Annotated in this window: 45 protein-coding genes (1 of these 45 running past the window's edge); 39 read left to right on the top strand and 6 right to left on the bottom strand. The window is 40.5% G+C overall.

Features of this window, described 5'->3' with window-relative positions:
- A protein-coding gene (locus tag G602_RS0107725; RefSeq protein ID WP_026658490.1) for a replication initiation protein crosses the window boundary here: on the top strand, positions 1-742 show its 3' portion. The gene continues 491 nt to the left of window position 1, outside the view; 742 of the gene's 1,233 nt are visible here — the last part of the coding sequence; its start codon lies beyond the left edge, outside the window; the stop codon is at positions 740-742.
- 41 nt (positions 743-783) lie between these two features.
- On the opposite strand, the gene G602_RS25730 is transcribed toward G602_RS0107725, so the two are convergent.
- The gene (locus G602_RS25730; protein ID WP_044931493.1) at positions 784-1,029 is read right to left on the bottom strand and encodes an HPr family phosphocarrier protein; all 246 of its coding nucleotides are present in this window, start codon (positions 1,027-1,029) and stop codon (positions 784-786) included.
- Positions 1,030-1,334: 305 nt separating this feature from the next.
- Here G602_RS25730 and G602_RS0107715 point away from each other — a divergent pair, with 305 nt between their 5' ends.
- The 3 genes from G602_RS0107715 (at position 1,335) to G602_RS0107705 (ending at position 3,707) form a co-directional block, all read left to right on the top strand.
- Complete coding sequence (locus G602_RS0107715) at positions 1,335-1,988, top strand: GDSL-type esterase/lipase family protein (RefSeq protein ID WP_026658488.1); 654 nt, start codon at positions 1,335-1,337, stop codon at positions 1,986-1,988.
- A gap of 182 nt (positions 1,989-2,170) precedes the next feature.
- Positions 2,171-2,728: a GNAT family N-acetyltransferase gene (locus G602_RS0107710; RefSeq protein WP_026658487.1), complete on the top strand. Its 558-nt coding sequence runs from the start codon at positions 2,171-2,173 to the stop codon at positions 2,726-2,728.
- A 4-nt stretch (positions 2,729-2,732) separates the two neighbouring features.
- Entirely contained in the window at positions 2,733-3,707 is a 975-nt protein-coding gene (locus tag G602_RS0107705) for a tRNA dihydrouridine synthase (protein ID WP_026658486.1), read from the top strand.
- 36 nt (positions 3,708-3,743) lie between these two features.
- On the opposite strand, the gene G602_RS30235 is transcribed toward G602_RS0107705, so the two are convergent.
- Positions 3,744-3,896, bottom strand: a complete 153-nt coding sequence (locus G602_RS30235; protein ID WP_155829728.1) for a hypothetical protein — start codon at positions 3,894-3,896, stop codon at positions 3,744-3,746.
- 169 nt (positions 3,897-4,065) lie between these two features.
- On the opposite strand from G602_RS30235, the gene G602_RS0107695 reads away from it, so the two are divergent.
- The 4 genes from G602_RS0107695 to G602_RS0107680 all read left to right on the top strand — a co-directional run bounded on the left by G602_RS0107695 (position 4,066) and on the right by G602_RS0107680 (position 7,138).
- Positions 4,066-4,344: an HU family DNA-binding protein gene (locus G602_RS0107695; RefSeq protein WP_026527438.1), complete on the top strand. Its 279-nt coding sequence runs from the start codon at positions 4,066-4,068 to the stop codon at positions 4,342-4,344.
- A gap of 78 nt (positions 4,345-4,422) precedes the next feature.
- Positions 4,423-4,929, top strand: coding sequence for a hypothetical protein (locus G602_RS0107690; protein WP_026658485.1), 507 nt, complete (start codon positions 4,423-4,425; stop codon positions 4,927-4,929).
- 3 nt (positions 4,930-4,932) lie between these two features.
- On the top strand, positions 4,933-6,372 hold the full coding sequence (locus tag G602_RS0107685) for an MATE family efflux transporter (RefSeq protein WP_049945116.1): 1,440 nt from the start codon (positions 4,933-4,935) through the stop codon (positions 6,370-6,372).
- A gap of 109 nt (positions 6,373-6,481) precedes the next feature.
- Complete coding sequence (locus G602_RS0107680; protein WP_026658483.1) at positions 6,482-7,138, top strand: bifunctional (p)ppGpp synthetase/guanosine-3',5'-bis(diphosphate) 3'-pyrophosphohydrolase; 657 nt, start codon at positions 6,482-6,484, stop codon at positions 7,136-7,138.
- A gap of 79 nt (positions 7,139-7,217) precedes the next feature.
- Here the strand turns inward: G602_RS0107680 and G602_RS0107675 are convergent, their stop codons facing one another.
- Entirely contained in the window at positions 7,218-9,650 is a 2,433-nt protein-coding gene (locus tag G602_RS0107675; RefSeq protein WP_026658481.1) for a GH36-type glycosyl hydrolase domain-containing protein, read from the bottom strand.
- Between the two features lie 319 nt (positions 9,651-9,969).
- Here G602_RS0107675 and G602_RS0107670 point away from each other — a divergent pair, with 319 nt between their 5' ends.
- From G602_RS0107670 to G602_RS0107655, 4 genes are all read left to right on the top strand, one after another.
- Positions 9,970-10,998 (top strand): LacI family DNA-binding transcriptional regulator, encoded by a 1,029-nt coding sequence (locus tag G602_RS0107670; RefSeq protein ID WP_044931478.1) that lies wholly within the window; start codon positions 9,970-9,972, stop codon positions 10,996-10,998.
- An 83-nt stretch (positions 10,999-11,081) separates the two neighbouring features.
- Positions 11,082-12,566: an ABC transporter substrate-binding protein gene (locus G602_RS0107665; RefSeq protein WP_026658479.1), complete on the top strand. Its 1,485-nt coding sequence runs from the start codon at positions 11,082-11,084 to the stop codon at positions 12,564-12,566.
- Positions 12,567-12,683: 117 nt separating this feature from the next.
- Positions 12,684-13,616, top strand: coding sequence for a carbohydrate ABC transporter permease (locus G602_RS0107660; RefSeq protein ID WP_026658478.1), 933 nt, complete (start codon positions 12,684-12,686; stop codon positions 13,614-13,616).
- An 82-nt stretch (positions 13,617-13,698) separates the two neighbouring features.
- On the top strand, positions 13,699-14,553 hold the full coding sequence (locus G602_RS0107655) for a carbohydrate ABC transporter permease (RefSeq protein WP_026658477.1): 855 nt from the start codon (positions 13,699-13,701) through the stop codon (positions 14,551-14,553).
- A 98-nt stretch (positions 14,554-14,651) separates the two neighbouring features.
- Here G602_RS0107655 and G602_RS31860 read toward each other — a convergent pair whose 3' ends face one another.
- Positions 14,652-17,420 carry a carboxylesterase family protein gene (locus G602_RS31860; protein WP_330369071.1) on the bottom strand — a complete coding sequence of 923 codons (2,769 nt, stop codon included), beginning with the start codon at positions 17,418-17,420 and terminating at the stop codon, positions 14,652-14,654.
- 258 nt (positions 17,421-17,678) lie between these two features.
- On the opposite strand from G602_RS31860, the gene G602_RS0107645 reads away from it, so the two are divergent.
- Together G602_RS0107645 and G602_RS0107640 are read left to right on the top strand one after the other, a co-directional pair.
- Entirely contained in the window at positions 17,679-19,151 is a 1,473-nt protein-coding gene (locus G602_RS0107645) for a glycoside hydrolase family 43 protein (RefSeq protein ID WP_081675893.1), read from the top strand.
- Positions 19,148-20,719 (top strand): glycoside hydrolase family 43 protein, encoded by a 1,572-nt coding sequence (locus tag G602_RS0107640; RefSeq protein ID WP_044931476.1) that lies wholly within the window; start codon positions 19,148-19,150, stop codon positions 20,717-20,719. Before G602_RS0107645 ends, G602_RS0107640 begins: the two co-directional genes overlap by 4 nt.
- Before the next feature lie 43 nt (positions 20,720-20,762).
- On the opposite strand, the gene G602_RS25725 is transcribed toward G602_RS0107640, so the two are convergent.
- On the bottom strand, positions 20,763-21,743 hold the full coding sequence (locus G602_RS25725) for a helix-turn-helix domain-containing protein (RefSeq protein ID WP_044931473.1): 981 nt from the start codon (positions 21,741-21,743) through the stop codon (positions 20,763-20,765).
- Positions 21,744-22,239: 496 nt separating this feature from the next.
- Between G602_RS25725 and G602_RS0107630 the strand changes: the two genes are divergently transcribed.
- From G602_RS0107630 to G602_RS25715, 16 genes are all read left to right on the top strand, one after another.
- On the top strand, positions 22,240-23,781 hold the full coding sequence (locus G602_RS0107630) for an endo-1,4-beta-xylanase (protein ID WP_026658472.1): 1,542 nt from the start codon (positions 22,240-22,242) through the stop codon (positions 23,779-23,781).
- A gap of 17 nt (positions 23,782-23,798) precedes the next feature.
- Positions 23,799-26,744 carry an extracellular solute-binding protein gene (locus G602_RS0107625; protein ID WP_026658471.1) on the top strand — a complete coding sequence of 982 codons (2,946 nt, stop codon included), beginning with the start codon at positions 23,799-23,801 and terminating at the stop codon, positions 26,742-26,744.
- Positions 26,745-26,788: 44 nt separating this feature from the next.
- Positions 26,789-27,727, top strand: coding sequence for a carbohydrate ABC transporter permease (locus tag G602_RS0107620; protein WP_026658470.1), 939 nt, complete (start codon positions 26,789-26,791; stop codon positions 27,725-27,727).
- 1 nt (position 27,728) lies between these two features.
- On the top strand, positions 27,729-28,646 hold the full coding sequence (locus G602_RS0107615; protein WP_081675892.1) for a carbohydrate ABC transporter permease: 918 nt from the start codon (positions 27,729-27,731) through the stop codon (positions 28,644-28,646).
- 40 nt (positions 28,647-28,686) lie between these two features.
- Positions 28,687-30,210: a hypothetical protein gene (locus G602_RS0107610; protein ID WP_026658467.1), complete on the top strand. Its 1,524-nt coding sequence runs from the start codon at positions 28,687-28,689 to the stop codon at positions 30,208-30,210.
- Positions 30,210-30,860 carry a YIP1 family protein gene (locus G602_RS0107605; protein WP_026658466.1) on the top strand — a complete coding sequence of 217 codons (651 nt, stop codon included), beginning with the start codon at positions 30,210-30,212 and terminating at the stop codon, positions 30,858-30,860. Before G602_RS0107610 ends, G602_RS0107605 begins: the two co-directional genes overlap by 1 nt.
- A gap of 21 nt (positions 30,861-30,881) precedes the next feature.
- A complete protein-coding gene (locus G602_RS0107600) occupies positions 30,882-33,458 on the top strand; it encodes a DUF5696 domain-containing protein (protein ID WP_155829727.1) in 2,577 nt (858 codons plus the stop codon).
- A gap of 14 nt (positions 33,459-33,472) precedes the next feature.
- Entirely contained in the window at positions 33,473-34,387 is a 915-nt protein-coding gene (locus G602_RS0107595; protein WP_026658464.1) for a carbohydrate ABC transporter permease, read from the top strand.
- Positions 34,380-35,426: a carbohydrate ABC transporter permease gene (locus G602_RS0107590; protein ID WP_242835525.1), complete on the top strand. Its 1,047-nt coding sequence runs from the start codon at positions 34,380-34,382 to the stop codon at positions 35,424-35,426. The genes G602_RS0107595 and G602_RS0107590 overlap by 8 nt, the downstream gene beginning before the upstream one ends.
- A 157-nt stretch (positions 35,427-35,583) precedes the next feature.
- Positions 35,584-37,140, top strand: a complete 1,557-nt coding sequence (locus G602_RS0107585; protein ID WP_026658462.1) for an ABC transporter substrate-binding protein — start codon at positions 35,584-35,586, stop codon at positions 37,138-37,140.
- 133 nt (positions 37,141-37,273) lie between these two features.
- Entirely contained in the window at positions 37,274-38,230 is a 957-nt protein-coding gene (locus tag G602_RS0107580; protein WP_026658461.1) for a hypothetical protein, read from the top strand.
- A 242-nt stretch (positions 38,231-38,472) separates the two neighbouring features.
- The gene (locus G602_RS0107575; RefSeq protein WP_026658459.1) at positions 38,473-40,182 is read left to right on the top strand and encodes an SGNH/GDSL hydrolase family protein; all 1,710 of its coding nucleotides are present in this window, start codon (positions 38,473-38,475) and stop codon (positions 40,180-40,182) included.
- A gap of 89 nt (positions 40,183-40,271) precedes the next feature.
- A complete protein-coding gene (locus G602_RS0107570; RefSeq protein ID WP_026658458.1) occupies positions 40,272-42,284 on the top strand; it encodes an alpha-glucuronidase family glycosyl hydrolase in 2,013 nt (670 codons plus the stop codon).
- Positions 42,285-42,360: 76 nt separating this feature from the next.
- Positions 42,361-44,511 carry a glycoside hydrolase family 3 C-terminal domain-containing protein gene (locus G602_RS0107565; protein WP_026658457.1) on the top strand — a complete coding sequence of 717 codons (2,151 nt, stop codon included), beginning with the start codon at positions 42,361-42,363 and terminating at the stop codon, positions 44,509-44,511.
- A gap of 138 nt (positions 44,512-44,649) precedes the next feature.
- Positions 44,650-46,005, top strand: a complete 1,356-nt coding sequence (locus tag G602_RS25720; protein ID WP_049945115.1) for a glycoside hydrolase family 5 protein — start codon at positions 44,650-44,652, stop codon at positions 46,003-46,005.
- 12 nt (positions 46,006-46,017) lie between these two features.
- Positions 46,018-46,944 (top strand): glycoside hydrolase family 43 protein, encoded by a 927-nt coding sequence (locus G602_RS25715; protein ID WP_049945114.1) that lies wholly within the window; start codon positions 46,018-46,020, stop codon positions 46,942-46,944.
- A 320-nt stretch (positions 46,945-47,264) separates the two neighbouring features.
- Here the strand turns inward: G602_RS25715 and G602_RS0107550 are convergent, their stop codons facing one another.
- Positions 47,265-47,450: a hypothetical protein gene (locus G602_RS0107550; protein WP_026658456.1), complete on the bottom strand. Its 186-nt coding sequence runs from the start codon at positions 47,448-47,450 to the stop codon at positions 47,265-47,267.
- Between the two features lie 186 nt (positions 47,451-47,636).
- On the opposite strand from G602_RS0107550, the gene G602_RS0107545 reads away from it, so the two are divergent.
- From G602_RS0107545 to G602_RS0107505, 9 genes are all read left to right on the top strand, one after another.
- Positions 47,637-48,050: a hypothetical protein gene (locus tag G602_RS0107545; protein WP_196808615.1), complete on the top strand. Its 414-nt coding sequence runs from the start codon at positions 47,637-47,639 to the stop codon at positions 48,048-48,050.
- Positions 48,051-48,228: 178 nt separating this feature from the next.
- The gene (locus G602_RS0107540; protein WP_026658454.1) at positions 48,229-48,453 is read left to right on the top strand and encodes a hypothetical protein; all 225 of its coding nucleotides are present in this window, start codon (positions 48,229-48,231) and stop codon (positions 48,451-48,453) included.
- 7 nt (positions 48,454-48,460) lie between these two features.
- Positions 48,461-50,668 (top strand): NHLP family bacteriocin export ABC transporter peptidase/permease/ATPase subunit, encoded by a 2,208-nt coding sequence (locus G602_RS0107535; RefSeq protein ID WP_242835523.1) that lies wholly within the window; start codon positions 48,461-48,463, stop codon positions 50,666-50,668.
- A 243-nt stretch (positions 50,669-50,911) separates the two neighbouring features.
- Positions 50,912-53,104, top strand: coding sequence for an ATP-binding cassette domain-containing protein (locus tag G602_RS0107530; RefSeq protein WP_026658451.1), 2,193 nt, complete (start codon positions 50,912-50,914; stop codon positions 53,102-53,104).
- On the top strand, positions 53,094-53,612 hold the full coding sequence (locus tag G602_RS0107525) for an RNA polymerase sigma factor (RefSeq protein ID WP_026658450.1): 519 nt from the start codon (positions 53,094-53,096) through the stop codon (positions 53,610-53,612). The genes G602_RS0107530 and G602_RS0107525 overlap by 11 nt, the downstream gene beginning before the upstream one ends.
- A gap of 139 nt (positions 53,613-53,751) precedes the next feature.
- Entirely contained in the window at positions 53,752-54,453 is a 702-nt protein-coding gene (locus G602_RS0107520; protein ID WP_242835521.1) for a L,D-transpeptidase, read from the top strand.
- A gap of 123 nt (positions 54,454-54,576) precedes the next feature.
- Positions 54,577-56,415, top strand: a complete 1,839-nt coding sequence (locus G602_RS0107515; protein WP_026658448.1) for an alpha-amylase family protein — start codon at positions 54,577-54,579, stop codon at positions 56,413-56,415.
- Between the two features lie 111 nt (positions 56,416-56,526).
- Complete coding sequence (locus tag G602_RS0107510) at positions 56,527-57,201, top strand: amino acid ABC transporter permease (protein ID WP_026658447.1); 675 nt, start codon at positions 56,527-56,529, stop codon at positions 57,199-57,201.
- 12 nt (positions 57,202-57,213) lie between these two features.
- On the top strand, positions 57,214-57,671 hold a 458-nt coding region (locus G602_RS0107505; RefSeq protein WP_026658446.1), incomplete at its 3' end, for an amino acid ABC transporter ATP-binding protein.

Genomic DNA, 57,671 nt, shown 5'->3' with positions numbered 1-57,671 from the left:
TTCCTTCAGATTATATGAGATATTGAAAGCTGAAATGGATAAGCAGAGAGCCATTACAAAGAAAGAGGGGCCTTACTATATACAGTATCATTTAACGGATTTGAAGCTTCGTTTAGGTATTATAGATTCGCAGGCTGATCCTCTTATAATAAGCGCGTTAAAGAAGGGAAATCCGGATTATGACGCAATAGAGAGACAGGCAGATAAGTCAGATGGTGCAGGAAAGCTCAAGACATTTGGTAATTTTAAGAAATTTGCTCTGGATAAAGCGCAAAAAGAATTAAATGAAACAACAAGTATATGGTTTGATTATGAACCTGTAAAAGCAGGGCGTGGTGGAAAGGTAGTAAGTATAAGATTTAAGATAGATGTTAATCCTAAGGTTAAGAATAAAAATAACACCTATAATGAATTAAATCTTAAGGACCGTAAGATCAGTGCTGCTGAGGAATTAGAATATATGGATCAGGTTCAGGATATTATTATAGATGAAAGAGTTAAACCTTCTGAGATTAGATCTATATTAAAGGCTGCTGATTACAATGTGGATAAGATCAGACAGGCATATGATTTATATAGTAGACAGAGTAATCAGGTTGAAAACTTTGTTGGTTGGATGATTTCTGCAATAAGAAATAATTACACAATGACAGGTTACTCAGCAAAACCTATTGTAGGTGAATATGTTCAGGGATCCTTTTCATATGATGATATGGAATCAGAATTACTTGATAACTTTTAAAATAAAAAAAGAGCTCGAAAGAGCTCTTTTTTGTAGCTTTATCAACCGGCTACCAAATGATATTCCTGATAACCATCAATTAAATCGGAGATTTTACTGGAGTCCCCAATAACAGAAACATATAAAGGTTTGAAAAGATTAAGTGAAAGAAGACCAATGATTGATTTCCCATCGATGTAGCTGTGTCCGCTTCTCACATCAACCTGACAAGATGATTTTGAATTCATCTGCACAAATTTAAGAATCTGTTTCTCATTTTCAAGGCTAATAGTAACATCTTTTGTCATATTCTTTTTCGCGTATCCTGTACGCATCCCCCTATAAATTATTTTGTATAAAAAAATACAGACACTAAGATATCACAAAGTCAAAAAAAACGCAATAGCTATATGTGGATATGATAAGACAAGAAGTACAACATATCGATTTTTAGGAAACAATATTGCATCAATATGTGTGTAAATTGCGAAAAATTCAGAAAAAAATGCTGAATTCCATAAAAATTCTATAAAAACACAGATTATTCATAATCTGTGTGGTATATTGATTGTGTAAAAAATCAGAAGAATATAGAAAGGACTGGGTGACGCAAATGAAAAAAGTTCTTTTTTACGGAGATTCCAATGTCTATGGATACGATCCCAGAGGTATGATGGGGGGACGCCTGCCGGAAACAGAAAGATGGACAGATATTCTTGCTAAAAAAATGTATGGTGAATGGCGTGTTTTTTCTGATGGAATGAATGGGAGAGTTATTCCGGATAATGCATATTCACTTTTGTCACTGGATAAATCAGTGCTTGAGTATAGTCCGCTTGATTTATTTGCAGTAATGCTTGGAACTAATGATCTTATTAATATGTCTGTTCCGGATGCTGAAACGGTTGCATCAAAAATGAGAGATTTTATTGAGCGTCAGCTTGATAGGACAGAATTTATAGATAATAAGACCGGTTTTCTTTTAATTTCACCGCCTGGAATTCTTCCTCATATGGATGAACATCTTGAAGAGGCTGAGGCTCAGAGGAAAAGGTTCACATCAGAACTCGATATTATAGCACAGGAGGTAGGAATATTCTTTGCAGATGCCAGCGAATGGGATCTGGATATGTCTTTTGATGGAATACATATGTCAGCTGAGGGACATGCTTTATTTGCAGAAAAAATGGCAGATATTCTCTCTAAGATAGATCTTACAGCAGAAAGGCATGAAGTAGATGATTATGTATGTGCATATCTTGCATAAGGCTAAATAATAATAATTGTAATGTTTAAATATCAAGAAAATCCACGAAGTTATCGACTTTGTGGATTTTTTATTGCATAATAGAACTATGAAATAAAGCTAAATAATGACCTACAGAGTCAATAACTTACTTAAAAATAGCTGTTGATATGGTCGTAATTTAGTAGTTTTTGGGGATCAAAATGAAGATAGTAGATAGTAAAGTTACAACAAAAAGAGGAGAAGATTTCATTCTCAGAACACCCTCGCGAGATGATGCAGAAAAGGTTCTCGCATTCAGGCGGGATGTTGCCGGAGAGACTATTTATTTAACGAGATATCCTTATGAGATAGAGAATTCTATAGAAAAAGAACGCGAAATCCTTGGAAATTATTATAGAGCTGATAATTTAGGGATGATAGGGATTTTTGATAATAATAGGATAATAGGAATAACATCAGTGAGTCCTGTGGGAATATGCTTCAAAATGCGTCACAGGGCATCTGCAGAGCTTGTTGTAAGAAAAGAGTACTGGAACCTGGGATTAGGTGCACATCTTTTGGATCAGGCGATAGAGCTTGCCGAAATATGCGGATATGAACGCCTGGAGTTAAGTGTTTATGCAGATAATGCCAGGGCATTGAGATTATATAAAAAGAAGGGGTTCATTGAGTGTGGGCAGGTCCCACAGGCATTTAAAATGATGGATGGCACCTATCATGATGAAATACTGATGTCCAAGAACTTGTGGAGATATTAGGAAAATGAGAAATTCTTTTGCGCCTATGGAAGGCATAACAATATATTGCTATAGAAATACACATTATAAATATTTTGGTGAGGGGCTGGATTATTACTACACACCATTTTTATCAATTTATAAGCACCATTCTATAAAAAAACGCGATATGCGTGAGATACTTCCTGAAAATAATGCTGAGCATGGAATTAGTATTATTCCCCAGATAATGGCAAATGATGCTGATGAAATCATTTGGGCATTACATTATCTTCAGGAACGTGGATATGATGAGATAAACCTGAATATGGGGTGCCCGGTTGGTACTGTGGTTAGTAAAAAAAAGGGATCAGGAATGTTACAGGATCCGGACAGGCTGTATGAGATTTTCAGTAAAGTATTTGATGATAATATAACAGATGAAATTAAATTTACAGTTAAGACACGCCTTGGATTGGCGGATTCTCACGAGTTTGAAAACATATTACCTGTTTTAAACAAATTTCCTTTTGGGGCTGTGATTATTCATCCAAGAATACGGACTCAAATGTATAAAGGAACTCCTGACATGGATATGTTTAGATGGGCATATGAGAATAGTAAAAATCCTGTCGGATATAATGGGAACATATTCACACCTGATGATTATAAAAACATTGTGGAAAAATTCCCCAATTTATACGAAGTTATGATGGGACGGGGGCTTGTTGCAAATCCGGGATTGGCAAGAGAGATTAAAAATGGTAAGAAAATGTCTTTTGAAGAATTAAAAGGGTTTATGACAGATCTTCAGGATAATTACAAGATAGAGATTCCTGCCGATGAATCCATAATGCATAAGATGAAAGAAATATGGTTTTACGTGGGGAATCTTATTACGAAAGAGGATGGATCAAGCGCGGAACAATTGATTCACAAGATTAGAACCGCAAAAAATATAGCTGAATACAGAAATGCAGTCAGAGCAGTTTATCGAGAATGTATTATGAAAACAACATGACATCAAGACAACACGATGTGTTGATGTAAAGAATACCTATTCTCCGGGATGATCTTTCATGAGCATTTCATGAATAGCCTGTGCCAATACAGCGTCCGGAGCGGCTTTTAACTTTTTTGCCTTAATACCTTCTTCAGGATGTGCTGGAATATCCTGTAATTCTTCTTCATTTGTTTTTTCTGCGCCCATAATCCCCTCCAATATATGAGTTTGCTGATATATCTATATAATATCACTATTGAAGGAAATGGGATATATTTTCATTAAAGTGCGAAAAAACGTATAAAATCGTTGATTTAGCTGATAGGTAGTGGTAGAATTGCTTTAGTTTCAAAAAAACCTAAAAGGGGGAATAAAAATGAATAAGACAGAACTTGTAGAAGCTATTGCAAAGGAGACTGGCCTTTCTAAGAAGGATTCTGAGAAGGCAGTTAAGGCTTTCATTGATGTAGTTTCAAAAACACTTAAGAAGAAGGATAAGGTTCAGCTTGTTGGCTTTGGTACATTTGAGACCACAAAGAGAGCTGCAAGAACAGGTAAGAACCCTCAGACTGGTGATACCATCAAGATTCCTGCTTCTGTTGCTCCGAAGTTCAAGGCTGGTAAGGCTCTGAAGGATCTTGTAAACAAGAAATAATTTGGATTATGAACTTAGGCCCCGGAGTACTTTGGTATTCCGGGGTTTTTTTATTTTTTAACAAAAGAGGATTTATTTATGAAAAGATTTATTAAGTCATTTGTAGTCACGCTTGTAATTGTACTGGCAATTGGTGCCATCTACCTTTATAGTAAGGATTCACTTTTTAAGAGTGAAAATGCAGATGGTACTGAACAGACAGGTTCGAAAAATGCGGATGGAACAAAGGATGGTGGGATAACAGGTGCTATTGAAGATGCTAAAAAGGAAGTCATTAAAAATGTGGCTAAGACAGTAGTAGATAAGGCAGTAGAGCAGTATGCAGGTGAATCCAGCTCACAGGTAAAAGAAATGCTGGACTCAGTATCTGAGGAAGATAAAGATAAGGTAGCAGATATTCTGGTAGATAATATGTCAATTGATGATATTTCAGATGTTCAGGAATACATAACTAATCAGGATGTTGACGGTCTTAAGGAATATGCCAAGGATAAGCTTACAGAAGAGGATTATTCAGAACTTACAGATATCCTTGAAAAGTATTCTTCTGAAGCTGCAGAAAAGTTGGATGGAGTAACAAACTAATATATGGGAAAAAATGATATGACGGTTGCCGAAGCTGTTAATACCAAGCTTTCGTTAAAAGAATGCCTGATTGGTGAACCGTTTTTTTATAGGAAGGTCGCGCTGGTAGTATTACCAATGATCATCCAGAATACACTTTCTAATATTGTCAGCCTGCTTGACAATGTAATGGTCGGGCAGGTTGGTACACTTGCGATGTCAGCTGTTGCCATAGTCAACCAGCTGATGTTTGTTTTTATGCTGTGTATTTGGGGTGCTTTGGCTGGTGCAGGAATATATGGTACACAGTATTTTGGGAAGGGAGATTATGACGGTGTAAGATATACTATGAGGTTTAAGCTTATAGTAGCGTTAATTATAGCTTTTACATCTATAGGGATATTCTTTTTTGCAGGTGAAAACCTTATAAACTTATATATATCAGCAGATACTTCAGCTGAGGAAGCGGCAATGACACTTAGTCTTGCAAAGAATTACCTGTATATTATGCTTATAGGAATAATCCCGTTTTCCTTAACACAGGTGTATGCCGGAACAATTCGAGAATCAGGAAAAACGACTCTTCCTATGGCAGCAAGTATGACTGCCATGATAGTTAATTTTGTTTTTAATATACTTTTGATCTTCGGATATTTGGGATTTCCTAAGCTTGGAGTTACAGGAGCGGCAATAGCGACTGTTATTTCAAGATTTGTGGAGGCCGGAATAATTGTGATTAGGGCGAAGTTAAGTCGCGATAAGTACGAATTTCTTATAGGAGTTTATAAGAATTTCCATGTTCCGACACATTTAATCTGGCCAATTATGTCAAAAACACTTCCGCTTTTAGCTAATGAATGTCTTTGGAGCATGGGGCAGGCGGTACTTTTGCAGAGCTATTCAATTCGAGGAATAGAGGTTATTGCTGCCATTAATATTGCAAATACAATTGCTCAGATTTTTAATGAGGCCTTCATTTCGCTGGGTAATTCTACATCAATAGTGGTGGGACAGGAGCTTGGAGCTGAGCATTATGTGAATTCCAGGATATATGCCTGGAGAATGGCGACTCTTAGCATAACCAGCTGTCTTGTTATGGGATCGCTTTTATTCCTTGTGGCTCCGATTATTCCACAGGTTTATAATACTGAACCTGCAATCCGTAACCTTGCGACAGAGTTCATAAGGGTTGTAGCAGTTGTTATGCCCCTGAATGCTTTTGCAAATGTGGCTTATTTTACCCTTAGATCAGGCGGAAAGACCTTTATTACATTTCTTTTTGACAGTTGTTTTACCTGGGCTGTAAGTGTTCCTGTATCAAGAATTCTGGCAGGATATACAGTAATGCCTGTGGAGAACGTGTATTTTTGTGTATGTGCCCTTGAATTTTTAAAATGTGTAATTGGTTTTATTCTTGTGAAAAAGGGTGTCTGGGTAAGAAATATAGTTCAGGAAAGCCGGTGAAAATAATAAACGCGTTATAAAGATTTTATATTTCTATATCTCACAAAGGTTGTATCATGTGATATTCTTTCTATGCAGGGAACTTTTCTTGAGTGATAGGGAGAGCAATATGGACACAGATAAGCCGGCATGGATACTGAAGGAAAAAATTTTTTCAGAGGATCACATGTTTACACGCCTGATGGGATATGCTTTAAACGAAAATCTCTCAGAAACTTATCAGGCCTTATACTACGCAAGAGATAAGCATGAAGGTCAGGAAAGAAAGAAAAACGCTGTTACAATGGAAGATATTCCATATATAACGCATCCTTTAATGATGGCCTGTCACGCACATGCAATGGGAATAAAGGATGATCAGGTATTAGCTACAATTCTTTTACATGATGTATGTGAGGATTGCGGTGTAAAACCGGAAAAATTACCATTTTCGGAACCGGTAAAGCGGGCAGTTGCATTGTTGACTAAACCGGACAACTTCTCTAATACAGAAGAAGAGAAGAAACGCTATTTTGACGGGATAGCAACGGATAGTATTGCATCTATAGTAAAAGCGCTAGACAGATGCAATAATGTCTGCCTCATGTCATTATCATTTTCTACAAAAAAGATCATTGAATATGTAGAGGAGACTCAGGACTATGTATATCCTCTTTTGGAAAAGATGAAATATGATAATCCGGAGTATAACGATGCGGTTTTTTTAATTAAATATCAGCTCAGAAGTACAATAGAAACAATAAAATCATTTATATTAAAATCATAGCGCATGTAATTGATAAAACCCACAGTCCATGCGGACTGTGGGTTTTTTAGGAGTTATAGACAAGAAGGAAGGAATCTTCTTATCCCATAATAGCTTCTACATTGTACTCAGAAACGGAAGGATCATAAGGAATTACTGTTCCGGCGATTTCCTGACCGTTTACAATAAGCTTTTTGATGCCCTTTTCAGCACCGTTTGTCTTTACAGAGATGTTGTATGTAGCTCCTCTGAATTTTCTTGTAAGCTCGAAATCACCAAAATCAGCAGGAACGCAAGGATCTACTGATAATCCCTTGTGTGTAGGATATATTCCGAGGATATACTGTGAGATATTTACAAAGGTCCATGCAGCAGTTCCTGTAAGCCAGCTATTCTTACCCTGACCATGGAACTTAGCATCCCTTCCTGCTACCATCTGTGAGTATACATAAGGCTCTGTGCAATGGATATCACTTATCTCCTCTACATAAGCCGGGCATGTCTTCTTATAGATCTCAAATGCTCTGTCGCCATGTCCGAGGACTGTCTCTGCAATAGAAACCCAAGGGTTATTATGGCAGAAGATACCGGCATTCTCTTTGTATCCCGGAGGATATGAACTAACTTCACCAAGCTCTAAATGGTATTCTGTATAGGCAGGCTGAAGAATCATTACACCATATTTGGTATCAAGACGCTCTTTAACGCTCTTGAGGGCCTTCTCGGCAAGACCTTCCTTAACACCGATTCCTGCAAGTACACAGAAGCCCTGAGGCTCGATATATATCTGACCTTCTTTACATTCATGAGAACCAACTTTGTTGGAATAAGCGTCATAAGCACGAACAAACCATTCGCCGTCCCAACCTGCTGTACATACAGCATCATACATCTTTTTAACTTCTTCACGAGCTCTGTCTGCTTCAGCCTTATCGCCCTTAAGCTCACATAACTGAGCATATTCTTCACCATATTTTACAAACATACCGGCGATGAATACTGATTCAGCAACAGGTCCTTCACTGGGACCAAAGGTCTGGAAGGATTCGCCCGGGTGAGCAGAGAAGCAGTTAAGGTTCAGACAGTCATTCCAGTCTGCACGTCCGATCAGAGGAAGATCGTGAGGACCCTTATGGTTAACTGTGTAATCGAAACTTCTCTTCAGGTGGTTCATAAGAGGAGTAGCAACGCTCATGTCATTATCAAAAGGAACGGTTTCGTCAAGGATTGACATATCACCTGTTTCTCTAATATATGCGCTGGTACCTGCAATCAGCCACAGCGGATCATCATTAAATCCGGATCCGATGTCGGAATTACCCTTCTTTGTAAGAGGCTGATACTGGTGATATGCACTACCATCCTGGAACTGTGTAGAAGCGATATCAATGATACGCTCTCTTGCTCTGTCGGGAATGAGGTGTACGAAGCCAAGAAGATCCTGACAAGAATCTCTAAAGCCCATTCCACGGCCGATTCCGGACTCATAGTAGGAAGCAGAACGTGACATGTTGAATGTAACCATGCACTGATACTGGTTCCAGATATTTACCATACGGTCAACTTTTTCATTTCCGGACTTAATATGATAGATGGAAAGGAGGTTATCCCAGTAGGTGTTAAGCTCAGCAAGTGCCTTTTCAACATCAGCATCTGACTGATACTTAGCAAGGAGTTCATTTGCACGCTTCTTATTAATAATACCGTGTGATTCCCATTTCTCTTCCTCAGGGTTCTCAACATAGCCAAGAACAAAGTTGAAGGTCTTTGTCTCACCGGGAGCAAGTGTTATGTTAATCTGATGTGCTGCAATTGGTGACCAGCCACTTGCTACAGAGTTTGTGAGCTGACCTGCAAATACGGCATCCGGATGATCGGGACCATTGTATAAGCCAAGGAATGCGTCACGGCTTGTATCGATTGCATCTACTTTAGTATTTACAGAATATATAGCGTAGTGGTTTCTTCTCTCACGATACTCTGTCTTGTGGAAAATTGTGGAGTCTACAATCTCAACTTCACCGGTACTGAGATTACGCTGGAAGTTCTTCATATCATCATCTGCATTCCAAAGACACCACTCTACATATGAGAAAAGCTGAATGCTCTTTTCAGAAGAGCTGTTATTTGTGAGCTCTACATGAGATATCTCGCAAGTATCATTCATGGGTACAAAAGAAAGAACAGAAGCTTTAACGCCGTTCTTTTCAGAAGTGAACTTACTATATCCTATACCATGGCGGCATTCATAGGAATCAAGCTCTGCCTTCACAGGCTGCCAGCCGGGATTCCAAACTGTTTCGCCATCTTTAATATAGAAATATTTACCATTATTATCGTAAGGTACGTTATTGTAACGATATCTGGTAAGGCGAAGAAGTTTAGCATCCTTATAAAAAGAATAACCACCACATGTATTAGAAATAAGTGTAAAGAAATCCTTATTGCCAAGGTAATTGATCCAGGGCAGGGGAGTCTTAGGTGTGGTGATTACGTATTCGCGGTTTTTGTCATCGAAAAATCCGTATTTCATCGATATTCCTCCTAAAAAAATCTTAAACGATTAAGCATTATTTGCTAAAACGATTATATAGTGATGTTTCCGATATTTCAAGACATTTTCTTTATTGTCGCAGAAGCTTAACATAACGATTTTTTTCGCTACGTTTAAGAAAATATGCGGAGTTGGACTGGTTTTTATGAAAAGTAATACATTTTTTAAGTTAAAATTTGTAAATTAATCACAAAAAGATACAAAATGCACAACAAAATTAAAATAATATATTGATTTGATGGAAATTGTGTTGTATATTCAAGTTACGAAAACGTTTTAGAAAAGTTAAGGGGGACAGATGTCAGCACGTAAAAGAGTTTCATTGAAAGATATTGCAGCCGCGTGTAAGGTATCTGTCGCTACAGTTTCAAAGGCATTAAATGACCAGGCAGACATTGGTCAGGAGACAAAGGATCTTGTTCGAGAAACAGCAGAGGCTATGGGATATTTTCCCAATTTTGCTGCTAAAGCGTTAAAAACAAATCGTACTTATAATATAGGCCTTTTATTCATGGATGATTCACAGAGCGGACTTACACATAATTATTTCGCCAGAGTCATCGAGAGCTTCAAGAAAAAGATTGAAGAAAAAGGTTACGACCTTACCTTTATCAGTAATAACAGAAGTTCTCAAGGGTATATGTCATATCTTGCACATGCAAGGTACAGAAACTTCGACGGAGTGGCAATTGCCTGCGTTGACTTCTACAAACCCGAGGTTGAGGAGCTTGTAAGAGGAAACATACCGGTTGTTACCATTGACCATGTTTTCAATGACAGATCCGCTATTATATCGGATAACGTCATGGGGATGAAGGATCTGCTTACATATATTTATGAAATGGGACATAGGAAAATCGCCTATATACATGGTACAGATTCAGCAGTTACTCAGAGCCGTTTGAAAAGTTTTTATAAGACGGCGATGGATTTGAACCTTGAGATCCCTGACGAATATGTATTGGAGGTTGAATATCGAGACACCGTTGGTGCTCAGAAAGCAACTGAGAAACTTTTGGAATTAAGTGACAGACCAACTTGCATATTATATCCCGATGATTTTGCTACATTCGGTGGCATAAACGCAATAAAACAGAAGGGATTAAAAATACCAGATGATATTTCAATAGCCGGATACGATGGAATCGATATAGCTATGAAATACAGTCCACAGTTCACAACAATAGTTCAGGATACTGATCTTTTGGGTAGGAAGGCAGCTGAAAAGCTTATAGATTCCATAGAGAATCCCAGGACCACCCTTAGTGAACAGGTTATAGTTCCGGGCCATCTCAACAAAGGTGAAACTGTAAAAAAAATCATTTAATAACGATTTAAGACAGCAAAAGCTGTTTTAAAAATACAACTAATCATTTTTCATTATTTAATGAAACAGGGAGGTACAATTTCATGAAAAGAAAGTTACTTGGTGTATTACTTTCAACAACTATGGTAGCTGGAATGATCGCTGGATGTGGCGGAAACAATGCAGCACCTGCAACAGATGCTCCTGCTGAAGAAGCATCAACTGAAACAGCTACAGAGGAAGCTGCTACAGAAGAAGCTTCAACTGAAGAAGCTGCTACAGAAGAGGCTGCTACAGAAGAGGCTGCTACAGAAGAGGCTGCTACAGAGGAGACAACAGAGGTTGCAGCTGATGAGGGCAAGGTTCTCAACATCTATGCCTGGAACGAAGAGTTTAAGTCAAGACTTACAGATCATTACAAGGGTTATGAAGAGGTTGACGCTACACACGGTAAGATCGGTGATGTAGATGTAGTTTGGAACATCACTCCCAGTGATGACAACGCTTATCAGAACAACCTTGATGAGACACTTCTTAAGCAGGCTGATGCAGCTGATGATGACAAGATCGATCTTTTCCTTGTTGAGGCTGACTACGCTCTTAAGTATGTAGATACAGATTACACAATGGCTTTAGCAGATCTTGGTATTTCAGATGCTGATCTTGCTGACCAGTACACATATACACAGTCTATCGTAACAGATAGCAACGGTAAGCTTAAGGGATCTTCATGGCAGGCATGCTCAGCTGGTCTTATTTACAACCGTGAGGCTGCTAAGGAAGTTCTTGGAACAGATGATCCTGATGAAGTTCAGGCATCAGTAGCTGATTGGAGCAAGTATGTTGAGACAGCTAAGAAGGCAGAGGAAGCTGGCTACACAATGTGTTCTGTAAACGATACATATCGTACATATTCTAACAACGTATCAGGTAAGTGGGTACAGGATGGTAAGCTCGTAATTGATGACAACCTTATGAACTGGATAAATGATTCTAAGGAACTTGTTGATGCTAAGGCTGAGAACACATATGACCTTTGGGGTGATGACTGGGCAAAGGGTAAGACTCCTGATGGAAAGATCTTCTGCTACTTTGGACCCGCTTGGTTCTTCAATTTCTGTCTTGATGCTGATCAGGAAGGCACAATCGCTAACCAGGGTGGTTGGGGATACTGTGTAGGACCTCAGTCTTATTTCTGGGGCGGCACATGGATCTGCGCAGCTACAGGTACAGACAATGCTAGTCTTGTTAAGGATATCATCCTTACAATGACAACAGATAAGGACGTTCTTAAGGAAATCGCAACAAAGGATGCTGACTGTGTAAACAGCAAGACAGTTCTTGCAGAGCTTGCTTCTGATGATTCAGGTAACCTTGCACTTCTTGGTGGACAGAATCCTTACAAGCAGCTTGCTGAAGGTGCTGAGAAGATAGACCTTTCTAACCTTTCTGCATACGATCAGGGATGTAACGAAGCTTTCCAGAACGCTGCAAAGAACTACTTCGAAGGCAACGCTACTCTTGATGAGGCACTTGAGGTATTCAAGAAGGCTGTAGTTGAGAAGTATCCTGAAGTTACAGCTGACTGATATTTTTAAAAATCGATAGGCAAAAGGCCTTACGATTATGCAAACATTTGCGGGGCGCAAGGGACATTCCTCTGCGCCCTGTATATTGAAAACCGCTAGATTGAAAAGGGGACGCTTATGAAAAAAAAGAGTAAAGTAGTAAGCTACAATAAATGGGGCTATATTTTCCTTATTCCTTTTATTGTTGTTTATCTTGTTTTCCAAATGATACCTTTGGTAACTACTGTTTATAATTCATTCTTTGAGAATTATCGTTCAGGTCTTACTCAGATTGGACCTAACTTCGTAGGTTTAAAGAATTACGCTACTATTATTACAAACGGCGATTTGCCGACTTATCTTGTAAATACTCTGATCATGTGGGTTATGGGCTTTGTGCCTCAGATAATTTTGTCTCTTCTGCTTGGTGCATGGTTCACAGATCCTTCACTCAGACTTAAAGGACAGGGATTTTTCAAGACAGTTATATATATGCCTAATCTTATTATGGCATCTGCATTCTCAATGCTGTTCTTTACATTATTTGCAAACACAGGACCGATTAACTCTCTGCTTTTACAGCTTGGTGTTATAAAGGAGTCATATCAGTTTATGTCTCATGTATGGTCTGTTCGTTCACTTGTAGCATTCATGAACTGTATTATGTGGTTTGGTAATACGACTATTCTTCTGATGGCTGGAATGATGGGTATTGACCCTTCACTCTTCGAGGCTGCTCAGGTTGATGGAGCTACGGCTACTCAGATTTTCTATAAAATAACATTACCGCTGCTTAAACCTATTCTTATCTTTGTTATGATTACTTCACTCATCGGTGGACTTCAGATGTTCGATGTTCCTCAGATCCTGACAGACGGAACCGGAGATCCCATGCGTTCATCAATGACACTTATTATGTACCTGAATAAGCATCTGTACAGCAAGAACTATGGACTTGGCGGTGCACTTTCAGTATTCATGTTCGTAATAACAGGTATTCTGAGTCTCATCGTATTTAAGTTTACAGCTTCAGGTGAGAAAGAAAAGAAGAGAAGCAAAAACAAAGCATAAGATGCTTTTGTTAACAATGATTTAGAGAGAGGAAAAAAATATGGCAGCTGATACAACTATGGCTTTACCTAATAGAAGCTTAATGGCAGGTCAGAAGGAAAATGGTGCTTCTGTACAGGCCAGAAGAATAATTGCATATGTGGTACTGGTTCTGGTATCTTTCCTGTGCTTGTTCTGGTTTTATGTATTATTTATCAACTCGACCAGATCTCATCAGGAGCTTAGCTCAGGTTTCACAGCAATACCCAGTACACACATTATCGAGAACTGGACAAATCTTAAAAACGGTACATTACCGATTTTTAACGGTATTTTTAACTCACTTTTCATAGCAGTTGTTACGGCTGTTTTGTCAACATATTTCTCAACAATGACAGCCTATGCAATTCATGCATATGATTTTAAGTTAAAGAACTTTATGTTTACATTTATCCTTATGGTAATGATGATTCCTGCGCAGGTTACAGCGCTTGGATTCCTGCAGTTAATCGGTAAGATGGGACTTGATGATTCATTTGTTCCGCTTACAATTCCTGCAATTGCTGCTCCTTCAGTATTCTTTTATATGAAGCAGTATATGGATTCAACACTTCCGCTTTCTCTTATAGAGGCAGCAAGAATTGACGGATCAGGCGAGTTTAGAACATTTAACAGTATAGTATTACCTTTGATGAAACCGGCTATAGCTGTTCAGGCTATTTTCACTTTTGTAAGCAGTTGGAATAACTACTTCACACCTGCGCTGGTACTTCATACTGATACTAAGAAAACATTGCCTATTCTTATTGCACAGCTTCGTTCAGCAGACTGGCTGAAGTTTGATATGGGACAGGTTTACGTAATGATTGCATTCTCAATTTTCCCTGTAATCGTTGTATACCTTGTTCTCTCCAGATACATCGTCGGTGGTGTTACACTTGGTGGTGTAAAGGGCTGATATAAGCTAAAAAATATCTATACTTACTCTTTTTTAATAAGCGTTAGTAAAAAGAAAAGCCGTGGCGTTCCCCAATGCCACGGCTTTTTTGTCAGATATTAATGCAATAATTCAAAACTCTTAAGGGAGCAGCTTCCGTTTCCTACAAAGGTAAGGTAAAGCGCGTTAACACCTGTAATTGGTGCGAAACTGCAAGAGCCTTCTGTCCAGATATTCTGGTTTTCTATATTGATTTCACCAAGAACTTCGCCATCCCACTTGGTTTTTACCTGTACTTTTCCATTGAAATAACCGCGGGTCTTTATCATAACGCCAGTTACATTTTTCATGTCAAAGTACTTGAACCCTGCTGTGGAATCATTACAAAACTCTCTGATATATCCTATCTTTGGATCGCCATCACCACCATCCTGAACAACTCTCGGACCTGCTGAACCAACATATATTGCGTGCTCGTCCGTAAAGAGGTTACAGGCAATATATGAAGGATATTCACCAATATCTGATAAAGGGCCGTTATTAAGGCCACAGGATGTTATTTCAGCCTGTATTATGCTGCCATCAGGGTTGAATGTGAGCTTCTCTGCACATCCTTGTCTGCTGTACCAGGTATTGTTGGTATGCCTGTGGTAAAAGATATACCATGACTCGCCAATCTGAACCATGCTTCCGTGATTGTTGGCACCTTTTGCCATTGCCATTTCCGGCTTTTTATATGAATCAATATGCAGATCGCAGTTACTTACTATAACACCGCCATAGCTGAAAGGTCCCTCAGGGCTGTCGGAAATAGCATAGCAGAGCTCATGCATGACCTCAGAGGAGTAAATAAAGAAGTATTTACCATCTTTTTTACGTATAGAGGGAGCTTCAAAGAAAGCATGTCCTTCATATTCAGTACCCTTGCTGTAACAACTGCCTGGAGCAACAATTACAGGTGCTTTCTCAACAGTTAGCATGTCGGAACCAAGTACTGTCAACATAGCGCCATGTCTTGAAACGTCCCCTTGTCCGCAGAATCCGGTGAAAAGATAGGTTTTATCTCCTTCAGTAAGGACGCCTGGATCAAACTGAGGCTCATCGCCTTCTTTTTCTCCAAGCCTTGTTCCATCCGGATAGTGAACATATCCAAGGAATTCATATTTTCCTGCAGGTGTATCGCAAACAGCAACAGAAACGACTGATATTTTATCCAGTACATAATAGAGGTAATATCTGCCATCAGGACCTACTGTAACGTCAGGTGCATATAGGCACATATGGCCATCCTTGTTAAGTGGGTCGGCTGTTTTAGGATAAATAACTCCTTCATAATGCCAGTCCCCCAGACTGTTAACAGGTGCTGACCAGCATACATAATCCCCAAGACAGAAGGTCTCGCCGTTATAAATATCGTGTGAGCCATAAACGTAAACTCTGTCTCCAAATACGTAAGGTTCCCCGTCCGGAATATACTCCCAGGAAGGAAGATAGGGGTTAAGTGCCTGCTTTTTACCGGTAATTCCAAGTCTTATACCGCCTTCTTTTTGAGGAACAGCACCTCTGCCGTCAAATACCATTTCTGCGCGATTTTTATCTGTATAGGGCTCCCAAATAGGAAGTTCTGAGCCGTCCCATCCTTTTCCATTGGGATTTCCTGTTTTTATGAAGTTGGCGAACATGTCGCACATCTGTCTTGCAAGTTTAAAATGACGACCTTCCATAGGCCTCCAGCATTTTCCGAGAGATTCGAAGAAAAACCAAAGATCTACGGAGTGGAAGGTGCCGGGAGTATCATCACCCGGAATATCCGGATCGAACCTGTAATAGTAGTGGTTCTGATTTCTTCCGTTCTTTTCAGCGTCAAGAAATACGGTTTTTACGGATATTTCAACACTACTGTCTCCATCAATCTGGAATTCATCTGTAGTGTTTCCTGAAATAACAGGTACCGGTGCATTTCTTCCTTCGAGGAATTTAACAGCAGGATCCTCCTTGCTGAAAACGCCATCAACTATAGGGAACATGCGGGGGTGTGAAGCAGCGTACTCGGCATATTTTGCTTTAAGAGTTTCTGCATCAATTTTTCTTGCTTCATCAAGGCTTTTGGCTCCAATGAAATCAAAAAATTCTTCACCCTTTTTCTCAGCGGCGGATAAGTCAAGCGGTCTAAAGATATCGTCTGTTACTTTAGGATTGTGAATCATACCACTGATAACAACAGCGCCTTTGATTTTGTCATAATTGTCCTCACAGGCAAGTTGGTGCATAGTGCTACCGCCTCCTGCGGATTGTCCTGCGATGGTAATCTGATCGGGATTTCCACCAAAAGCAGAAATATTTCTGTATACCCATTCAAGTCCTGCTTTTTGGTCGAGAAGGCCGAAATTACCGGGAGCTTCAGGAGCTTCTTTTGTTATTTCCGGATGAGCAAGGAAACCGAGATGGTTTAAGCGATAATTTACGCTTACGACAATTATGCCTCTTCTTGCGAGTTTTTCTCCGTCAAATTCCATTTCTGCCGTGTATCCCCACTGAAAACCTCCTCCGAAGTACCATACAAGCACAGGAAGCTTTTCATTTGCCTTTTTGGCAGGCGTCCATATATTAAGATAGAGACAATCCTCGCTCATTGCGATATCGGGATCCACATGCCATTCCTTGCAGTAAATATCAGTACCAAGACCCGGTGTGTCCTGCATGGAAATAGGACCATATTCAAAGGCGTTCAGTACACCGTCCCAATCCTCACAGGGCTGAGGTGATCGCCATCTGTTTTTTCCGACCGGTGGTGCAGCAAAAGGAATACCTTTATATACTGTAATTCTGGGGTCGGAGCCGGGAAGACCTTTTACTTCGCCGTTTTCAACTCTAGTCTGTCTTAACATGTTTATTGTTCCTCCATACAAAAAAGTTTCTTCAATATACCAATAATTTGTAATTCCCATATCAATTTTAATGATTTGCATTTTGTATGGTCTATGCGAATCTTGCTATTTCGTTTCAAAAGATTGCTATGCACTACGCAATTTGTGCAAAAAAATGAGCAATTACTTTGTGGAAAGAATCTTACAGGAACAATAAAATTACATTAAATTGGGATAAACATAGGGTTTTGCGACATTCGCAATATTCGGGAGGTAGCAATGCAAGTTTTTGAAACACAGACAATGGAAGAGATGTTTGAAGGGCTGAAGATCAGTCCTGCATATAAAAAGTATTCCGAGCATAATCCTGTTATGATACAGAGATATGGTGCGGATCCGTATGCGCTGGTATATGAGGGAAGGGTGTACCTTTATATGACCGGCGATGATCCGGTATTTGATGAGAAAGGTGATGCAAAGGAAAATACCTATAGCAATATAAATACAATTAATGTGGTTTCTTCTGAGGACCTTGTTAACTGGACGGATCATGGAACTATCTATGCTGCATCGGTAACAGGTGCTGCGAAATGGGGAGCTAATTCATGGGCTCCTGCAGCAGCTTATAAGAATATAGATGGAAAAGACAAATTTTTCCTGTATTTTGCAAATAATGGAAATGGAATTGCGGTGCTAACGGCGGACAGTCCTGTAGGACCCTTTACAGATCCGATTAATGGACCGCTTATTTCAAGAGAAACACCTAATTGTGCTGAGGTTACATGGCTTTTTGATCCTGCTGTTCTTATGGATGATGACGGAAATGCTTATCTGTATGTTGGTGGTGGTGTACCCAGTCCTGAAAAGGCATCAAACCCGGGGACAGCAAGGGTGGTAAAGCTTGGAGAAGACATGATTAGCCTTGATGGCGATCCTTTACCAATTGAGAATGTAGCGTATCTGTTTGAAGATTCAGGTATTAATAAAATAGGAGATAAATATTATTATTCTTATTGCTCTAATTTTAGTATGACTCCTGAAGCAGAAAAAGAGCGAGGATTTGAGCAGGGTGAGATAATAACACTTGTTTCTGATTCTCCCATGGGACCGTTTGAGCATTTCTCACCGGTTCTTAAGAATCCTGAAGTTTTCTTTGGGCTTGGCGGTAATAATCATCATTGCATGTTTGAATTTAAGGATCAGTGGTATATTACCTACCATTCCAGAATTCTTGAAAAGGAAAAAGGATATCTTGGTGGATACAGAAGCACTAATATAGATGTTTTGGAAATAAAAGACAATGCGCCTGCCGTTTCAAAGGGAACAAAAACAGGAGTAAAGCAGGTTTCTTATTTAAATCCATACGATGAAGTATCGGCAGTAACAATGTCAAATTCTTCAGGAATCGATACAGTTCAGTATGGTGAAGAGGCTATAAAGTGCGGATCCGGAGATATGGTTGTCACCGGAATAAGTGATGGAAGCTGGATTAGCGTTACAGGCGCTGACTTTGGAAACAGCGATCCGTTTGAAATAAGCCTTAAATATAAGAGCAGAGGTACAGGTGCAGTAAGAGTAAGTCTGGATTCACCTGAAGGAGATGTTTTGGCATATATTCCGATTGAGGATACAGACAATGAGATTGAAGACACGTTTGTGGCTTTGGAAAAAAGACCGGGCGGAGTGCATGATATTTTCTTCACTTTCGTGGGGAAAGATTACGATTTGATTACGTGGAGATTTATAAAATGATTAGTGAAAAAGTTTCTTTGGGGACAATTAATCCGATAATACCAACGGATTATCCGGATCCTGATGTGATCCGAGTGGGAGATGTATACTATCTGGCTTCAACAACAATGCATTTTTTTCCGGGGTGCGAAATATTAAGATCTTATGATTTGCTACACTGGGAGCATGCAGCATACGTTTATGACAAACTTGATAGCACTGAGGGACAATGCCTTAGCAATGGGGAAAATATTTATGGAAAAGGCATGTGGGCACCATGTCTCAGATATCATAACGGATGCTTTTATTTAAGCTTCTGTGCTAATGATACGCAGAAAACATATTTATACAAAGCTGACTCAATAAACGGACCATGGAAAAAACAATACATAGACGGCTTTTATCACGATGGAAGCATTTTGTTTGATGGTGACAGGGTTTTTATAGCATTTGGCAACAGAGAGATTAAGCTTGTGGAATTGGACAGCGAGCTTAAAGGACCTAAAAAAGGCGGCCTTCAAAGGGTTCTTCTAAGAGATGAGAATAACCCCAGACTTGGTTACGAAGGATGCCATTTTTATAAGATTAATGACAGATATTATCTTTTTCTTATTCATTCGCTTCCGGACAGATGGATGAGAACTCAGAATTATTTTATGGCAACTTCGCTTGAAGGAGAATTCCGTGGCGGAGAGCTTTTCTGTGATGATATGGGGTATTTCGGACAGGGTGTTGCTCAGGGAGGAATAGTAGATACTCCGGAAGGACACTGGTTCACGATGCTTTTCCAGGATAGAGGCGGTGTTGGAAGAACCCCGTTCTTGCTTCCTTTACGTTTTAAAGGTGCAAACCCTTACATAGAAGAGAACGGAAAACTTCCGTCAGAGATTGAAATTTGTAACACAAATCCTGATCATAAGTATTTATCACTTACCGGAAGTGATGACTTTAGCAAGACCGGCAAAATCTCCAATACTGAAGATGGAAGAGTAACTACGGATGCTGCTTTTGACAGCTTTGGAATGAGAAGCTTTTGGCAATGGAACCATCAGCCGGAGATATCTCTTGTAAAAGTGGATACCAGAAAAAGAGAACTTGTTCTTTCTACAGATAGAATTTGTGACAAATTTGATCAGGCGATAAATACATTAACGCAGAGAATGACGCTGCCAAGAAGCAGAGCAAGTGTTATTGTAAATGCATCGGGGCTCAAAGTCGGAGACAGGGCAGGCCTTGGAATTCTGTGTGAAGAGTATTGCTATCTCGCAATAGAAAAAACTGATGATGGAAAGCAACTGCTCCTTATATCGAAAGAAAATGGAGATGAAGTTGTGAAATACACGCAATCGTTGGGAGATGAGGAGTCTTATGTATTTAGGGTAGATGCAAATACCTATGCTCCTGTGGGAAATGCGACAGTATTTTGGAAGAAACTCTCAGAAAATGAGTTTAAACCTGTTCCATTCTCAAAAAGTCTTCAATTTACACTTGCACATTTTGTGGGATGTAGGTTTGCGCTATTTATTCTTAGTATGAAGAATTCCGGTGGAAAAGTGTCGTTTTCTGATTTTAAATATGAAGTGTATTAAAAAATAAAACCTTCCCATTTTGGGAAGGCTTTATTTTTATAAACTATATAATTCTGGTTGCAACTGCATCCTCTTCTGAAATAGGCCCATCATCGGTAGTATTCTTGTTGTGCCTGAACAGTGCTCTGTATTCTCCCGGAGTACAGCCTTTCTTTGTTTTAAATGTCCTGTTAAAGGTTGAAATGCTTGAAAATCCTGCCTGAAGCGCAACGTCTGTTATTGATAGATCGTTCTGTGAGAGCAGGATTTCGGATGCTTTAATTCTTCTTCCTATCAAATAGTCATAAAAAGTGCAATTCATATATTCCTTGAAAAGCCTTGTAAAATGGAACTTGGAGAATCCACTGAAATCAGCGACTTCATCAAGTGTAAGATCCTCGGTGTAGTGTTCATCTATGTATTCGAGAACTCCATTAAGTCTTGTGAAATAGTCCCTGCGCTTATTCGGGCTGCTTTCTGTAAACAGATGTATCTGATTAAGCTGGCATCTGGTAAGCAGAGTGAATGCCTGAAGAAGATTTGCATATATTGAGAATTCGTAAAATTCTGTATTTTGGAAATATTCGTTCCAAATCTGAGTAAAGAGATCGTAAATTTCACTATAAACAGGAGCGTATGTCTCAGGTGTGATATGTATACAACTGTTTTTCACAAAGAGCATACCGGTATAATCCTTAACCTGTGAAAAGAAATCTACATTAAACAGGCATATAAAGCGAGCTCCGCTTTCCGGCGCGTGTAAATGGTGCATTTTTCTGGGAGAAATCATAAGGATCTCTCCTGGAAGGATATGATGAGGTTCGTTGTCGATATCTACATCATAATAGTTTTCTATAGGAATGATTACTTCCATTGCATCGTGCCAATGCGGCAGATAATCGCTGGTCTGCACATTGTACCAGATGCGGACAGAAGCGTCCTTGGGGAAAATGCTGTTCTCCTTCTCGGCTACCATTACTCTGTTACGGAAGTCGGTATTTTGCTGATAAAAATTCAGATTAAGGTTCTCTTTTTTGTTTTTCATAGCGTCCTCTTAAAATCTCAAAATCTGATAAACAAATATTTGCATTGATTATGCAATAATTGCGAAACGCAATCTTATATTTTCGTACTTTAGCATATATTGCGGGATGTAGTAAATAGAAAATGCCCTATTTTAGCAAGTTTGTGAAATGCTTACAAGAAATAGTGCTAAAATTTGTGCTAATAAAAGCAATAATTGAGAAGTAAATAGCAACAAAAAGGAAGAAAGATTCAGTAACATACTACACTCATATTTTGCTATTATGAACGAAATATGTTCTACATATAAAATAATTATAAACAAGAGATGAAACAAAAATAATGATATTGTAAAATATTCACAAAAAGTGGAGGGAGATTTTGGAAACTATATAGCAATAAGCGCGTATGGAAAAGCAAAATATGATAAGCACAATACCTAATAAACGTCTATGCTGTAGTAACAGCAAAGCTTTTAAGACTTTTAGCAAATTTTGAGAAGTAGAAAGGAATATTTCATGAAGAAATATGATCTTATAAAGCGCCGGAGGATTGGAGCAGCGGTATTGCTTGCAACAGCAGCAATTATCAGCGCAGGATGCGGCCAGCCTTCAACTGGAGGCACTACTGATACAAAAAGCGCAGATGAAATTTCCGCAACATCTGATAATTCAGATAAAAAAGATGAGAATTTGGAAGAATTTGCTGAAAATGCCTCAAATATGGAAGAAGACATGGCAGAAGATGCAGATAATATAGAAGGCTTTGCGGAAACAGATGATAAAGAAAAAGCAGAGGATACGGAGATTGCCGGCACTGATGAAAGTGCTGCCGAGAGTGAGGAAGAGGACGTGCCCGCATTAAAGGATAGCGTAAAAGAAACAATGGGATGCAGATTTGGCTGTGCGATAACCGGTCAGGAACCCTGGGATCTCGGAGTTTGGGACATAGTTACCAGGCATTTCAACTGCGTGACATTGGGAAATGAATTAAAACCGGATTCACTTTTCGGATATAGCAATGGAAAGTGTCCGGGAACGGAAGAAACAGAGTTGAATGGTGAAACGATAACGGTCCCGGTACTTAGTTTTAAAAATCCGGAAAAAATCCTGGATAAAATCCTTAAATGGAATGAAACACATCCGGATCAGTCATTACAGGTAAGAGGACATGTTCTCCTGTGGCATTCACAGACGCCTGAATGGTTCTTCCATGAAGACTATGATAAGGAAAAACCGTACGTATCTGCCGATGAGATGGATAAGCGTCAGGAATGGTACATTAAATCAGTTCTTGAACATTTCGTTGGTGAAGACAGTAAGTACAAAGATCTGTTTTATGGCTGGGATGTTGTGAATGAAGCTGTTTCAGATTCGACAGGAACCTACAGGACAGACACAGAAAGGCCTGATGAAGATCTTTCAGAGGACACTCACGGAGGAAATTCCAGTTGGTGGCATGTATATCAGAATGAAAGCTTCATTATTAATGCGTTTAAATACGCAAATAAATATGCGCCTGAGAGCCTTGAGCTTTACTACAACGACTATAACGAGTGTGATGTTAAAAAGCGAGGCGGAATCATAAAACTGCTCGAAGCTGTTAAAGCAGAAGAGGGAGCACCCGGAGAAGGAACAAGAATTACAGCGATGGGAATGCAAGGGCATTACAGTGTAAGCGGACCATCGACAACAGAGTTTGAGAGTGCGATTAAAGCATATGGCGATGTTGTAGGAAATATACAGATTACAGAATGGGATTTATCCGCAAGTGATCAGTATGACAGTTCAGATCCGGAATCTGTGGAAGCAGAATATGAGAAGAACAGAAAGCAATACAATCTTCTATATTATACACTTCAGGCAGCGCAGAATTCAGGAGAAGCCAAGGTGACCGGAATGACATTCTGGGGAACAATTGATAAGTATTCATGGCTTCAGTTCAGATCAAATGTGGGCGGCGGAAATAAATCAGGACAGGCTCAATGCCCGCTTCTGTTTGATAGTAAATATGAGCCTAAACCGAGTTTCTGGGTATTTGCAGAAACAAAAGCAGAATAAGAGATTTGGTGGATAACATGAAAAAGACTTCCAGGACAATTTTAATAATAATCGGCGTTTTAGCAGTTATCGCAGGAATCTGCGTGCTTCTGTCGCTGAGAGATGTGGATGACTTCCATAATAAATATGAAGGAACAGACCTTACGGTAGATGTTGAAGGTATGGAGAGGACAGGAACATATACCAATTACCTGCAAGACCATGCTGATGCAGATAAACCGAGTGAGTCAATAGATGTGGATCTGTATAACAATCAGAGTGAGGGAGATGTTCATGAAGAGAACAATCCCGAGGGTGATGCAGATAAAGCTCTTTATACAGGAACAGGATCAAAAGTGACTTGGAAGGTCAATGTTCCAAAAGCAGGATTATATAACCTCTATATAAATTACTTCCTGCCTGAGTCAAGAGGAGTTGCTGCTGAGAGATCAGTCTTCATAAATGGCGAAGCTCCTTTTGAAGATGCAAAGAACATTACATTTACAAGAATCTGGGCAGATGGCGGCGAAGTTAAGGTTGATAATCAGAAGAATGAAATAAGACCTACACAGGTAGAGGTTTTTGACTGGCAGAAAGCTTACTTCAGAGATGATATGGGATTCATTACAGAACCTTATCAGTTCTTTTTCGAACAAGGTGAAAACGAGCTGACAATTGAAGCTGCTAACGAGCCAATGCTGATAACTCAGCTTCAGTTGAAGGCAATAGAGAAAGCGAAGACCTACGAAGAGTATTCAGCAGAATTTGCAGGAAAAGATGGTTCCGATACAGCAAAGACATACATGCAGACTGTTCAGGGTGAAGCTTCAACATTAAGATCAGAATCATCACTTTATGCTAAGTATGACAGATCTTCACCTACAACTGTTCCTAACAGCGTAACTCATACAGTTCTCAACTATGTTGGAGGAGATACATGGAGAAGCTCAGGACAGTGGATTGAGTGGAACATAGATGTTCCCGAAGATGGCCTTTACAACATAATGGTAAAAGGACGTCAGAATTACTCCAGAGGTATCGTATCAAACAGACGAGTTCTTATAGATGGTGAGGTTCCTTTTGATGAGTTAAATGAAGTGTCATTCCCGTTCGCAAATGACTGGGATTGCCTGACACTTGCAGATGATAACGGAACACCTTACAACATTTTCCTTACAAAGGGAACACATACTATTAGATTAGAAGCAACTCTCGGTGGAGTTGGTGAAATACTTCAGGAACTTGAGGATTCAACCTACAGACTTAATCAGATATATAGAAGAATCCTTGTATATACAGGTGCAACGCCGGATGTTTACAGAGACTATCATATAGAAAAGACATATCCGGAAATCATGCAGGCTATGGATCTTGAATCCAAGCGTCTCTATAAAATAGTAGATGATATGGTTGCATACAGTGGACAGAAAGCAGACCAGATAGCTTCTGCACAGACTGTTGCACAGCAGCTTGAAAGATTCTGTGCTAAGCCTCAGAAGATTACAACAGAGTTTACATCCTTTAAGGATAACATAACTGCACTTGGTACAGCGTCACTTAATATGAGTGATACAAAGCTGGATATTGATTATCTGGTAGTATCAGGAACCGGAGTATCACCGAAGAAAGATAAAGCAAATTTCTTTACAAAGAGCGGACATGAGATTAAATCCTTCGTTGCATCCTTCTTTGTAGATTATAACTCAGTCGGTGATGTATATGATTCAAATGGATCAGATAAGGTAGTAAAGGTATGGATACTTACCGGACGTGATCAGGGTACAATCCTTAAGTCCATGGTAGATGATACGTTCACACCTGAAAGCGGAGTAAAGGTTAACGTAGAAATTGTTGCTCCGGATGCGCTTCTTAATGCAGTACTTGCAGGAAGAGGACCGAACGTAGTTCTTTCCGTAGGAGCAGACCAGCCTGTCAACTACGCACTCCGTGGTGCAGCTGAGGATATTACACAGTTCCCTGACTGGCAGGATGTAATTGCTCACTATTCAGAGAGTTCATACGAGCAGTACAGACTTGATGGACATATTTATGGTCTCCCGGAGACACAGACCTTCAATGTTATGTTCTATAGAAAGGACGTACTTGAAGAACTGGGACTTGAACCTCCGCAGACATGGCAGGAACTTATTGAAATGATGCCTACAATCCAGGGTAAGAACCTTTCAGTAGGAATTCCGACAGCAGCCGGTAACAGCGGAGCTGCACAGGCATCAACATCAATTATGTCGAGCCAGCCGGATCTTTCAATGTACTTCTCACTTCTCTATCAGTATGGTGGGGATATGTACAATGAAAACGGTACAAAGACAACAGTCAATACAGAAGCAGGTGTCAGAGCATTTGATGATTATGTAAGATACTTCAATGACTATGGTCTGCCGGTTATTTATGACTTTGTAAGTAGATTTAGATCAGGTGAGATGCCGATAGGTATTTCTCCGTACTCAACATATAACACACTTATGGTATCAGCACCGGAGATCAGAGGCCTTTGGGACTTCACACTTATCCCCGGAACAGAGATGCCGGATGGTACTATCAACCGCTCAGACTTCATCACAGGTAGTGCGACTATGATGATCAAAACTGAGGATGAAGAGCTTAGGAATCAGTCCTGGGAGTTCATGAAGTGGTGGGCAGAACCGGATACACAAGTTAGATTCGGTCGAGAGATCGAGGCCCTACTTGGATCTTCTGCAAGATATGCTACAGCAAACAGAGATGCATTCAGAAATCTGTCCTGGAGCGCAGATGATATAGAAGTACTTGATGATCAGTGGGATCAGACAGTTGGAATTAGAGAAGTTCCCGGTGGATATTTCACAGGACGTCACATTTCCAACGCGATCCGTAAGGTAATAAATGAAAAAGTTGATTCACGAGAAACAATCATTGATTACTCAATCATGATAGATGAAGAGATCGTGAAGAAGAGGAAAGAGTTCGGAATGCCACTTGAATAAAGAAGGCATAAGCACACTAATCCGAGAAATTTAGGAGAGAAAGAATGAAAGAGTATCTTCAAAAATACTTCACCTTGCGAAAACATGAAGCAAAGGTGGCATATAAAAAAGCAAAAAATCGAAAAATGTGCTATCTCTTTCTGGCACCCTACGCGATTTTGTTTACAATGTTTTACATTTTTCCGGTTTTGGCATCCATATATTTTAGTTTTACATATTATAACGTATTGGAAGCACCGCGATTTATCGGTCTGCAGAATTATATCAGCCTGATTCTGCAGGACGACATCTTCCTAATCGGTGTGAAAAACACATTGTTGATTGCAGTGATTACCGGACCTCTTGGCTATATAATGTCCTTCCTTTTTGCCTGGCTGATAAATGAATTGCCAAGATGGGTACGAAGTATAGCGGTCTTAGTGTTTTACGCACCGTCAATCGCGGGTAACTGTTTCGTTATCTTCTCTGTACTTTTCAGAGGTGATGCGTATGGTCATGTAAATGCACTTTTGATGAACATGGGAATAATTGATAAACCAATCCTATGGCTTGTAAATCCGGCATATATGTTACCTATTTGTATGGTAGTTATCCTCTGGATGAGCCTTGGTTCAGGATTCCTTGCTTTCGTAGCTGGTCTACAGGGCGTTGACAGATCACAGTTTGAAGCCGGATACATGGATGGTATTAAGAACCGTTGGCAGGAGCTTTGGTTCATTACGCTGCCCAACATGAAGCCTATGCTTATGTTCGGTGCGGTTATGTCAATAACACAGGCATTCAACGTTGCTGATGTTACAATGCAGCTTTGCGGATTCCCCAGTACGGATTACGCAGCAAGAACAATCGTAGCGCACCTTATTGACTACGGTTCAACAAGATATGAGATGGGATATGCATGTGCAATAGCAACTATCCTGTTCCTGATGATGATCTTATGCAACAAAGCAATTCAAAGTCTCTTAAGGAGAGTAGGAACCTGACATGAGTAAAGAAAGTAGCAAGAAAAAAATTGAAAAAGCAGAGAAGGAACAGGTTTATCGTAAGAAACTGATTAAGAAAAGAAAACCTAATCGCTCAATAATTGGTGACATTTTCCTATATTTATTCTTATTGTTTCTGGCTTTTGTAATGGCATTCCCGATTATTTATGCGGTTAGTAGTGCTTTGAAGCCTTTGGATGAACTGTTTAAGTTCCCGCCAACGATTTTCCCGAAGCATCCTACATTGGATAACTTCTCAGATCTGTTCGTAACAATGGGAAAATCCTGGGTTACCTTCTCAAGATATCTGTTCAATACAGTGTTTATCACATTTGTAGGAACATTCGGACATTTGATAATTTCATCAATGGCAGCGTTTGTACTTGCTAAGTATGATTTCCCCGGAAATCAGGCATTTTTCAAAGTAGTAACAGTTGCTATGATGTTCACCGGTTATGTAACAGCCATCCCGAACTACATCATTCTAAACAAACTCGGATGGATTGATACATACTGGGCAATCATTATACCGGCATTCGCAGCACCTATGGGGCTTTTCCTTATGAAGCAGTTCATGGAAGGTCTTCCCACATCACTTATTGAAGCTGCCAAGATAGATGGAGCTAATGAGTGGAAGGTATTTGCAGGAATAGTAATGCCGAATGTTAAGCCCGCTTGGATGACACTTATCATCTTCTCAGTACAGAGACTCTGGAATGACAGAGCAGCAACCTTTATTTATTCAGAGGAAAAGAAGACACTGGTATTTGCACTTCAGCAGATTCAGAGTGGTGGTATTGCAAGAACAGGTCAGGGTGCAGCCGTACTGGTTGTAGTAATGATCGTTCCGATTATCATCTTCGTATTCTCTCAGAGCCAGATCCTCGAGACAATGGCTAGTTCAGGTCTTAAGGATTGATAAAAGACATTACCATACCATACTTGGAAAGGTGTTAGTTATGCAGACTATGAAAAAAATCGTAAAAGGAGCTGCTGCAATATTTGCAGGAATGATGGTAGTTACGGCCACTCCTTTGACGGCATACGCAGGTGAATATGGATACACCTACAATTACGATTATTGGGGAGATGTTCAGGAAAGTCCTGATTTCTACAATGTTTGTAAGGTGTTTACAGGATCAGACTTAGGACTTGATACAAACTTAAAGAGTCCTGATGGAATATTCACTTATGGCAATTTTATATACCTTTGTGACAGCGGAAACAATCGTATTATCGAACTTAAAAGAGATTCAGCCGAAAAATTGGAGGTTGTAAGAATCATCGATTCTTTTGAGGGAGATGTCGAAGTTAAGACTTTCTCCAATCCAACAGACGTTGCTGTTTCTGAAGAGGGAGATTTTTACATCGCTGATCAGGGTAATGCGAGAGTATTAAAACTCGATAAGGATCTGAATTACATTATGGAATTCACAAAACCTGATGATAATACACTTGATCCCAGTCTTGTTTTCCAGCCCAAGAAACTCGCAATTGATACAGCAGGTCGAGTTTACTGTATTGCAACAGGTATTAACAAAGGTCTTATAAAGTATGAAGCTGATGGATCTTTCTCGGGCTTTGTAGGAGCAACTCCTGTTACTTTTGACTGGACTGATTATATCTGGAAAAAGTTTGCTTCTCAGGAACAGAGAGCTAAGATGGAATCTTTTGTTCCTACCGAATATGAGAATATCTTCATGGATTATGAAGGATTCATATATGCAACAATGGCAATAAACGAGGACAAAGCTTCAAAAACCGATAATGCGGTAAGAAAGCTTAACCTTATGGGAAATGACATTCTTGTTCATAACGGAGAATGGGGAATTCTGGGTGACCTTTACTGGGGTTCCGGCGGTGGATATGAAGGACCTTCGGTTTTCACAGATGTTACCGTCATGACAAATGACATCTATGTATGTCTTGATAGGAACCGTGGAAGATGCTTTGGCTATGATGATCAGGGTAATATCGTATTCTGCTACGGTGGAAACGGTAATATGAATGGATACTTCCGTAAACCTACAGCTATTGACTGCATAGGTCACGATATATATGTAGTAGATGCTTTAGATAATTCTATTACAGTATTTGTTCCTACAGAATTTGGTCAAATGGTTTATAACGCAATAGAACAGTTTGATCAGGGTAAATACACAGAATCCGGTGAGTCCTGGCAAAACGTAATGAACCAGAATGGTAACTACGACCTGGCATACATAGGAATAGGAAGATCTCTTCTTCGCCAGAAACGTTATAAGGAAGCAATGGAGTACTTCGAGCTTAAATATGACGATGAGAACTATTCCAAAGCTTATAAGCAGTATCGTAAGGAATGGGTAGAAGATCATATTGTTTGGATTGTACTTGTTATTCTGGCACTGTTCTTAATCCCGCTTGGATCCGGAAGAATTAAGAGAATCAAGCATGAGATTGACACTGCAGATATTTTCATGAATTTACAGGACGGAGAAAAATAATGGCAGCTATCACAAAAGAGAAATATGATCGATATATTGACTCGCTGAAGTTTGCTCTTTACTGTATCTCACATCCGCTTGACGGATTTTGGGATCTGACACACGAAAAAAGAGGAACCTATGCAGCAGCCAACACCATACTGATTGCTACAGTGCTCATAAGAATATTAAAGCTCAGATATACGAGTTTCATATTCATGACAGTATATTGGGAAGACCTGAACATCTTCTTATACATAGCAAGTATTCTGTTTCCTTTGTCCCTCTGGGTTGTAGGAAACTGGGGATTAACAACGTTGTTTGATGGTAAAGGACGTTTAGGGCAGGTATATATGGCCACATGTTACGCATTTACACCATACCCGCTCATTCAATTCCCACTTATGATCTTTAGTAACTTTGTTACTGTGGATGAAAAAGAGTTTTACGCTATGGTGAGTGCAATATCACTGGTTTGGGCAGCACTCCTTGTTATAGCAGCTATGGGACAGATACACGAGTATTCAGCAGGTAAGAACCTACTTTTTACAGTTGCAACACTTTTTGCAATGCTTGTTATGATTTTCATACTGATGATCTTCTTCAGTATGATATCTCAGGGAGTTTCCTACTTTATATCTCTGGGTAAGGAATTATTGTTCCGACTATAGGAATTACGGATGGGAGCAGACATGAAAGATATGAAGAAAGAGAAAATACGACAGATATTAAAGAGCTTAGCAGCTCCTGTAATAATATGCCTTTTGATATTAGCTGCCGTACTTTTCATAATAAATCATAAAAATTCTAATGATAATGAGGAAGCTATTGTTCCGTATTCTTACGAAGGCGGAGAAGACACGGTAGTCCTTGAGAATGACAAGTTGAAGCTTGAAATGGATCCTTTAACAACACAGTTTACACTGACTGTTAAGGAAACCGGCAAGGTTTGGAGATCAAATCCGGAGAATGCAGCAAATGATACAGTTGCTCTTCCTGAGGAAAAAGCAAATCTTCAGTCTCCTCTCATTATGTCATACGCAGTAGTAACCGGACTTGAGACAACATATGATACGCATACCTACAGTACAGCGAACCAGATTTACAACATTACACAGGATGGTGACTCGTTAAGAGTAGATTATTCACTGGGTGATGTAATCAAAGAATATGTTATCCCTCCGGTAATCACGAAAGATAGTCTTGATGGCTGGCTTTCAAAGATGGATAAGGACGCAGTTAACTTTATCCAGCAGTACTATAAAAAGTACGATATAAACAAGCTTGGCAAAAAGGATAATAAAGACGAGCTACTTGCAAATTATCCGATTCTTGAAAATAACATTATTTATGTCCTTCGTGATAAGACAAAGGAAAATGTTAGAAAGAAGATGGAACAGTCTTTTGCGGATGCAGGATATACATATGATGATTATCTTGCAGATAAAGCACAGGATATGTCAGTAAAGAATTCTGATAAGCCCATCTTTAATGTAAGCGTTGTTTATAAGCTTGAAGGAAATGATCTTGTTGTAGAGATCCCTATGAAGGATCTGAAATATAAGAAGGATTCACCGATCTACACACTTACACCTCTTCCGTACTTCGGAGCAGGCGGCCAGGATGAAGATGGATACATGTTTGTTCCTGAAGGTGGCGGTGCACTGATTAACTTCAATAACGGAAAAGTTTCTCAGAGTAGCTACTACACAAATGTATATGGCTGGGATATGTGTCTGAGCAGAGATGCAGTAGTACATAACACCAGAGCATATTACGGAGTATTTGGTGTATCTGAGGGTGATAATTCCTTTATCTGCACACTTGAAGAGGGTAGTCCTTATGCATCAATTCAGGCAGATATCAGTGGAAAAAATAACAGCTATAATTATGTAAATGCAGTATACAGCATATGTCAGAGAGAACAGTATGATGTAGGTGATATTGCAAACAGTGATGTTTACGAATATGTTCCCAGTCTCCCGGATGAGACACTTACAAGAAGATATACATTCATTAACTCCGGAAGCTATGTAGATATGGCTAAAGAATATGGCACATATTTACAGGATAAATATGGCGATTCTCTTTCAATGAACGATGATACAAGCGCACCTGTTGCAATTGAGATGATAGGCGCAATCGATAAGGTAAAGCAGATTCTTGGAATACCTGTAAAGAGACCTGTTAAGCTCACAAGCTACAAGGAAGCAGCTGATATCATTAAGGATTTGGATGAAAGCGGCGTAGAAAATATGTCAGTAAAGCTTACCGGCTGGTGTAACGGTGGTGTGGATCAGAAATTACTGAAGTCAGCAAAGACCATTGGAGCGCTTGGCAGTAAGAAAGATTTAAAGAACCTTGTAAAAACCGGAGAAGATACCGGAGCTAAGGTATATCTCGATGGAATAACACAGTATGCAAACGATTCTAATCTGCTTGATGGTTTCTTCTCATACAGAGATGCAGCCAAGCTGATCAGTAAGGAACAGGCTAAGCTTTATGATTACAGCCACATAACCTATGCACAGAGAGAAAACTCAGATCATCTGTATTATCTCTTACATACAAATCTTGCAATGAATATTGCAGATAAGTTTGCTGATACAGCAGCATCCTACGGAGCAGGCGTTTCATATCAGGATATGGGTAAAGATCTTTCATCAGATTTCTACAGAAAGAACACTCATAGCAGACAGAGCGTTAAGAGCCTCCAGGAGGAAGAGTTCAAGAAGGTTCAGAGCGAAGGAACTCCCATAATGATCAACATGGGTAATGACTACGCTGTTCCTTATGCAAGCATGGTTACCGGAATGGATTTACGAGGAAGCGAGTATACAATACTTGACCAGTGTGTACCTTTCTACCAGATAGCAGTACACGGTAGAGTTAACTACACAGGAGATCCGGTAAATATCGGTGGCAATCAGGAAAATGAAGTTCTCTACAGCGCAGAATATGGCGCAGGTTTGTACTTTGCATTCATGAATGAAACTTCATTTGCTACACAGAAGACACTCTACACAGATTATTACGGAGCAACCTATTCTGCATGGAAAGATAAGATGGTTGATATCTGCACAAGATATAACAACGAACTTGGACATACTTTCAATCAGGAAATGGTTGATCACGAGAACATTACAGAAGATTTATCCCGCACAGAGTACGCGGATGGAACAAATGTCTATGTAAATTACGGATACAGTGATGCACAGACACCGGACGGAAAGACAGTTCCTGCCAGAGATTATCTGGTTGTCAGATGAGAGGAAATGGTTTTATGGAAAAGCAGATGCAAAAGAAGAAAATAGTTGGACTGCAAAAGAGAAAAGCAAAAGCCGGATATGCATTCATAGCACCTTTTATTATTGGATTTCTGGTATTTATGGTAAAGCCGCTTTGGCAGTCACTTCATATGAGTTTTTGCAACGTCGAACTTGGAGCCGGAGATTTTAAGGAAACATGGGTTGGACTTACCAATTTCATATATGCTTTCAGAGTAGATCCGGAATTCAACAGACTATTGGTTGAAGAGCTCTCAAGAATGATAGTGTATTCACTCGCAATCATAGTATTTAGTTTCTTTGTAGCTCTGATTCTTAATCAGAAGTTCAAGGGACGTGCGCTTGTAAGAGCAATATTCTTCCTTCCGGTTATCCTTTCATCAGGTGTAATCGTAGGACTTGAATCAAACAACCAGCTCATGGCTTCTCTTGCACAGACAATTGAACAGACAACACAGGGCGTTAGCGTAACAGCCGCTCTTGAGAGTGTCCTTCGTACAGCAGGTGTCGGTGTAAGGGCTTATGAAAAGGTATTCGAGGTTATTGATAACATCTATGATGTAGCAATTGCTTCAGGTATCCAGATCATTATCTTCCTGTCAGGACTTCAGAGCATATCATCAAGTATGTATGAAGCAGCTGATATTGAGGGATGTACAAAGTGGGAGAGCCTTTGGAAGATTACTTTCCCTATGATCAGTTCACTTTTCCTTGTTAACTGGTTATACACCGTAGTAGATTTCTGTATGCGTTCCGATAACGGAGTTATTGAGAAGATTCAGAAGGTTATGGTTGAGCAGATGCAGTATGGTAATGCTTCAGCAATGTCCTGGATTTACTTCTTGGTTGTACTAGCATTTGTCGGAATTACATCTCTTGTTATCTCGAAGGGAGTTTATTACTATGACTGATATGGCATTAGCACAGAAAATGAGTGCCAAAGAAAACAAAAAGAATACAAATGTTCACGCAGACAGAGATTTTTGGGAAAGAAACAGACTTTCTGGTGGATATCTCTTACAAAAGCGTATAATGGATATTGGTGTCAGTATCGTAAGATTTATTCTGTTATTCGGAATGTGCTTCATGATCCTGCAGCCCATCTTAAACAAGATCTCTGTAAGCTTCATGACAGAGAAGGATTTATACAATCCTATTGTTATAGCAATACCTGAACATTTCACAACTGAAAACTACAGACTTGCTGCAGAGCTTATGAATTACAGCCAGGCACTTGTTAATTCAATCATTATAGCTCTGACGATAGCAGTGTTACAGATTGCGGTTTGTACACTCGTAGGATATGGATTTGCAAGATTTGATTTCCCGCTTAAAAAGCTTTGGTTTGCAGCAGTTATCCTTGTAATCCTTATTCCGCCGCAGACAATTGCAAGTTCACTTCACTTGCATTTCAGATTCTTCGATGTTTTGGGCCTGGTTAAACTAACTACCGGAAGCACCTTAAACCTCAGAGGTTCGGCAATTCCTTATTACCTTATGAGTGCAGGCTGCATGGGACTTAAGAACGGACTGTACATTTTCATTATCAGACAGTTCTTCAGAGGCCTTCCTGTAGATCTTGAAGAAGCTGCATATGTTGATGGTTGCGGAATGCTTAAGACTTTTGTAAGCATCATGCTTCCTCAGGCTAAGCCGCCTATTACATCATGTTTCCTGTTTGCCTTTGTTTGGCAGTGGACAGACGGATTCTATTCAAGACTGTTCCTTGGAAATACAAAGCTTGTAAGTACCAGCCTTTCCAGAATTATTGATAGTCTTGGTGCATACATTCAGCGTATCAATGGTGTAAAGACAACAATATCGGTTGCATATTCTAACTGTATTCTTGCGACAGGTACTTTGATGATCATCATGCCATTGATTATCCTTTACCTCTTCGCACAGCGTGCATTCGTTGAGAGTATTGCTAATACAGGTATTAAGATGTAAAAAATCTCTTCGCGCAGAAGGAACGGAAGAGTAAAATAATACAATTTTCTTATGGGAATGCCCATTTGCTCTGGCAGCACCCGGGAATGCGCCGGGGCAGATGGCTTCTATATAACAAAAAGGGATACAAATATCTCACTTTCAAAGGAGGAAGAAAATGAAAAGGGCATTAACCAAAAAAGTTACAGCTGCTATTACACTTGCAGCAATGACTATGAGTGCTGTTGGATGTGGCGCAACATCAAATGGTGGCGACGCTACTACAGCAACATCTACAGAGGCAACTGAGGACACAACTGCTACAGAGACAACTGACGAAGCAGCTTCAACAGAAGATGCAGCTGATGCAGATGCTGACGCTGAGACTGCTGATGCAGAAGACGCTGGGGACACAGAAGAGGCAGAATCTTCTGAAGGCGGCGATCTCTATGAAGTAAAGACAGATGCAGATGGTAACCCTATCGATCTCGGCGGTATGGAAATCATCATTCGTGACTGGTGGTCAGGCGACCCGACAGAACCCGCAAACGATTATGAAGAGGCTCAGCAGGAGTACAGAGATTGGGCTCAGGAGACCTACAACTTCACAATCAAGCAGCAGGCTATTTCTGACTGGGGTTCAACACCTGCAGATTTCGTAGACTACGCTACAACAGGTGGCGATGAGAACTATATCTGGATCCTTCGTGATGATCCGGCTATTACATCTGCTATTTCCAGCGGACTTATGTATGATCTTTCAACACTTGATTGCCTTGATTTCAGCAAGGATAAGTTCCAGAGAAACCTGCTCCACGAGCAGTATGGTAAGGATGGTCACATCTATGCTATGTATGCTGGCTATTCAGAGCCCAGAACAGGTGTATATTTCAACAAGAGACTTCTTACAGAAGCTGGTATCGATCCTGAGTCAATTTATGACATGCAGGCAGACGGAACATGGACATGGGATGCTTTCGAAGATCTCCTTTCCAAGGTTCAGCGCGATACAGACAACGATGGTGTTATCGATGTTTATGGTATGACACTTAACGAAGGTGTTATGACAACTGAAGCTATCTTTGCAAACGGTGGTGACATCGTAGGTAAGGATGCAAGCGGTAAGTACACATATGATCTTGAGAGCCCTGAGACACTTGAAGCTCTTGAGTGGACAGTAAAGATCTTCTCTAACTACGATGCAGAGAAGGCTAATCCTGAGGGAGCTGAGTGGGATTACTACAAAGAGCAGTTCCTTAACGGTCAGGCAGCTTTCCTTGTAGAGGATGAGTACGCAGGATGCCCTGGTAACTTCCTTGAGGATATGACTGATGAAGTTGGTTTCGTAATGTTCCCTAAGGGACCTAAGGGTAAGAATTACATCAACGTATGGACAAACAACCCGGTTGCAATTCCTGCTTGCTATGATGCTGACAAGGCTTGGAAGCTTGCATTCGCTTGGGATCTTTGGACAAACCAGCCTGAAGGCTATGAGGACTTCAATGGTAACATCTCAACAGCACGTAACGGTATCTTCGATACAAGAGCTGTTGACGAGACAATCACAATGATGACTCAGCCTGAGTACGGCACAATTGCTTACCACGGCATGATTCCTAACATGAACATTGGTTCAGACTTCATCTGGAACATCACACCTGATTGTGTTGTTTCTGAGCAGGTTGAAGCTATTGCTGATACATGGAAGGCTTACATTGATGAGGCAAATAAATAATATCTGCTTAACCAGATAAGTAGAGAATTTGAGGGGCGGCTTTGAATGGTCGCCCCTTTTTTAATCCAATTTGCGCGAGCGTAGGGATTTCGCGAGAGAAAAGCTATTTTCAGTAAAAATGGAGAAATAAGTTATGAGTAACAAGGTTAAATTTCATCTTCCGGGATTACGCTATAATTTCCCGTTAAACATGTTTTGGATAAGCATGATGGAGCAGCATCCTGAATATTTCAGAGAAGGAGTGGAGATTGCATCATTTTTTGGAGCATTTCCCCTTGCATTGTGGAACGGAGGACGTTTTTTAGGAAACGATCAATGTGATGCAGGATTTGTAAAAAATGTTGTAAAAACTATAAATTCAAAGGGAATACCAATCAGATATACCTTTACTAATCCGCTTCTTACCGAGGAAGATTTGGATGATCCTTTCTGCAATTTCTGTATGGAAGTTGGCGATAACGGAATGAATGAAGTCCTTGTCTTTTCAGAGATTTTGGAGAAATACCTGAGGGAAAAATATCCTTCATATCATTTCAACAGTACTACCTGTAAAGAGATTCGTGATGTTGAGTCACTTAATCAGGAGATGGAAAAGGACTATAAATACGTAGTTCTTGATTACAATTTAAATAATAAGTGGGATTTACTTAAAGAGGTTGAGCACAAAGAGAAGCTTGAAGTGCTTATAAACGCCTGCTGTGTACCGGATTGCAAGCGCAGAGGAGACCACTACAAAAATATAGCTATAAATCAGAGAACAACCCTTGAGAACAGAAAACTTCCCAAGGATAAACAAAAGCCCATAAAGCCCTGGACCTGCGAATATGGCGACAAAAACTGTATTTATACGATTCAGGAGTATTCCACATTTGTTTCTCCGGAAATGATCTGGGAGAAATATGTGCCTATGGGTATAAATAACTTCAAGATAGAAGGTAGAACAGGAAATCTGTTTTCACTTATAGAAACCTATAGTTTTTACATGCTTAAGCCTGAGAAGGTTGGTGAAGCAAGACTGCTCCTTCTCAGAAATCTTGAAAGCTCAGGAATAATAACCGTTAACAAACCAAGACCCGGCAGATGGCCGTGATATAAGATTATAGGAAGAGTAGATATATAATTTATGCTTTTTCAGAGAGAGTAGATATATAGTTTTATGCCCTTTAAGAGAGAGTAGATATATAGTTTTATGCCCTTTAAGAGAGAGTAGATATATAGTTTTATGCCCTTTCAGAGAGAGTAGATATATAATTTTATGCCTTCCCCTTGGGGGGAAGGTGTCAGCGAAGCTGACGGATGAGGGGATTCAGCCATCAGCAGAAAGAGGAGACCATGAGTACAGAAGAAAGAAAGGGACCTGTAGCCCCTAAAGACCCTACTAGGAAAAGACCATATTTTTACATAATGCAGGATAAGCAGATATTTGCTGCACCACAACCCGATGGAAGAGGAATTCAGTTCATTTATGAGGATATGGGCAGACTTCCGGATTCAGCAAAGCTTCAGGGTAATGTAACTGATGAAAACATCCTTAATATGCTCACAACAGCAGAAGGCTTTAGAAAGCTTGTGCACAGTATTGGAGTGTCTGTAACCGAAGAAACCAGAAAAGAAGAGGTTACTTTTGTACTTCAGATGTATGGACAGAATCAGGGGGATCCCGCAACAACAGTAAGCAAGAGGTTTGTGGCTGACGGATCAGAGCAGGTCATTGACCTTACAGATATTGCCTGGTGCGAGACTGATAAGGTTCCGGGACAGATCAGATTTGAATATGACAGATCAGGTATTCAGTCAATGGTTGACGTATGCCTTTATTTAAACGATGGCTATGAAGCACCGGAACAGATTACAGACAGTGCTATAGATTTTGAGTCAGATGCTTATAAGCAGATGATACACAGATCTATTATGCAGAAGGGTAACCTGGAAAGACTTCATAAGGTTACCGAAAAGGCAAAAAGGGGAGAGGATGTTACACTTTCCTTTATCGGAGGCTCCATAACACAGGGAGCTGGTGCTATTCCGATTCATAAAAAATGCTATGCGCGTATTTACGCGGATGCTTTTGAGGAAAAATATGCGAATGGCGGAAAAGTAAACCTTATTAAGGCAGGAGTGGGTGGAACTCCTTCTGAGCTTGGCATGATCCGTTTTGAGAGAGATGTACTTCGCGATGGTAAGGAAAAACCTGACCTTATCGTAATAGAATTTGCTGTTAATGATGAGGGTGATGAGACAAAGGGCGTATGCTATGAGAGCCTGGTAAGAAAATGTCTGGCACTTCCCTGGAAACCCGCTGTTGTGCTTTTATTTGCAGTATTTTCATATGACTGGAACCTTCAGGACAGACTATCTCCCATCGGTGAGAGATATGAGCTTCCCATGGTAAGTGTGTTAGATGCGGTATCTCCCCAGTTTGGACTTATGCCGGGAGAAGGCAGAATTATATCTAAAAAGCAGTTTTTCTATGATATCTATCATCCAAGTAATTATGGCCATATGGTGATGCGTGACTGCCTGATGGACATGACAGACGAGGCTGATAAATGCACAGAGTTCGCAGAAGAGGGCAATCTTCTTGATAGAGAGCCTGTTCTCGGGGCTGATTTTGAAAAGGTATACCTTATTGATAGTAAGGACCTTAGCAGTGCTGAGGTATCAGTAGGTGCATTTTCAGGTACTGATAAGATGCTGCAGATGGTCGAGATGGACAGCGAGGTTGTGCCTGTAGCGGAGTTCCCTAACAACTGGTACTACGATGGAAGCTCGGATAATCCGGTGCCATTCCGAATGAAAATCAGCTGTAAGAAGCTACTTATCGTGAATAAAGACTCAGGGGAACATGATTTTGGAACGGCAGAAGTATTTGTGGATGGTAGGAAAGTATTGGATGTGGATCCGCATGTAAATGGCTGGACTCATTGCAATCCGCTCATTATTCTGAACGGACCTGAAGCATCACTTCACGAGGTAGAGGTACGTATGACAAAGGGTGATGAGAGAAAGAAGTTTACTATTCTTGGATTTGGTGTTGTATGATTTGAGTCGGACAAAGTACACATCAAGACATCATGCTAATATGATGTCTTGATGTCAATAATGTTCTATCAAGTACAGGAGATAAATAAATGAATAATACTTCATGGACTCAGCTATGGCTGGATTACGAAAAAAAGAGGGGAAAAGTAAGTTTAGACAAAGATAACATAGCCGTTCTGATTGATGGATTTACAGAGAATAACAGGATTATCAAAAGTATTAAGAATGAGCTTTTAAAAGCCTTTAAGGGTCTTTATGGGAAGGAAATTCTTTTTGCTGAAAAAGAAAGTAGCATAGATGAGAGTACCTATAGGATAGCTATTACAAAAAGCGAAAATATGGCTTCAGAGGGCTATCTTATTGATGCAGAAGACAAAGGTATAGTGATTAATGCTTCTGACGAAAATGGAGCCTTATACGGCGTTTTTCATGTGATTCGTGAACTTATGCGCGGAACTAAACTCAGAGAGATCAAGGCTGAGTGTAAACCTTCCAATCCTCTTAGAATGATGAACCACTGGGATAATATGGATGGCAGCATTGAGCGAGGCTATTCCGGAAGATCATTCTTTTTCGAAAATGACAACTTTTATATCAATGACAGAACACGTGATTATGCCAGGATGATGGCAAGCACCGGAATAAATGGCATAGTAATTAACAATGTTAATGTTAAGGATGCAGCTACTGATCTTATCACAGACAGATATTTCTTCAGAGTGGCAGAGTTATCCGAGTTGTTTGCTGATTACGGTATTAAGTTATATCTTTCACTTAATTTCGCATCACCCATTGAGCTGGGGGGATTAAAAGTATGCGATCCTCTTGATGAAGAAGTGATTAAATGGTGGGATGAAAAGTTTGCCGAAGTGTACAAGAATGTTCCTCTTCTTGGGGGATTCCTTGTAAAGGCAGATTCTGAGGGAAGACCCGGACCATTTACCTACGGCAGAAACCAGGCAGATGGTGCAAATATGCTTGGAAAGGCGATTGCTCCTTATGGTGGAATTATAATCTGGAGATGCTTTGTCTACAATTGCACTCAGGATTGGAGAGACCGCAAAACAGACCGTGCCAGAGCCGGCTACGATTACTTTAAGGGATTGGATGGAGAATTCCTTGATAACGTCATTTTACAGATAAAGAACGGCCCTATGGACTTCCAGATAAGAGAACCTGTTTCACCCCTTATCGGAGGCCTTACGAAGACAAATCAGATGCTTGAGGTACAGATAGCTCAGGAGTACACAGGACACCAGATAGATTTATGTTACCTGATGCCTATGTTCAAAGAGGTTCTGGATTTTAAGACATATTGTAGTAAGGACAAGGATACGGTTGCAGACGTAGTAAGCGGAAGAACTTTTGGTAACAAGCTTGCGGGAATGGCGGCTGTTATAAACACAGGAGATGATACAAACTGGACAGGTAACTATCTTGCAGCGGCTAATCTTTACGGCTTTGGCAGACTTGCCTATAACACGGAATTGTCTTCAGAGGAAATAGCAAGAGAGTGGGTACAGATGACATTCAATCTTATTGAAGATGAAACTGACAAACTGGTTTCCATGCTCCTGAATTCCAGAGGGATTTATGAAAAGTACACAAGTCCTCTTGGAATTGGATGGATGGTTACACCGCATGATCACTATGGCCCCAGTGTAGACGGATATGAGTATTCAAGATGGGGAACCTATCACAGAGCAGATCATCTTGGAATCGGTGTAGACAGAACAGATAAAGGTACGGATTATGCTCATCAGTATTATCCTGAAAATGCTGAGAGCTACAATGATCCGGACAAGTGTCCTGAGGAGCTTTTACTGTTTTTCCATCATATAGCCTATGATAGAAAACTGGGGGATGGCAGAACGCTCATCCAGTACATCTATGATAGCCATTTTGAAGGAGAAGCTGAAGCAGAGGAGCTTTACGAGACCTGGAAAGGCATGGAAGCTCATGTGGAGCCTGAGGTTTTTGCATCAGTATGTCACAGATTTGAGATGCAGATAGCAAATGCTAAAGAATGGCGAGATCAGGTTAACTCATATTTTTACAGAAAGAGCGGTATCCCTGATGAAAAGGGAAGAGAGATATTTTAATAAGGGTTACGTTATTGTTTGCTCGGCTATATGAGAAGGGGTTCATAATAGCTGCTCAAATGAGGAAAGGTATGGTATGAACAGACAAGAAGCAAGAGAAAGAGCAAAAGAGCTCGTCAGTAAGATGACTGTGGAGGAAAAGGCCTCCCAGCTTAAATTTGATGCTCCGGCAATAGACAGGCTGGGGATTCCTGCATATAACTGGTGGAATGAGGCACTTCACGGTGTTGCCCGTGCAGGCACTGCAACAATGTTCCCTCAGGCCATCGGACTTGCAGCTGCATTTGATGAAGAGCTCATGGAATGTATTGGTGAGATTACTGCAATTGAGGGACGTGCAAAGTACAATGAGCAGTCAAAACGTGGGGACAGAGATATCTATAAGGGATTAACTTTCTGGGCTCCCAATGTAAATATATTCCGTGATCCCAGATGGGGAAGAGGACATGAGACTTATGGTGAAGATCCTTTCCTTACAAGCAGACTTGCGGTTCCTTTTGTAAAAGGAATGCAGGGTGACGGTGAATATTTAAAGGCAGCTGCATGTGCAAAGCATTTTGCGGTACACTCAGGACCTGAGGGTGAGCGCCATCACTTTAATGCAATTGCATCCAAGAAGGATTTGGAAGAGACTTACCTTCCTGCATTTGAAGCTTGCGTAAAAGAGGCAAATGTAGAAGCTGTCATGGGTGCTTACAACAGAACAAATGATGAGCCCTGCTGTGCTAATGAGGAATTGATGAATGGATACCTCCGTGGAAAATGGGGCTTTGAAGGTCACTATGTATCAGACTGCTGGGCAGTGCGTGATTTCCATGAAAATCACAAAGTAACAGGAGCTCCGGAGGAGTCAGTAAAGCTTGCTCTTGAGACAGGCTGTGATCTTAACTGCGGATGCACCTACCAGAAGGTTATGAATGCATATCGTGCTGGAATGCTTGATGAGAGCGTAATCACAGCTTCCTGTGAGCGCCTCTTTACCACAAGATTCCTTCTTGGAATGTTTGATGAGACAGAGTATGACAAGATTCCTTATACAGTAGTAGAGTGCAAGGAGCACCTGGATGTTGCTCACAGAGCAGCAGCTGAAAGTATGGTTCTTCTGAAAAATGACGGACTTTTACCGCTTAATAAGGAAAAGATCGGAACCATCGGAGTAATTGGTCCTAACGCTAATTCAAGATCTGCCCTTGTAGGAAATTACCATGGCACATCATCAAGATATGTAACTGTTCTTGAAGGCATCCAGGACTATGTTTCGGAGAATACACGAGTTATGTATTCCGAAGGATGTGATCTTTGGAAGGAAAATGTAAGCGGTCTTGCGGATCCCAATAAGCCTGACAGAATGTCAGAAGCACTTACTGTTGCTGAATATTCTGATGTTGTGGTAGTTGTTGTGGGCCTTGATGAGACTCTTGAGGGAGAGGAAGGCGATACAGGTAACCAGTTTGCTTCCGGCGATAAGATTGATCTTAATCTTCCTTTGTCACAAAGACAGCTCCTTAAAGCCGTTTTAGATGCAGGAAAGCCTACAGTAGTCATTAACATGTCAGGTAGTGCAATTAACCTTTCTGAGGCTCAGAACAAGGCAGGTGCAGTACTACAGACCTGGTATCCCGGTGCAAGAGGAGGAAAAGAGGTTGCAAAGGTACTGTTTGGTGAGCTTTCACCTTCAGGCAAGCTCCCTGTAACATTTTATAAGTCATCTGCGGATCTTCCGGATTTCAGGGATTATTCCATGAAAAACCGTACCTACAGATACTTTATGGGAGAGGTTCTGTATCCTTTCGGATATGGTCTTACCTACGGAGATTGCAGTGTTAAGAGCCTGGTAGTAGAGCCAAATGATCAGGGTAACGTTAAAAGCGAGTTTAGTAAGGCGGATGGCACTGAGTTCCAGGGAGTTATTGTGAAGATAACATTAACTAACAACGGATCTGTTGCAACAGATGATGTTGCACAGCTTTACATCAAGGATACCGGTTCACAGTACTCGATTCCAAATCCCTGCCTTTGCGGATTTAAGAGAGTTCATCTTGAGCCGGGAGAGGAGAAAGAAGTAACTATATCAGTTGATGCAAGAGCGTTTACTTCTGTTGATGGTGATGGCAATAGAAAGATTTTCAGTGATTCCTTCCGTATCTATGCAGGTGTTTCCCAGCCTGATAGCCGCTCGGAGGAGCTTACAGGACATAAGTGCGTGTTTGAGGATGTAAAGATCTGATTTTCCTTGTAGGCAGGATGAGTTAATTTGTCATATTAGATCATAAAGGTGCCATTTTTGCCATGAAAATGGTACCTTTTTTGATTTTATGGGCGTATAGTTGAATGATATATATACAACATAAAAAGGGAGAATATTATGAAAAGAAAAGTAATGGCATTACTGCTTGCGACGGCATTGTTGGCAACAACCGCTTGCGGTGGGAGCGGAGCAAATTCAGAAAAGACAACAAGTACAGAAAGTGTTGAAAAAACAGAAGATACAGAAAGTAGCGCGGCTGTAAGCGAAGAGGCAGAAGATAACAGTTCTGAGGAAGTATTAGATGCAGAAACTGAAAAATCTGAGGATGAATCTGAAACTGAAAATACCGAAGAATCAGATGGTAACAACACAGAAGAAACAACAGAAAAGACAGAGGAAGAACCAGAATCCGAAACAACATCTTCTGACAATTCAACCGGGGAGGACGATATGACACAGACCCCTGCATGGGAAATAGTAAGCCAGATGACAATCGGCTGGAATTTAGGAAATACCTTGGATGCACATGAAGATAGCATCAAAATCACAGATGCACCTTCGAAGCAGGAAACCTGCTGGGGAAATCCCGAGACCACACAGGAAATTATTGATGCGGTTTTGGATCTTGGCTTCAATACAATAAGAATACCGATAACCTGGAAGGCACATATTGATGAGAATAACAACATAGATCCTGCATGGATGGACAGAGTCCAGGAGGTAGTTGATTACGCATACAATAAGGGGGCTTTCGTAATTATCAACGTTCATCATGAGGACTGGAACTATCCTTACTACGATAATCAGGATGCTGCATCTGAGAAGCTGGCTGCTATCTGGACACAGGTCTCAGAGAGATTCAAGGATTATGATACACACCTTATTTTCGAGCTTCAGAATGAACCCAGAAAAGTTGGCACAGATCTTGAGTGGAATGGCGGTGATAAAGAGGGAAGAGAAGTAGTAAATGCTGTAAATATGGCAGGTTATGAAGCAATAAGAGCATCCGAAGGAAACAATAAGAACCGCCTTATCATGTTCCCCGGCTACGCTGCCAGCAATCAGACCAACTGTCTTATGGCAATAAAGCTTCCTGAAAATGATGACTGTGTTGCAGTTTCTGTTCATTCCTACACACCTTACGAATTTGCTCTTCAGATTCCCGGAAGAACAACCTATGACAATGATCATGGTGATCTGGACAGACTCTTAACAGATATAAACAGAATCTTTTTCTTCAAAAATGTTCCTGTTATCATCGGAGAATTTGGCGCAATGAATAAGGATAATGAATCTGAGAGAGCAGAATGGGTAAGCTATTTTCTTAAAAAAGCAAGAGAGATGAACATTCCATGTATCTGGTGGGACAACGGACAGTTTGACGGAAGCGGTGAGAATTTTGGAATAATCGACCGCAGGACACTTGAAGTTCCGTATCCTGATTTGATTAAGGCAATTCAGGAATACAAATGAAGGGATAAAACAATGGAAGAACAGAATTTTAGGAAAAATCCGATAATTACTGATATCTACACAGCAGATCCCGCTCCTACGGTATATGGGGATACTCTTTATCTCTATACCACACATGACGAGGATGAGCTGATAAATGATTTTTACACCATGAAGGACTGGAGATGCTTTTCTACAAAGGATATGGTGAACTGGACAGATCATGGTGTGATTTTTTCACTTGATGACATCGCATGGGCTGATGACAGGGCATGGGCGCCTCAGGCCATTGAAAGAAATGGAAAATATTATTTGTACTGTCCTGTTCATAAACGAAATGGAGGGATGGCGATTGCAGTGGGAATATCTGACAACCCGGCAGGTCCGTTTAAGGATCTGGGACACCCTCTTGTTGATGAAGGGGATTGGAATGATATAGACCCGACGGTTTTCATAGATGATGACGACCAGGCATATCTTTACTTCGGTAACCCCGAGCTTAGATACGTACTTCTTAATGAAGATATGATTTCATATGATAAGGAAATCGGAGTGGTTAAGATCCCCATGACGGAGGAATCCTTTGCAAAAGGAAGCCATGATACCGGGACATCCTATGGCGAAGGCCCGTGGTTTTATAAAAAGAATGGTATATACTATATGGTATATGCTGCATTTGGAGTAGATAAAAGGGATGAACATCTGGCATATTCTACATCAGATTCACCGACAGGACCCTGGAAATATGGTGGAATTCTTATGACGGAAGAAGGTGGTGTCTTTACAAATCATCCGGGAATCGCAGATTTTAAAGGACATTCTTATCTGTTTTATCATACCGGTGACCTTCCGGGTGGAAGCCTGTTCCACAGAAGTGTATGTGTTGCGGAATTTAAATACAATGAAGATGGCTCGATTAATACGATACCAAAGTGTGACGGAGTAGAAAAAATCAAGTGAATATACACCCTGTTATCATTGATACAATGGTAATGGGGTGTTTTTTTATATATTAGGAAATTCCTCCGGATTTCCTAATATATAAAAAACGCTCCGCTATGGATGCGCACTCGCGCGTATGGTATTTGTTGCATAAATGCAACCGCGCTCGGCGCGAGCATGTTGCAAGCAACATGCTTTTTCATGTGAACAATTCTGCAGGATAATGTCCGTAAACGAACAGAGAGCTTCTTGCAGAAAAAGGCTTTAAATAAAGCGGCATAAAAATATCCCCGATACTATTTTGATATGGTATCGGGGATATTATATAAATTAAATTTTTATCGATTCTGCTGTGTATCGTTGGTGGAGAAGGTAGCTTGAGCATTGGCTTGCCTTAATGCTGCGACTGGATCTGCACCACGGGTCTGTTTTGTACTTTGGAGCATTCCACCGCCGACAGCGTCAAGATCATCATCTGATAAACGATTATTTTTATCTAATTCATTAGCATTTTTAGCTTCCATTACAATACCTCCTTTTTATGAGTAACTTAAGTTGATGTTTTATTCTTTTACATATATATACGATTCAGATATTCAAATGGCGACATATTTGAAAAAATTTTCAGTAAAAAAATTTTTTATTAAAAATGTCGCATTTTCATAGCCATATTCGTATATAAATATAAAAGAACAGATCAGGAGGTGGCATTGAATGGGATGAAGGATATAGAGTATATTTTTAAAAACGCCAAGTTTTCTGATGATGGACACAAATCACGATTGCATGAAGAACTTTTTAATGACAAAATAGTTTCATATAAAAGAAATAATAATGGAGGTAAATATATGTCAGATGATAAGAATCTTTCCAATACACCATTAGGTAATGAATTAACCGACGATGATCTTGATAATGCTGCAGCCGGTGTTTTTTTTGCCAGTCTGGGTGGTGGACCAAGTATTGCAAATACTTCAAGGATCGCAACAAAATTAGGATGCGCACCCCTTGGTTCAAATCAGGCAAAAGGATCTAATGCGATATTTATTCAGGGACAGAATAATCAGGCGAATACACTTTCAGGTGGACCGGGTCCGAATCCGGATGGTACTACAATTTGCTGAAAACTTAATATTTGATTTTTGTAAAACCTTGCCATTCATTACCGGCAAGGTTTTATTTTTGCATAATTGTTTTGGAAACCATAAATTTTTTTATGAAATATTCCTACATAATTTATAAATTTGATCAGGGGATAGGGTAAAATGAAAGTGGTGATTTATGGTGAAGGAGGTTATTCCAATGGCTGAAAATTCCATATTTAGAAATAAGAGTATAGAGAGAGTTTCGTCTCCTGAACAACTTAATGACTATATTCAGGTTACAACACCTTCAGTCTGGATTATTCTGCTTGCAGTAATAATTCTTATTGTAGGGATGCTTATATGGGGAATTTTTGGAGAGATTCATGTAAAAACCGAACAGGGTGAAAAGGTAGTGGCGCCTATTACAACAATTCTTGAATGATAAAGGAATGACAAACTATATGGAAAAGGGGAGTAATAGAAAAATTAAATCTCCGGTGACAGGTGGGGTTGCAAAGGTCCCTGTAGTAATGCAGATGGAGGCCTTAGAATGTGGTGCCGCTTCACTTACCATGATATTGGCATACTATGAAAAATGGATTCCGCTTGAGCAGGCCAGAGAGGATTGCGGAATATCACGTGACGGTTCAAAAGCAGGTAATGTCGCAAGAGCCGCCAGATCTTATGGGCTGGAAGCACAGGGCTATCGCTTTGAGCCGGAGGAGTTAAAAGAAAAGGCTTCATATCCCTGTATTGTTCACTGGAATTTCAATCATTTTATAGTTCTAAAGGGCTTTAAAAACGGGCATGCTTACATAAATGATCCCGCAAGAGGTGACGTAGTTCTTACGGAAGAAGAATTTGATGAAGGCTTTACAGGTGTGACTTTGCTGTTTGCGCCCGGAGAGAGTTTTGAGCCATCAGGCAAGAAAAAAAGCATGGCTGATTTTGCCAAAAAGAGGATGGAGGGTACAGGTAAGGCCTTTGCTTTTGTTGCGATAACTACAGGTACAGCTTCATTGTGCCTTTTAATAACTGCGGGACTGGCTAAATTTTTTATGGATTACCTGCTTACAGGTAATAATCCCAATATGGTAGTTCCATTCCTCGTGGTTATATCCCTTGTTGCGGCTATTCAGATCATAGTTCAGTGGATCTGTGCTATTTATTCTTTAAGGATAAGCGGTAAATTTGATGCAGTGGGTAATGCCACATATTTTTGGCATGTTCTAAGACTCCCTATGAGATTCTTTTCACAGAGAATGGCAGGCGACATTGAACAGAGGAGACTTACAAATGCGGTCATTGCCAATCTTTTGGTAAATACCTTTGCTCCTCTTATTATTAATGCCGCAATGCTTGTATTCTATCTGATTTTCATGATTAATTATTCAGTAGTAATGACGCTTATCGGGGTGAGTGCAATAATCGTTAATCTGTTAGTTTCTCAACTGATAAGTGATAAGCGTGTTAATATTACGCGTGTTCAGATGAGGGATGCAGCGAAGCTCTATTCAACAACGGTGTCCGGAATAGAGATGATAGAGACCATAAAAAGCAGTGGTGCAGAAAATGGATTTTTCCGTAAGTGGTCCGGATTTCAGGCAAGTGTTAATGCTCAGAATGTGAAGCTTGAAAAGCTTAATGCCTATTTTGGAAAACTGCCGGTTATAGTTATGAATCTGACAAATAATCTAATATTGATAATCGGCGTCTATTATGTCATGACCGGTAAGTTTACTGCAGGTACAGTTATTGCTTTTCAGGGACTTTTTGCACAGTTTCTCGGGCCTGCTCAGTCCTTTGTAAATGCGGGACAGAGCCTTCAGGAGATGCGTACCGAAATGGAACGTATTCAGGATGTTATGGAATATCCGCTGGATCCGGCTGTGGAGAAGCCTGCTGCGGTTAAGTCTGCGGATGAGAGTAAAGCAAAACTTTCTGGACGGCTGTCAATGCGTGACATATCATTTGGCTATTCAAAGCTTTCTCCGCCACTTATTCAGAATTTTAATCTGGAATTACAACCCGGGAAAAGTGTGGCCTTTGTAGGTGGATCAGGCTGTGGTAAAAGTACCTTAAGTAAGCTCATTTCGGGGTTGTATCAGCCTTGGAGCGGGGAGATACTTTTTGATGGAAAACCCATGGATGAGATAGACAGAGAGGTATTTACCGGTTCTGTTGCTGTTGTCAATCAAGAAGTAATTCTCTTTGAGGACACTATTGCCAATAATATAAAGATGTGGGACCAGTCCATCGAGGATTTTGAAATGATACTTGCTGCCAGAGATGCGCAGATTCATGATGATGTGATGCAGCGAGATGGCGGATATCAGTACAAGCTTACAGAAGGCGGACAGAATTTTTCCGGTGGACAACGCCAGCGTCTTGAGATAGCAAGAGTTCTGGCTCAGGATCCAACCCTGATAATTATGGATGAGGCAACAAGTGCTCTTGATGCACAGACAGAATACAACGTAGTAAAGGCAATCAAAGACAGGGGAATTACCTGTGTGGTAATAGCTCACAGACTTTCCACCATTCGCGATTGTGATGAAATTATTGTCCTTGATCATGGCGAGGTTGTGGAGAGAGGCACTCACAGTGAGCTTATGGCGAACGGCGGCGTATATTTGCAACTTGTAGCGAGTGAGTAGTCCCCTCCTCCGTCAGCTTCGCTGCCACCTTCCCCCCAAGGGGAAGGCAAAAAAGATAAACATAAAGCCTTCCCTTATGGAGGGAGGAAAAGAAGATAAACATAAAGCCTTCCCTTATGGAGGGAGGAAAAGAAGATAAACATAAAGCCTTCCCTTATGGAGGAAGGAAAAAAAGATAAACATAAAGCCTTCCCCTTGGGGGGAAGGTGGCACGAAGTGCCGGATGAGGGGAAAAGGAGTCCTATGAACTGGTTTGATGAACAAATAGAGCATAGAGAAAATGCCGACATGGATGCCTTCGAAGATTCATGTCTTCGCATCGCGGGCTCCGTCATGGGGAAAAAACTAACGGCAGCGTTGCATGACGAGAGAGAACAGACAAAGGATGCAATAGGTGAAATCCTAAAATATTACCATGTGGCACCCCGTGAAATTCCGGAAAAACTCAAAACCATCGATGAAATTCTTGAATATCTCCTAAGACCTTACGGCATTATGACGCGAGAAGTAACCTTAAGGAAAGACTGGAGAAAAGACGCATCAGGTGCCATGCTGTCTACTGTAAAAGGGACAGATAAAGCTGTCGCGCTCATACCCACAGGGATGTCAGGCTATAGATATACGGATCCTGAAACAGGAAAGAAGATGAAGGTAAAGAACGCTTCCGAAAGCCTCATTTCAGAAGTGGCAATTGCCTTCTATAAGCCATTTCCATTAAGAAAAATGGATGGCATGGATCTATTTAAATATATTTTGGAAAATGTTGACAGAGGGAGCCTTAATGCCTACATATTGTTTGCGATTATAGCTGCAGTTATAGGAATGGTGATTCCTGTTCTCAGTAAAAGCCTGCTTGCAGATGTGGCAGTATCTACAAACGTTATGGCACTTATAGCCATTGCAGTTTTTATGCTAAGCGCTTCTCTTAGCAGTCTCTTGTTTGGTACTGTGCGAGATCTCTTTCTGCAGCGTATTGCCCTAAAACTTGATACAAACGTGCAGGCAGCAACCATGATGAGGATCTTGACACTCCCGGGCAGATTTTTTAAGGATTATGCCTCAGGAGATCTGTCCTCCCGCGCTGAGTATATGAATATTCTGGTGACGCAGTTGGTAAGTATCGGGCTGTCTACAGGGATTACGGTTCTGTTATCTTTTGTTTATATTATTCAAATCTTTTCGTTTACTCCTTCGCTTGCGATTCCGGCGCTTACAGTGACGCTGCTTGTAATTATAGTGACTGTAATCGCTGTTCTTGCGGCGTCCAGGGTAAACCGTATTCAAATGGAGCTTGCGGTAAAAGAGAGCGGCCTTGCTTATGCATTGGTTTCGGGAATAGAGAAGATTAAACTGTCGGGAGCGGAGAGAAGAGCCTTTGCGAAATGGGGAAGAGCATACTCAGAGCAGGCCATATACAAATACGATCCGCCATTACTCGTAAAGACCAGCACTGTTTTGACAACAGCCATTTCGCTTGTGGGAACAATCGTAATATATGGGATTGCAGTAAAAACTCATGTGAATATCCCTGAATATTATGCATTTAATGCGGCATTTGGCATGGTAAACGGGGCATTTGTAGTATTTTCTCTCATGGCTGCAAGTATAGCCCAGATTGACCCGATTTTGAAGATGGTACGCCCCATTATGGAGGCTGAACCTGAGATATCTGAAGACAAGCCTGTAATAGATAAACTCACCGGAAATATTGAACTCAGTAACGTGTTTTTCAGATACAGTGATGATATGCCGCCTGTAATTGATAATTTAAGTCTTAAAATAAAATCCGGACAATACATAGCGATTACAGGGAAAACCGGGTGTGGAAAATCGACACTTATGCGAATTTTGCTGGGATTCGAGGTTCCACAGCGAGGAGCGGTTTATTATGATGGAAAAGACCTTAAGTCCATTGACTTAAAGTCTCTTAGAAGCAGAATTGGAACAGTAATGCAGAGTGGATCACTTTTTATGGGTGACATATACTCAAATATAGTGATTTCGAAACCTGAGCTTACGCTTGATGAGGCTTGGGAGGCCGCTGAGCTTGCAGGTATGGCAGATGACATACGTGCAATGCCAATGGGAATGTTTACCATGATTGCTGAGGGCTCCGGAGGAATATCCGGTGGGCAAAAACAGAGACTAATGATAGCCAGAGCCATTGCACCAAAGCCCAGGATTCTTATGTTTGACGAGGCCACCAGTGCACTTGATAACATAACACAGAAACAGGTATCGGATTCACTGGAATCCCTTAATTGTACAAGAATTGTGATTGCACATCGCCTTTCTACGATAAAACATTGTGATAGAATCATTGTCCTTGATAGTGGTAAAATTGTAGAAGATGGAACCTATGATGAATTAATAGCTAAAGACGGCTATTTTGCAGAACTTGTTAAGCGCCAGCAGGTAGAAGAAAATGATGGATAAACCGACATTTGAAGAAATCTATCTTTCCTGCTATGACAGGGTGTACAAGATAGTATATATGCGCATTCTGGACAGGGAGAATACCGAGGATATTGTACAGGAAGTGTTCATAAAAGCAATGAATGCTTATGAGCGATTTGATCCGGAAATAGCCTCGCCATCTACCTGGCTTTCCAGAATTGCGGCCAATTCGGTGACCGATTACTTAAGAAAAAATGCAAAACAGGACATAATATCCTTTGATGAATATGTGGAGTCAGGATATGAAACCGGGGTCGAGGACAAAGAGCTTCTTAACCTCACGGATGAAAATGCAAGATACGCCTATACTATTTTAAAAGATTTGAAAGATTCGGAAAGGGAACTGCTTATGCTCCGATACGGAATGGAGCTATCTTATGGGGAAATTGCAGAGCATATCGGATCAAATGAAAAGGCTATTGCAAAACGTATGGAAAGACTGCTGGAAAAATGCAAAAAGATTGCTGAAGAACAGATAAACACTTGATTATTAATAATAAGTAGATAAAATATTAAGCAAGTATCAGCTTTCTATAAAAAAAGCATAAACACTGGTTTTGCACTAATCAATTATGATAAAATACGATTATTCACACAATATCGTGTTTATAAATGAGGGGGAAGGAATGATGTGTAAGATGAGAAGGTTTTTATCAGTGGCGTTGTTGGCTGTTTTGGTATTAACGACTTTACGTTTACCTGCTAAGGCAGACGGATTTGATGCCAATTTTTACGCAAAAAAGTATCCGGATGTAGTTGCGGTCGTAGGAAATGACCCCGCAGCTCTTTATAATCATTATGTTACCTATGGGGCAAAGGAAGGCAGATCACAGAATCAGGCAGAGGATACTGCAAAGTACCAGGCTATTCTGGATGGACAGGCTCCGGCTCCTGCCGCAGCACCGGCAGCTCCTGCAGCACCTGCGAATCAGCCGGTAAACGGACTTCCCTACAGCACCTACGTGGACATTGATCTGGCTGCTCAGACAATGACCTATTATGAAAATGGTCAGGTTGCACTGCAATCACCTATAGTTTCCGGAAATCCTAACCGTGGTAACGGAACACCTACCGGAACATACACGATTCAGTCCCATATTGCCGGAAAACGCCTTATAGGACCCACCTGGAATGTATGGGTTGACAGATGGATGCAGTTTACTCCTAATCCTTGCCATATTGGACTTCATGATGCAAGTTGGAGAAGTTCTTTTGGCGGAGAAATCTATAAGTCAAACGGATCTCACGGATGTGTTAATCTTCCGCACGATGTTGCAGTTGCTCTTTTTGACAGAGTAAATGTCGGAACACCGGTAGTTGTTCACTGATATATTTTATGCAAAAAATGCTAAAGCGGACAAAGTGTATTGGATACATTTTGTTCGCTTTTTTACTTAAATAACCATATAATTAATGTGTTATACTAATTTTTCTTAGATAAGAGGGTAATTATGGCAAGAAAAAAAGAATCCGTATTCGATCAGCGACTTTCCAAATTTTATGATGAATTAAAATGGCTTTACGGCGAGCTTTATCATGGAGATGAGCAGGCTTTTTCCTATTTTGTATCAATGCTCAGGCATTTTTATGATGAGAGGGACAAAGATCTTAAGGAATGGGATGAAAAAAAGGAAAAGAATCCCGGGTGGTACACCGGCTGCAATATGCTAGGAATGCTTATGTATACCGGATGCTTTGGCGGGAACCTGCAGGGAGTAAGGAGCCACCTTGACTATGTTCAGTCAGTTGGCGTCAATTATATCCATCTTATGCCGCTTTTGGAGAGTCCGAAGGATAGAAGTGACGGCGGATACGCTGTGGCGGATTTCAGGAAGGTTCAGCCTGAGCTGGGTACCATGGAGGATTTATACGATCTTGCAAAGGACCTTCATGAGAGGGATATGAGTTTATGCCTCGATTTTGTAATGAATCATACAAGTGAAGATCACGAGTGGGCTATACGCGCGAGAAGAGGTGAGAAGGAGTTCCAGGACAGATATTTCTTCTTTGATGACTGGAACGAGCCAAACGACTATGAGGAGACAGTGCCTCAGGTATTTCCGCAGACTGCTCCAGGTAATTTTATTTGGTGTTCCGAAGCCGGGAAAGTTGTAATGACCACGTTTTATCCCTATCAATGGGATTTAAACTATAGAAATCCTACTGTTTTTAATGATATGACAGCCAATATGCTCTTTTTATGCAACAAGGGTGTTGATATCATTCGTCTTGATGCGGTTCCGTACGTATGGAAAACGCTTGGTACCAACTGCAGAAATCTTCCACAGGTTCATACACTTGTGCGTATAATGCGAATAGCCACGCAGATAGTATGCCCCGGAACGCTTCTTCTTGGAGAAGTCGTAATGGAACCTTCAAAGGTAGTACCTTATTTCGGAACAGTTGAAAAGCCGGAATGTCACATGCTGTACAACGTAACTACCATGGCAAGTACCTGGCATACAGTTGCGACGAAGGATGTAAGGCTTCTTAAACATCAGCTTGGAATAGTATTTAATCTTCCCAAGCAGTATATTTTCCTGAATTATCTAAGATGTCATGATGATATCGGATGGGGGCTGGATTACCAGTTTTTGAGAGGCTTTAGCGTCGAGCAGGTTTCGCATAAACGCTATCTGAATGATTACCTTAGAGGTGCGCTATGGGGGTCATCTTCGCGAGGAGAGCTCTACAATGACGATCCCAAGCTCGGCGATGCGAGACTGTGTGGTACAACGGCGTCTCTTTGCGGAATTGAGGCTGCGGAATATGAGATTGATGAGAGGAAGCTTGACTGGGCAATTACGCTGGATATTATGCTTCATGCATTTTTGCTTACGCAGAGTGGAATACCGGTTTTGTATAGTGGGGATGAGATAGGCCAGCTAAATGATTACACCTATCATGAGGATCCGATAAAATGGGGAGACAGCAGATATCTCCACAGGGGTAACTTTGACTGGGAAAGTGCTAAGCAGAGACGTAGAAAGGGAACCAGACAAAAGAGGCTGTTTGATGGAATAAAGAAGCTGACTACCATAAGAGCGAAGCATCGCGTATTTGACAGTGCTGCGGATGCCTGGATCGTGGAAACATGGAATGAGCATGTTCTTGGAATTGGAAGATATTATAACGGCGAGAAACTGATTGCGCTGTTTAATTTCGGTGATTATGAGGAAACTGCGTGGATTAATGAGGAAGGTAACTACAAAAATGCATTAACCGGCAAGAAGTGTGTGGCAAAGGATATTGTGATACCCGCTCATGATTTCATATGGCTGATTTACTAGGGATTATTCGCATCTTAGGATAAAAAGTTGACTTGATAAAAGAAAAGGAGTATAAAGTATTTTATACAAATAAGTTGCATAAAACATATGTAACGCTCACATGGAAATAATATGTTTGATCAGAATACATTGGAACTACTAATTGGCTCTTTTCCCAAGATACTTGAATATGGATTAAGAGTTACGCTGCCGCTTGCGGCTATAGCATTTGTGCTTTCCACAGTTTTATCGGTTTTTGTGGCAATGGTACAATACGCTAATATACCTGTTTTAAGGCAGATTTGCAGATTTTATATATGGATAATCAGGGGAACCCCTCTGCTGGTGCAGCTGATGGTTGCTTTTTACGGACTACCGCTTCTTGGGGTTCATTCTAATCCGTTTCTTATGGCAGTAATTGTTTTTACCATCAATGAAGGTGCATACAGTGCAGAAACCATGAGGGCGGCAATGGAGGCTGTTCCTGCGGGACAGCTTGAAGCAGGCTACTGCGTCGGTATGAATTATATGCAGATTATGTGGCATATTATTTTACCGCAGGCTTTCAGAACAGCATTTCCGTCATTGTTTAATTCTCTTATAAGCATGGTCAAGGATACTTCTCTTGCTTCGAGCATCACAGTTGTTGAGATGTTTACACGTACCAAGCAGATAGCGGGACAGTCATATAATTACCTTCCGTTGTACCTGGAAGTTGCGGTTGTTTACCTGCTTTTCTGTACAGTTCTGACCTTTATGCAGAAGAGGGGAGAGCTGGTGCTTGGAAGCTACGGCGTGAGGAAGTAGCAGAGGTTTATTATGTCATTACTTGAAATAAAGAACTTACATAAATCCTTTGGCAGCAATATGGTGCTAAAGGGAATAAATCTGGATATAGAAAAGGGCGATGTCGTTTCAATCCTTGGACCTTCCGGCTCGGGGAAAACAACATTTCTTCGTTGTATAAACTTTCTGGAAAAGTCTGATGATGGTGAGATGGATTTTAACGGGAAAAAGTATGCGCTGACGAATATAAGCGGATCTGACATATCTTTTATCAGGAAAAGAACCGGATTTGTTTTTCAAAATTACAATCTGTTTGCCAACAAGACTGTGTTACAGAATGTGACGCTGGGACTTACTTCAGCGAGACATGTTCCGAAGCATGATGCTGAAGAAAAGGCGTTGAGCGTACTTGAAAAGGTCGGAATGAAGGAAAAAATAGTCCAATATCCCAGTCAGCTTTCAGGTGGACAGCAGCAGAGAGTTGCTATAGC

The organism is Butyrivibrio sp. AC2005 (genome assembly GCF_000424145.1).
Classification (GTDB): Bacteria; Bacillota; Clostridia; order Lachnospirales; family Lachnospiraceae; genus Butyrivibrio.
The sequence above is the reverse complement of the archived record's forward strand: the minus strand, read 5'-3'. Positions and strand labels throughout refer to the sequence as shown.

Coding starts and splice junctions, on each gene's coding strand:
- G602_RS0107620 (WP_026658470.1), top strand. CDS start 26,789: ATGAAAGAGTATCTTCAAAAATACTTCACCTTGCGAAAACATGAAGCA.
- G602_RS0107670 (WP_044931478.1), top strand. CDS start 9,970: ATGTCAGCACGTAAAAGAGTTTCATTGAAAGATATTGCAGCCGCGTGT.
- G602_RS0107595 (WP_026658464.1), top strand. CDS start 33,473: ATGGAAAAGCAGATGCAAAAGAAGAAAATAGTTGGACTGCAAAAGAGA.
- G602_RS0107715 (WP_026658488.1), top strand. CDS start 1,335: ATGAAAAAAGTTCTTTTTTACGGAGATTCCAATGTCTATGGATACGAT.
- G602_RS0107600 (WP_155829727.1), top strand. CDS start 30,882: ATGAAAGATATGAAGAAAGAGAAAATACGACAGATATTAAAGAGCTTA.
- G602_RS31860 (WP_330369071.1), bottom strand. CDS start 17,420: ATGTTAAGACAGACTAGAGTTGAAAACGGCGAAGTAAAAGGTCTTCCC.
- G602_RS25720 (WP_049945115.1), top strand. CDS start 44,650: ATGAAAAGAAAAGTAATGGCATTACTGCTTGCGACGGCATTGTTGGCA.
- G602_RS0107525 (WP_026658450.1), top strand. CDS start 53,094: ATGATGGATAAACCGACATTTGAAGAAATCTATCTTTCCTGCTATGAC.
- G602_RS0107685 (WP_049945116.1), top strand. CDS start 4,933: ATGGGAAAAAATGATATGACGGTTGCCGAAGCTGTTAATACCAAGCTT.
- G602_RS0107540 (WP_026658454.1), top strand. CDS start 48,229: ATGGCTGAAAATTCCATATTTAGAAATAAGAGTATAGAGAGAGTTTCG.
- G602_RS0107605 (WP_026658466.1), top strand. CDS start 30,210: ATGGCAGCTATCACAAAAGAGAAATATGATCGATATATTGACTCGCTG.
- G602_RS0107655 (WP_026658477.1), top strand. CDS start 13,699: ATGGCAGGTCAGAAGGAAAATGGTGCTTCTGTACAGGCCAGAAGAATA.
- G602_RS0107625 (WP_026658471.1), top strand. CDS start 23,799: ATGAAAAAGACTTCCAGGACAATTTTAATAATAATCGGCGTTTTAGCA.
- G602_RS0107575 (WP_026658459.1), top strand. CDS start 38,473: ATGAGTACAGAAGAAAGAAAGGGACCTGTAGCCCCTAAAGACCCTACT.
- G602_RS0107520 (WP_242835521.1), top strand. CDS start 53,752: ATGATGTGTAAGATGAGAAGGTTTTTATCAGTGGCGTTGTTGGCTGTT.
- G602_RS0107680 (WP_026658483.1), top strand. CDS start 6,482: ATGGACACAGATAAGCCGGCATGGATACTGAAGGAAAAAATTTTTTCA.
- G602_RS0107565 (WP_026658457.1), top strand. CDS start 42,361: ATGAACAGACAAGAAGCAAGAGAAAGAGCAAAAGAGCTCGTCAGTAAG.
- G602_RS0107585 (WP_026658462.1), top strand. CDS start 35,584: ATGAAAAGGGCATTAACCAAAAAAGTTACAGCTGCTATTACACTTGCA.
- G602_RS0107515 (WP_026658448.1), top strand. CDS start 54,577: ATGGCAAGAAAAAAAGAATCCGTATTCGATCAGCGACTTTCCAAATTT.
- G602_RS0107630 (WP_026658472.1), top strand. CDS start 22,240: ATGAAGAAATATGATCTTATAAAGCGCCGGAGGATTGGAGCAGCGGTA.
- G602_RS0107530 (WP_026658451.1), top strand. CDS start 50,912: ATGAACTGGTTTGATGAACAAATAGAGCATAGAGAAAATGCCGACATG.
- G602_RS0107590 (WP_242835525.1), top strand. CDS start 34,380: ATGACTGATATGGCATTAGCACAGAAAATGAGTGCCAAAGAAAACAAA.
- G602_RS0107510 (WP_026658447.1), top strand. CDS start 56,527: ATGTTTGATCAGAATACATTGGAACTACTAATTGGCTCTTTTCCCAAG.
- G602_RS0107550 (WP_026658456.1), bottom strand. CDS start 47,450: ATGGAAGCTAAAAATGCTAATGAATTAGATAAAAATAATCGTTTATCA.
- G602_RS30235 (WP_155829728.1), bottom strand. CDS start 3,896: ATGGGCGCAGAAAAAACAAATGAAGAAGAATTACAGGATATTCCAGCA.
- G602_RS25725 (WP_044931473.1), bottom strand. CDS start 21,743: ATGAAAAACAAAAAAGAGAACCTTAATCTGAATTTTTATCAGCAAAAT.
- G602_RS0107665 (WP_026658479.1), top strand. CDS start 11,082: ATGAAAAGAAAGTTACTTGGTGTATTACTTTCAACAACTATGGTAGCT.
- G602_RS0107580 (WP_026658461.1), top strand. CDS start 37,274: ATGAGTAACAAGGTTAAATTTCATCTTCCGGGATTACGCTATAATTTC.
- G602_RS0107660 (WP_026658478.1), top strand. CDS start 12,684: ATGAAAAAAAAGAGTAAAGTAGTAAGCTACAATAAATGGGGCTATATT.
- G602_RS0107535 (WP_242835523.1), top strand. CDS start 48,461: ATGACAAACTATATGGAAAAGGGGAGTAATAGAAAAATTAAATCTCCG.
- G602_RS0107570 (WP_026658458.1), top strand. CDS start 40,272: ATGAATAATACTTCATGGACTCAGCTATGGCTGGATTACGAAAAAAAG.
- G602_RS25730 (WP_044931493.1), bottom strand. CDS start 1,029: ATGACAAAAGATGTTACTATTAGCCTTGAAAATGAGAAACAGATTCTT.
- G602_RS0107675 (WP_026658481.1), bottom strand. CDS start 9,650: ATGAAATACGGATTTTTCGATGACAAAAACCGCGAATACGTAATCACC.
- G602_RS0107705 (WP_026658486.1), top strand. CDS start 2,733: ATGAGAAATTCTTTTGCGCCTATGGAAGGCATAACAATATATTGCTAT.
- G602_RS0107615 (WP_081675892.1), top strand. CDS start 27,729: ATGAGTAAAGAAAGTAGCAAGAAAAAAATTGAAAAAGCAGAGAAGGAA.
- G602_RS0107690 (WP_026658485.1), top strand. CDS start 4,423: ATGAAAAGATTTATTAAGTCATTTGTAGTCACGCTTGTAATTGTACTG.
- G602_RS25715 (WP_049945114.1), top strand. CDS start 46,018: ATGGAAGAACAGAATTTTAGGAAAAATCCGATAATTACTGATATCTAC.
- G602_RS0107710 (WP_026658487.1), top strand. CDS start 2,171: ATGAAGATAGTAGATAGTAAAGTTACAACAAAAAGAGGAGAAGATTTC.
- G602_RS0107695 (WP_026527438.1), top strand. CDS start 4,066: ATGAATAAGACAGAACTTGTAGAAGCTATTGCAAAGGAGACTGGCCTT.
- G602_RS0107645 (WP_081675893.1), top strand. CDS start 17,679: ATGCAAGTTTTTGAAACACAGACAATGGAAGAGATGTTTGAAGGGCTG.
- G602_RS0107610 (WP_026658467.1), top strand. CDS start 28,687: ATGCAGACTATGAAAAAAATCGTAAAAGGAGCTGCTGCAATATTTGCA.
- G602_RS0107640 (WP_044931476.1), top strand. CDS start 19,148: ATGATTAGTGAAAAAGTTTCTTTGGGGACAATTAATCCGATAATACCA.